Below are 56442 nucleotides of genomic sequence, written 5' to 3'. Positions count from 1 at the left end.
GGCGGGTTTCAATGGAATCCGCTCGGGAAGGTTTTGTTGACTTCGCGGGGATGCCCTTGTAGTAATTTAGACCTCACGGCCCTGCTGTCTAACGCCGTCGCCGCCATCTAACTTGGTGCCGGAACGGCACGCAAGTTGTTGTCGACATTGAAATTTTTCCGCAGCTTGACGCATAAGCTCTCCCTAAATGGACCGTGAAACCCTGCACCGAGCACAGCCAGTCAAGCCGCCTGCACATGGCCGATCAGCATAGCCACCAGCACGTTTTTCGTCTATCAAAGCACGCCTGTCCCCGTCTCGACCCACAAACAGGCGCTGTCGGCACGGCTGTTCCTCTATCGCTGGATGCACTGCTGGCGGCCTGCGCCTGAATCATCGCCCCACCCCCTCCAGCGCCTCCCCCACATACCGCCGTACCTTCGGCGCCTCCGCCCCCAGGTGAAACGCCAGCCGCCGCCCGCGCAGCTGCACGTCGTCGGCCGTGAAGCGCTCCAGCCGGCGCAGGTGCTCGACCCAGGTCTCGTCGACGAAATACTCGACATACCGCCCCGGCCGCTCGGTATCCCGGAACAGCCCCCACGACAGCGCCCCCTGGCGCAGCCGCGCGCGCCGCGTCAGCCGCATCACCTCGGCGAACTCGGCCGCGCGCGCCGGATCGATCAGGTATTCCACCGTCACCATCACCGGCCCCTCGTCCGGGCCGATGTCGGTGGCCGGATTCGGCGGCGAGGCCGGCAGCGCCGGGCGCAGGTCCGCCTCCTGGCCGGAAACGGTGAAGCGGCGCACCGCCAGCAGCACCAGCGGCCCGCAGGCTGCCGACACCATCAGCGCGGTCGGCACCGAAGTCCAGCCCGCCACCTGGCCCCAGACGGCCGCCCCGGCGGCCGATCCGCCCATCAAGGCCATCTGGTAGGTCGACATCCCGCGCGCGCGCACCCAGTTGGGCAGGGCCAGCTGCGCCGACATCGTCAGCGTGTTGGCGGTGGCGATCCACGCCATGCCGGCCAGCGCCATGCCCAGCGCCGCCAGCCACAGCCACGGCGCCAGCGCCACCACCAGCGTCATCCCCGCCACGATCAGCGAGCCGATGGCGACGATGCGGTCGCGGCTGTGGCGCTCGCGCAGGCGCGGCAGCGCCAGCACCGCCGTCATCGCCCCGCCCCCCATGCAGGCCATCAGCAGCGTGAAGCCCCCAGCACCGCCGCCGAGCCGGCGCGCCACCAGCGGCAGCATCGCCGTGAGCGCCGTGCTCAGGAAGAAGAAGACGAACACCCGCAGCAGCACCGCGCGCATGCGCGGGTTCTGCATCACATGCTGCACGCCCACCCGCATCGCACCGACGAAGCGCTCGCCCGGCAGCGCGCTGATGCGCGGGCTGCTCTTCCAGCGCAGGATCTGCACGAAGGCCAGCAGCGACAGCACCGCATTGAGCACGAACACCGCCGCGCTGCCCGAGGCCGCCAGCAACGCGCCGGCCCCGATCGGTCCGAGGATGCGCGAGAGGTTCATCGCCATCGCCTGCAGCGCCAGCGCCCCCGACAGCGAGGCCGTCGGCACGATCTCAGGCACGATGGCCGCGAACACCGGCCAGCGCGCCGCCAGCCCGATGCCGTTGGCGAAGGTCAGCAGCAGCAGCAGGTGCGGCGTGATGCCCTCGGCCAGCGCCAGCAGCGCCAGCAGCGTGGCCACCAGCGCCACCCACAGCTGGGTCGAGGCGAACCAGCGCCGTCGATCGACGATGTCGGCCAGCGCGCCGCTGGGCAGGCCCAGCAGGAAGACCGGCAGGGTCGAGGCGGCCGAGACCAGCGCCACCATCACCGCGCTGTCGGTGAGCTGCGTCATCAGCCAGGCGGCGGCGACGTCGTTCATCCACATCGTCAGGTTGGCCGCCAGCCAGGCCAGCCACAGCATCCGGAACACCGGCAGGCGCAGCGGCTGCAGGGCCTGCGGCAGGCGCTCGGGATCGAGCATCGTCTTCAGCGTCGGGGTCATGCGCGACATCCGGGCATCATGCAAATGAAAAAGGCCCCACGCGGAGGTGGGGCCTTGGCAGGCTCTGCGATCAGGCAGGCATCAGTCGGCGTCCTGGAACGCTTCCTCGCGCTTGTTCTTGATCGAGGGCAGCATCACCACCACGATCATCAGCGCGGCGGCGATCAGCAGGCCGGCCGACAGCGGACGGCTCATGAAGGTCGTCCAGTCGCCACGCGACAGCAGCAGGGCGCGGCGCAGGTTCTCTTCCATCATCGGGCCCAGGATGAAGCCCAGCAGCAGCGGCGCGGGCTCACAGTCGAGCTTGTAGAACAGGTAGCCGATGAAGCCGAAGATCACCGCCATGTACACGTCGAAGTTGTTGTTGTTCAGCGTGTACAGGCCGATGCAGCAGAAGGTCAGGATGGCCGGGAACAGGAAGCGGTAGGGCACCGTCAGCAGGCGGATCCAGATGCCGATCATCGGCAGGTTCAGGATCACCAGCAGCAGGTTGCCGATCCACATCGACGCGATCAGGCCCCAGAACAGCTCGGGGTTGCTCGACATCACCTGCGGGCCGGGCTGAATGCCCTTGATGGTCATCGCGCCCACCATCAGCGCCATCACCGCGTTGGGCGGAATGCCCAGCGTCAGCATCGGGATGAAGCTGGTCTGCGCGCCGGCGTTGTTGGCCGCCTCGGGGCCGGCCACACCGCGGATGTTGCCCTGGCCGAACGGCACTTCGCCGGCACGGCCCTTGGACTTCTTCTCGACGGTGTAGGCCGCGAACGAGGCCAGCAGCGCGCCGCCACCGGGCAGCACGCCCAGGATCGAGCCCAGCGCCGTGCCGCGCAGCACGGCCGGGAAGGCGTCCTTCACGTCCTGCTTGGTCGGCATCAGGCCCTTGACGTCCTTGGTGAAGACCTCGCGCTGCTCGGCCGGGCGGCTCAGGTTGGAGATGATCTCGCCGAAGCCGAACACGCCCATCGCGATGGTCACGAAGCCGATGCCGTCGGTCAGCTCAGGGATGTCGAAGCTGAAGCGCGGCACGCCCGAGATCACGTCGGTGTTGATCTGACCGAGCAGCAGGCCCAGGATGATCATCGAGATCGCCTTGAGCAGCGAGCCCGAGGCCAGCACCACCGCGCCGATCAGGCCCAGCACCATCAGCGAGAAGTACTCGGCCGGGCCGAACTGGAAGGCCAGCTCGGTCAGCGGCGGCGCGAAGGCGGCGATCACCAGCGTGCCCACGCAGCCGGCGAAGAAGGAGCCCAGGCCGGCGGCGGCCAGCGCCGCACCTGCACGGCCGCGGCGGGCCATCTGGTAGCCGTCCAGCGCCGTGACCACCGAGGAGGCCTCGCCGGGCACGTTGATCAGGATCGCGGTGGTCGAGCCGCCGTACTGCGCGCCGTAGTAGATGCCGGCGAGCATGATCAGCGCCGGCGTGGCGTCGAGCGCGTAGATCGACGGCAGCAGCATCGCGATCGTCGCCACCGGACCGAGGCCCGGCAGCACGCCGATCAGCGTGCCCAGCACCGCGCCCATCAGCGCGTAGAACATGTTCTGGAAGGTCGCGGCGGCCTGGAAGCCGAGCGCGAGGTTGTTGATCAGATCCATCGGGTCGTTCTCCGTGTTCTTGGGGCTTCGGACCCGATCAGGCGCCGAGGAAGGTCGGCAGCAGCGGGATCGTCAGGCCCAGGCCCTTCGAGAAAACCGCCCAGGACATGACCGTGAGCAAGGTGGCGTTGAACAGCGCCTCCTTCAGCTTGAACTCGTCACTGGCCATCGAGGAGCCGATCACCAGCAGCGGCAGCGTGACGAACAGACCGGCGCGCGGCAGCAGGAAGCCGAACAGCGCGATGGACCCCAGAATGATCACCAGCTGCTTCCAGGCAAAGGCGCCGACCGGATTGCCGTCGCTCGTCTTGGCCTTGAGCGAGCCCAGCAGCACCAGCGCACCCAGGATGGCCATCAGCACGCCCAGACCGAACGGGAAGTAGGCCGGGCCGGGCCGGGCCGAGTTGCCGAAGCTGTAGTCGAGCGAGCCGACAGCGAAGGCCGTGCCGACCCCGACGAACATCAGCCCCGACCAGAAGTCTCTCTGGTTTCCTATCTTCACGCGTCATCTCCTCAATGTTGGAAATCGGATGCCGCGATTCTAGGAAGCAGCTGATGACGCGCAGCTGTGGGGACCACTTAGCAGGATGCGCGCAAATGATGAGGGAAAACCCTCGATTGCCGCATGTCCACGCGGGTTCCACAAGAAATGCGGGGCGGGCCAGGGCGTGGCGAGCCCTGGCCCGTGCACTTACTGGACCACCAGGTCGCGGATCCAGATGGAACTGTTGAGCGAGCGCAGGCGCACGACGCTTAGACCCGCCGGCAGAGCAGCGCTCAGTGCGCTGCTGGCCACCGGCTGACCCGATGTGCTCGCAGGCAGCGTCCAGGTGCCCGCGGTCTGGCCGTTGATCAGCATCTCCACCTTCGCGCCGGCCGACGCGTCGTAGGTGCGCAGGGAAAACTGGTAGGTGCCAGCCGCAGCGGTGCGCACCGGCAGCAGGATCGATTCGGCAAAGGCCGCCCCTCGGGTGCCCGGTCCGAAGCGGATCGCCTGGCCGTCATAGCCCCAGGAGCCGCTCGCGCCGCCATAGAGCTGGCGGAAGATCTGGGGATCCTGCAGCCACACCGTGCCCGGCACCGTCGCGCCCAGCGTCGCGCTGTTCTTGCGTGTCAGACGGATCGCGTCGATGGCCTGCAGCTTGACGGTGTCGGTGTCCGACACCGTGCTGGTGGCACCCGGCAGCCCGTTGACAAAGTCCCACGGACCTGCGCCGCTGTAGACGTAATAGTTCAGCATCTGCCCCCCATTGGCCTGATAGACCTGATGGGCGGCGTGCATGCGCTCGAGCATGCGCGGATCGGCGTTGTAGGCGGCAGACACCGATCCCGGCCAGCTCGCCGAGCCCAGCGGACTGCCGCCCGGACCCGGTCCGCCCTCGTAGGCGACCGACTTCAGGCCGTAGCCCCGCATCCAGGTCGCGTCGACCGCCGTGCGCGTGGCGAACTGCGGACCGGGCAGACCCTCGAAGAAGGCCGTCATCTGCGCCGGATCGGCCGGATCGGTCGGCTCGGCCGAAGATTCGTAGTAGGCGGCCCCGCCACCGCCCCACCACAGCTCGCTGACCTTGCGAGGTGCCACCGAACTGACGATGCGCACCGTCTGACCGTTGACGGTGCGCATCATGCTGTAGTAGCCCTCGGCCCAGCGCAGCGCCTCGCTCATGTAGGCGTTGCCATCGGCCACCTGGGTGGCCAGGATCGGCCGGACCGTGCTCATCATGGCCGCATCGCCATGGATCTTGCGGAAGGCCAGGCTGACCTGCGAGGAGCGCCAGGCGATCCAGCGGCGGTGGGCGGTGTAGAGGCCGTCCTGGGAGGTCGGATCGACCGCCCCATCATGGTTGATCGGATGGGCGCGTGTCTTGCGCGCAGCATCGGCCAGCCCCAGCGACCAGCCGTAGCCGAAGAAGCCCGGGCTCCAGTTCCACAGCTCGTTGCCCAGCTCGACATAGACCTTCAGTCCGGCCTTGAGCGGCGGCCAGACCGGATTGGCCCGGGCCGTGGTGTAGGGATTGACCCCATCGGAGCCGTAGCGCAGCAGCTGGGCCAGCCGGGTCAGGTAGGCGTCGTCGGCGCGGGTCGGCACATTGATCCACAGATCGTTGCCGGTGGCGTTGGCCAGCTGCACCAGCAGCTCCCAGGGCTGCCCCTTGCCAGCGGCCACGGCGCCGATGTGCCGGGCGTTGGTGCGGCTGGCCCAGGTGATGTCGGCATTGCTGTTGGCCGCGACGAAATCCATGCCGCGAATGACATGGAACTTCTTCATCGCGGCCAGGAATTCGTTCGTGAACAGCACCGAGCCATCGGTCGGATAGCCCGGGCGCCAGAGCCGGACCTCGGTCACACCCGTGTCGAGCGCCGAGCTGGCCGTGCGACGGGTGCTGCCGAAGGTGAGCCAGGCGTTGTCGCGGATCGCCACCGGGATCACCACATCCGCGGTGGTGGTGTTGGTCGCTGCGGTGTAGACCGCGTTCTGGATGAACGGACGCTGGTCCGAGCCATCGGCCGGCGTGCCGGACACACCCAGCACCGCCTGCCCCTTGAAGATCAGCTTGTAGGTGCCCGGCCCCATGCGGGTCGAGGTGAAGATCATCAGCGCGTCGCGCGTCGGCGCGCCGTCGGCATCGACCGGCGCATCGCCCCAGCTGGTGGACCGGAACTGGCTCTCGCGCACCACGTCGGCTGTCGCGAAGGCACCGCTGTAGTAGTTCAGGGCATTGATGCCGATGCCCAGATAGGGCCAGCTGCTGTCGACATCGACGCGGGAAGGCACGGCCACCGCAGCGCGCGCATCAGGCGCCGAGGCATCGATCGTGGCGGCAGGCGGACCCTCGCCGCCGCCACAGGACACAAGACCCAGGGCCAGCAGACTGGCACCGGCACGGCGATGAAGTGAAGTTTGTAGACGCATGGTTTGCGTTTTTTCACTTTCGGCCTGCACTTTCCTGACTCGGCACCGGCGCACCCCCGTCTGACGGCAGAAATTCACGCCAACCGTGACAAAGCGACGGGGACAGCCCTCCCCCGCTCAGCGTGCGGCTGGCGCGGATCGCACGTCATCCTCCCACGCCGGCGTCGAGCGCAGCACCTCGTCAAGCGTGGTCTGGCCCTGCGCGACCAAGCGCAGACCGGCGCGGCGCAGCGGCTGCAGGCCGCCGGCCAGCGCCGCCTGGCGCAGCCGCTTCAGGTCGGGCTCGGCCTGCAGATGCTCGCGCACCGCCGGATCGACCTCGAGCAGCTCGAACAGGCCGAGCCGGCCGCGGTAGCCGGTGTGGCGGCAGGCCGGGCAGCCGACCGGGCGCATCGGCTGCGGCACCTCGTCGGGCGCGAGCAGCGGCAGCCGGCCCAGGGCCTGCTGCAGGGTGTGCAGCGTCAGCGTCTCGTCGGGCGCGCGGCAGTCCGGGCACAGCCGGCGCACCAGCCGCTGCGCCAGCACGCCCGAGAGCGTCGCGCCGATCAGGTAGGCCGGCACGCCCAGGTCGAGCAGCCGCGTCACCGCGCTGGCAGCGTCGTTGGTATGCAGCGTCGAGAACACCAGGTGGCCGGTCAGCGCCGCCTGCACCGCCATCTCGGCGGTGGCCAGGTCGCGGATCTCGCCGACCATGATGATGTCCGGGTCCTGGCGCATCAGCGTGCGCAGGCCGCTGGCGAAGTCGAGCTCGACGGCCGAGTGCACCTGCGTCTGGTTGAAGGCCGGCTCGATCATCTCGATCGGGTCCTCGATGGTGCAGATGTTGACCTCGTCGGTGGCCAGCGCGCGCAGCGTGGCGTAGAGCGTGGTGGTCTTGCCGCTGCCCGTCGGCCCGGTGACCAGCACGATGCCGTGCGGCAGCGCCACCAGGCGCTGCCAGCGCGCGGCGTCCTGCGCGCCGAAGCCCAGCGCCTCGACCGGCTGCACCGCCGTCTCCGGGTCGAAGATGCGCATCACCAGCTTCTCGCCGAAGGCGGTGGGCAGGGTCGACAGGCGCATCTCGATCTCGTCGCCGCGCGGGCTGCGGGTCTTGATGCGGCCGTCCTGGGGCCGGCGACGCTCGATCACGTCCATGCGCGCGAGCAGCTTGATGCGCGCGGTCACCGCGGCCATCACGCTTTGCGGCAGCTGGTAGGCGGTGTGCAGCACGCCGTCGATGCGCAGTCGGATCAGGCACTGCTCGCGCCGGGGCTCGAGGTGGATGTCGCTGGCGCGCTGCTCGAAGGCGTAGGTCCACAGCCAGTCGACCAGCTGCACCACGCCCTGGTCGTTGGCGTCGAGCGGGCGGTGCTTGCCCAGCTCGACCAGCTGCTCGAAGTTGACCCCGCCCAGGCTGGCCTCGCCGGTCTTGCGCGCCACCTTGACCGACTGGGCCAGCCGGTAGAACTCGGCCGTGTAGCGCGCCAGCTCCAGCGGACTGCAGACCACCCGACGGATCTTGCGCCGGGTGTGGCGGGCGATCTCCTCGACCCAGTCGGTGACGAAGGGCTCGGCGGTGGCGATCACCACCTCGGTGGCGCCGACCTGCACCGGCAGCACCCCGCGGCGCTCGGCGTAGCCGGCCGACATCACCTCGGTGACCCGCGCGACATCGACCTTCAGCGGATCGATGCGCAGATAGGGCAGCCCGGCGCGCTGCGCCAGCCAGCGCGTCAGCGCCTCCAGATCGAGCGGCCGGCCGTCGCGCGCATCGACCAGGCTGGCCCCGGCCAGGCGCACCAGCGGATGCTGAGCGCTGTCGCCCGCGCCGAGGCGCTGCGCGAGCTGCACCGCCTCGTCCGGGCGCACCCGGCCGTCCTCGACCAGCCAGCCCAGCATCGGACGCCAGCTCAGCGGCCCGCCCGGCTCGGTGGCCGCCGGCACCGCGCGCCGCCCCGCCGCCGGGGGTGGCACCCGCGCCGGGCCGCTCATTCGGACGGCTCCGCCACGGACGGCGCAACCTTGGGCTTGCGGGGCGCGCGCACCGGCGGCAGCGGCTGGATCAGCCCCAGCCAGCGCACCGCCTTCAGGCCGCAGCGCGCGGTGACGGCCTCGGCGCGCTCGCGCAGCACCGCCTCGTCGGGGATTGTGCCGGCGCGCACCGCCAGCACGATGGTGTTGCCCTCGGGCGTGGGCGCGAGCATGCGCACCGTGCCACCCGACGCGGCAAACGCCGCCTCAATGCGCCGCGCGCTGCGTGAGAAACTGGCGTTGCGGCCGAACAGGTTGACCGTCATCACGCCGCCCTCCGTCAGCAGGTCGTGGCAGCCGCGGTAGAACGCGTCGTCGTCGAGCACCGGTGCGGCCGCCTCGTGGTCGTAGAGGTCGACGCTCAGCACGTCGGCGCTGCCGTGGTGAGCCGGATCCTGCACCCAGGCGCCGGCGTCGGCCACCTGCACCGACAGGCGCTCGTCGTCGGCCGGCAGCCGGAACCACTGCCGGCACGCCGCCACCACCTGCGCGTTGAGCTCGACCGCGGTGGTCTTCAGCCCCAGCTCGCCGTGGCAGAAGCGCGTCAACGCCGCCGCGCCCAGGCCGAGCTGCACCACGCGGGTGTCGTCGAGCGCGGCCGGATCGCGCAGCAGCAGCCAGGCCATCATGCGCTGCACATAGTCGAGCTCGAGCGCCCGCGGCTTGCGCAGCCGCATCGCGCCCTGCACCCACGGCGTGTCGCCCAGGTGCAGGTAGCGCACGCCATCGAACTCGGAAATCGTCGCGGAAGGCAGCTCGCCGTCACGGCGGCGGGAACGGGAAGCGGAAGTCATGCCAGATCGTAGCGCGCGAATGTTTCCCGCCAGGCCGCGAGCTTGCGCTCGAAGGACCAGCCGGCGTTGGCCGGACTGGTCGAGGGCAGGCGATGCACCGCGAAGCCCATGGCCTGCAGCCGGCGCATCGTGCGCGCCGACTCCGCGCCGTTGTGCGCCACCGCCTCCAGCACCGGCGCGATGCGGCGCAGGCCGGCCAGGTCGTTGAGCTCGGCCGCCTCGATCGCGCTGTCCAGGCTGCCCTCGCGCCGCACCCGGGCGTAGACATCCCACAGCCCCAGCCCGCGCTCGCGCAGCACCTCAAGCCGCTCGGAATACGGCAAGGCTCGCAGCTCCTGCCCCCACAGCGCCGACAGGATCGGCCAGAACTGGTTGCGCGGATGGGCGTAGTACTGCTGCTGCGCCAGCGAGGCCACGCCGGGAAAGCTGCCCAGCACCATCAGCCGGGTGCGCGGCCCCACGACCGGCCCGAAGCCGGCCAGTGGCAGGGCCTCGTCGGCCCGGAGGGCGGTGTTCATGCGTCCGGCCCGATCAGCGCCGCCAGCCCCGGCAGCGCGGCGCAGGCATTGGCGCGGGTGATCGCGGCCGTCTCCGTCAGGCTCCAGCCGCGCAGCGCCGCCAGCGTCTCGGCGATGTGCGGCAGCTCGGCGGGCTCGTTGCGGCTGCTCGCGCCGGCCGCACGCTCGGCGGCGGTGCGGTAGAGCCAGTGCGGCGGGATGTCGGGCGCGTCCGTCTCCAGCACGATCGCCTCGGCCGGCAGCGTCGCGGCCAGGCGCCGGATCTGCAGCGCCCGGTCGAAGGTCATCGCGCCGCCGAAGCCCAGCTTCAGGCCCAGGTCGACGAAGGCGCGCGCCTGCTGCTCGCTGCCGTTGAACGCGTGCGCGATGCCCCCGCGCACCGGATGGCGGCGCAGCAGCGCCAGCACCGCATCGGCCGAGCGGCGCACATGCAGGATGACCGGCAGGTCATGGCGGCGGGCCAGCTTCAGCTGCTCGGCCAGGAAATGGCGCTGGCGCGCCGCGTCCAGGCCGGGCTCGAAGCCATCGATGCCGATCTCGCCCACCGCCACCCGCCGGGGGTCGGCCTGCGTGGCCGCCAGCATCGCGTCCAGCCGCACCAGCGAATCCTCAGGCTCGGCCGCGCCGGTCCACAGCGGATGCAGGCCGAGCGCATAGGGCTGGCCGGTGCGCTCGGCCAGACGCCGCAGCGGCTCGAAATGGTCGGCGGTGACCGCCGGCAGCACCAGGCAGGACACGCCCGCCGAGTGCGCGCGGGCCCGCACCGCCTCGCGGTCGGCGTCGAACTCGGGAGCGTCGAGGTGACAGTGGGTATCGATCCAGAGTGGCATCAGCCCGGCAGGGTCAGCGCATGTGGCGCGAGAGCTTTTCGCGGGCACGACGCATCGCGCCGCGCACCTGGCCTTCGTCGAGGCCGAGCGTCGAATGGTAGCGCCCGAGCAGCTCGGCCAGCGCTGAGGGCTGGTTGGGCGGCGGCAGATCGGTGATCTTCAGGACCGCGTTGGCAAAGGTGCCGATCAGCCGCGACCAGCCCTCGACCGTCTCGGGCGTGCGCACCACCGCCTCCTCGCTGAGCGGCCGCACCAGCAGCCGCAAGGGCTCGGCCAGCCCCAGCAGCCGGATGAAAGCCACCGCCAGCGTCTGCAGGTCCACCCCCAGCACCGACATCGCGGCCAGATCCGGCGTAACCGGCTTGTCCGTGCCCTGGCTGGAGAGCACCAGTCGCTGGATCTGGGCAATCTCGTCGGGAAAGTGGTACAGCCCCAGCACCATGCCGAAGTTCTGGAAGATGGCCGCCAGCGAGGCGTTCTCCGCATCCGCCCCCCCCGGCGCAATCTCGACGGCCAGATGGCCGGCCAGATGCGCGCGGTCCATCGCCTGGACCAGCAAGGGCGCATGGTGCTGCTTGGCGGTGCCGGGCCACTGCTTCTGGCTGCCGGCCACCCGGCGCAGTCCGTCGGTGCCCAGCAGCGCCATCGCCCGCTTGACGCTGGTGACCGCCGCCCCCTCGCCCGCCACCGCCATCTCGCTGGCATTGGCCGCACGCAGCATCGACAGGGTCAGGGCCAGGTCCTGGCGCAGCACCTCGACCATCTCGTCGAGCCGGCCCTTGTCCATGCCGACGATGTGCGTCACCCGCTTGCTCAGGCCTTCCATCGCGGGCAGGTGGCCGTTGCGCTTGAGCTGGGCCTGCAGCATCTCGTCGAAGCCGCCGTCCTCCGGGTACTCGGTCGCACGCCAGCCACTGATCGCCCGGTGGAAGCTGCGCGCATGGATGAACCGTCGCTGCGGGTTGATCTCGACGGCGCGGTCAAGCATCAGGCGCAGCGAGTCGGCGATCGGCATCGGCAACTCTTGCGGCAGGCGCAGGTCGCTGGTGGGCCAGCGGTCGAGCAAGGTGGGCAGGTCAGCCTCGCCATGCGGAGGGGCCCCTTGGATCCAATGCTGGATGAGCAGGCAGGCCGCTGCCACCTCGCGCCCAAACAGGCCGCCGCCCAGACCCCCGGCCGTGGGAATGCCCTGAGAACGGGCCCCGGCAATGGCCACCCCCAAGCCCAGGCCCCACAGTGAAATCCGGTCATTGGCATCGAAGGACAGGGTGTGCAGCCCCAGGTCACCGTGCGAGATGCTGCCCTCATGGGCGTAGGACAGCCCCTCGAGTAGCTCGCAGCCATTGCGCACCAGCGAGCGCAACGCCGACGGCGTGAAGTTCTCCTCGACCCGCGACGGCAGCAGCGCCGGGTCGCACAGGCAGCTGACATACGGGAATCGATCAACGCAACCCACGTCGTGCACCGGCAGCAAGCGCGGATGACTCAGCTGCGATGCGCGCTTGGCATCGTCGACACAGCGCGCCCGCAGCGCATCCGAGTTGACCGGATGGCGCGCAGCCAACAGGCGCACGGGGGCCCCCGTGCGGTTGTCTCGTGCCAGCCAGGCGATCGTCAGCGTGCTGCCACCGATCGGTCGCATCAGGGTGTAGTGGCCGAAATTGCGGGCGGCTGCAGCGGCAGGTGCGGCGGCAGGCGCTGCGGCAGGCGGGCCCGAGGCGGTGGAGACTTCCTGGTTCATGTCGACGTTCTTCTGATGGAGATGCCGCGGCGAAAACAGCTCGGCCCGCGTGCCCTGGGCATCAGTGCAGGCACACGGACCACGACCGCAGAGCGGACTCCGCAGGGTCTGCCACGGGTATCGGCTGGTTCATGCCAAAATCACAGACATCTTTTCCCCCTGTCATCAGCGACGGACCCTCCATGAGCAGCGATCTCATCAAACACATCTCCGATGCCTCCTTCGAAGCCGACGTGCTCAACGCCAATCTGCCCGTCTTGGTCGATTTCTGGGCTGAATGGTGCGGTCCCTGCAAGATGATCGCTCCGGCCCTGGACGCGCTGGCCGGCGAGCTCAACGGCCAGGTGCTCATCACGAAAATGAACGTCGACGACAACCGCGACGTGCCGGCCCGCTTCGGCATCCGCGGCATCCCGACGCTGATGATCTTCAAGGGCGGCGACCTGGCCGCCACCAAGGTCGGCGCGCTGAACAAGGCGCAGTTGACCGATTTCATCAAGTCCAACCTATAATTCGTTCCACCTGCAGCGGCGCCCGTCGCTGCAGCCATGACGAATGCCACTGCGCGCCGGTCATTCCAGCCGGATTTGCAGCTCCTGACGCAGATGCTGGAGCGCGCAGCGTCGGCTCCCTCCTCCCGCATTTTCCTGATCCCACTGGTGGGCTGCCGTGCGCAGCGCAACGGCGAGAACCGGCAGACGTGCAGGACAGGGAGTCCGACCCCTTCGGCCTGTCCGGCTGGCACCGGCAAGGCCTGATTTCAGGGCCCGACCCTATGCACCTTTCCGAACTCAAGGCTCAACACATCTCGGCGCTCGTCCGGATGGCGGAGACGCTCGAGATCGAGAATGCCAGCCGCCTGCGCAAGCAGGAGCTGATGTTCGCGATCATGAAGAAGCGCGCCAAGCAGGGCGAGCAGATCTTCGGCGACGGCGTGCTCGAAGTGCTGCCCGACGGCTTCGGCTTCCTGCGCTCGCCCGACACCAGCTTCCTGGCGTCGACCGACGACATCTACCTGTCGCCCAGCCAGATCCGCCGCTTCAACCTCCACACCGGCGACATGATCGAGGGCGAGGTGCGCGTGCCGAAGGACGGCGAGCGCTACTTCGCGCTGGTCAAGGTCGACCGCGTCAACAACCTGACGCCGGAGGAGTCGAAGAACAAGATCATGTTCGAGAACCTGACCCCGCTGTTTCCCAAGGAACAGTTCAGGCTCGAGCGTGACATCCGCGGCGAGGAGAACATCACCAGCCGCATCATCGACCTGATCGCGCCGATCGGCAAAGGCCAGCGCGCGCTGCTAGTCGCGCCCCCGAAGAGCGGCAAGACGGTGATGATGCAGCACCTCGCGCACGCGCTGGTGGCCAACAATCCCGACGTGCACCTGATCGTCCTGCTGGTCGACGAGCGCCCCGAGGAAGTGACCGAGATGCAGCGCACCGTGCGCGGCGAGGTCATCAGCTCGACCTTCGACGAGCCGGCCGCCCGCCACGTGCAGGTCGCCGAGATGGTGATCGAGCGCGCCAAGCGCCTGGTCGAGCTGCGCAAGGACGTGATCATCCTGCTGGACTCGATCACCCGCCTGGCACGCGCCTACAACAACGTCCTGCCCTCCTCTGGCAAGGTGCTGACCGGCGGCGTCGACGCGGGCGCGCTGCAGCGCCCCAAGCGCTTCTTCGGCGCCGCCCGCAACGTCGAGGAAGGCGGCTCGCTGACCATCATCGGCACCGCGCTGGTCGACACCGGCAGCCGCATGGACGAGGTGATCTACGAGGAATTCAAGGGCACCGGCAACTGCGAGATCCATCTGGACCGCCGCATGGCCGAGAAGCGCGTCTACCCGTCGATCCTGCTGAACAAGTCCGGCACGCGGCGCGAGGAGCTGCTGCTCAAGCCCGAGATCCTGCAGAAGACCTGGATCCTGCGCAAGCTGCTCTACCCGATGGACGAGATCGAGGCGATGGAGTTCATCCTCAACAAGATGAAGGCCACGAAGAGCAACCTCGACTTCTTCGACATGATGCGCCGCGGCGGCTGAAGCCACCGCACTGATGCGCGCCCTTCCCGTGCAGGGCCTGCACGGGCTATAATCGAGGTTTTTCCGCTGTCGGAAAGTGCTGCTACGCATGGTGCGGGCGGTGGCTCCCGGCACCACAGCGAGCATTCCCATGAAAGACGGCATCCACCCGAACTACCGCGACGTCTGCTTCGTCGACCTGTCCAACGGCTTCCAGTTCGTGACGCGTTCCTGCGCTCCGACCCGGGAAAAGATCACGCTGGAAGACGGCCGCGAGCTGCCGCTGTTCAAGCTGGAAACCACCAGCGAGACGCACCCGTTCTACACCGGCCAGCAAAAGAGCGTCGACAACCTGGGCGGTCGCGTCGAGAAGTTCCGCAACAAGTTCAAGGTCGGCATCAAGCGCTGATCGATCGATCTCCGGGCCACCGGAATCGATGCGCACCCGTCCACCGAGGGTGCGCGCCACGAAGGCAGCCCGACATGGCTGCCTTTTTTGTTGCCTGACGCGCCCGTCGCCGTGACCGATACCCGCCCCACCCCTGCCCTGGTCTCGCAGCGCGCCGTCGTGCGGCTGCCCCGGCTGGCGCTGCTGCTGTTCTGCGCGGCCTATCTGCTGCCCGGCGTCTTCGGCCGCGACCCCTGGAAGAATGCCGACATCGCCGCCTACGGCTACATGACCAGCCTGCTGCGCGGCGAGTCAAGCTGGCTGCAGCCCGCGATCGCCGGGCTGGTGGCCGAGGGCGGCGTGCTGCCCTACTGGCTCGGCGCGGCCTCGATGGCGCTGCTGACACCGCTGGGACTGGATCCGGCACTGGCGGCGCGCCTGCCCTTCGCGCTGCTGCTGGCCGCGACGATGGCGCTGGTCTGGTATGCCACGCTGCATCTGGCCCGGACCGAAGCCGCACAGCCGCTGGCCTTCGCCTTCGGCGGCGAAGCCCATCCGGTCGACTATGCGCGCGCGATCGCCGATGGCGCGCTGCTGGCCCTGATCGCCTCGCTCGGCCTGCTGCAGCTCGGTCACGAGACCACGCCGGAGCTGGTGCAGCTGGCCGCCACCGCCCTGCTGCTCTATGGCCTGGCGGTCAGTCCGTACAAGACCTGGCATGGCCGGATCGCGGTACTGCTGGCGCCGGCCCTGCTGGCGGCCAGCGGCGCAGCCACCACCGGCCTGCTGCTGGCCCTGGCCGGCATGCTGATCAGTCGGCGCTCGAGCTATGCAGATGCTCGCCGCCAGGTTCCCTGGCTGCTGGCCGGCGCCCTGCTGGCCGGCATCGTCGCGACGCTGCTGCAGGCCTGGGCCTGGCGACTGGCGCCGCTGCGCGATCCGGCCAGCCTGGCGCGGCTGCTGATCTGGTTCACCTGGCCGGTCTGGCCGCTGGCCGGATGGACGCTGTGGCACTGGCGCCGTCATCTGCTCAAGCGCCATCTGTCGGTGCCGCTGGCGGTGCTGCTGATCGCGCTGGCGGCGAGCATCGGCATGGGCGGATCGGACCGTGCGCTGATGCTGGCGCTGCCGGCACTGGCGATCATGGCCGCCTTCGCGCTGCCCACGCTCAGGCGCAGCGTCGGCGCGGCGATCGACTGGTTCTCGGTCTTCTTCTTCAGCGCCTGCGCGCTGACGGTGTGGGTGCTCTACCTGTCGATGCATGCCGGCATCCCGGCGCGGCCGGCCGGCAACATCATGAAGCTCGCCCCCGGCTTCGAGCCGGTGTTCCAGCCGCTGGCGCTGCTGGCGGCCCTGGCGGGCACGCTGGCCTGGCTGGCCCTGGTGCGCTGGCGCACCGGGCGCCACCGCCAGGCGCTGTGGAAGACCCTGGTGCTGCCGGCCGGCGGCGTGGCGCTGAGCTGGCTGCTGACGATGACGCTGCTGCTGCCGGTGCTCGACTACGCACGCAGCTATCGGCCGATGGTGCGCCAGATCGCGCAGCAGGTGCCGGCGGGTGCCTGCCTGGTCGCGCCCGAGTTCAGCCGCGGCCAGCTGGCCGCGCTGGAGGTGCACGGCCGCTGGACGCTGACCCGCGACCCGCGCCGCACCGACTGCCGCTGGCTGGTGCTGGCGCAAGGCGAGCGCATCGGCACCGAGCCGCAGCGCCAGCGCAGTCCGGTGCTGGCGGGCTGGCAGCTGCAGACCCGGGTGCGCCGCCCGACCGACCGCGACGAAGTGATCCTGATCTACCGGCGCAGCTCCTGAGCCTGCGCGGCCTCGGCCACCGCCCGGTGCACCCGGACCCGGGAGGCCGGGAACAGGATGCGGAAGGTCGAGCCCTCGCCGATCTGGCTGTCGATCGTCAGCTCGGCGCCATGGCGCTGCACCACATGCTTGACGATGGACAGGCCCAGGCCAGTGCCGCCGGTCTCGCGCGAGCGGCTGCCGTCGATCCGGTAGAAGCGCTCGGTCAGTCGCGGCAGATGGTCGCGCGCGATGCCGATGCCGCTGTCCTTGACCTCGAACACCGCGCCGCCGCCCGGGCGAAGCTGCCAGCCGATCGAGATCCGGCCCTCGTCGGGCGTGTAGCGCACCGCGTTGCTGGCCAGATTGGTCATCGCCGACAGCAGCTCGCTGAGATTGCCCGCCAGCTCCACGCCCGCCAGATCGGCGTCGCCGGTCTCGGGCAGGCGGATCAGGTGCCGACCGCGCGACAGCCCTTGCGTCTCGACGCCGATCTGCTCGATCAGGTCGGCCACCGGATGCCAGTCGTCGGGCGCGGGCTGCGGACTGCCCTCCAGGCGCGCCAGCGTCAGCAGGTCCGTCACCAGGGTCTGCATGCGCCGGGTCTGCTGGGTCATCAGCTGCAGCATGCGCTCGCGGTCATCGGGTCCGAGCGGCAGCGTGGCCATCGTCTCGACGAAGCCGGCCAGCACCGTCAGCGGCGTGCGGATCTCGTGCGAGACATTGGCGACGAAGTCGCGCCGCATCGCCTCGTTGCGCTGGCGCTCGGTCACATCCTGCGTCAGCACCAGCCGCTGGCCGACGCTGCCGTAGCGGCGCACCAGCACCGACAGCAGAAGCTGCGCGGGCTGGCTGCCCGCCATCAGCAGCGGCTCGGTGCTGCCCGACTGCAGCGCCGCGACAAAGGCCGGTGTTCGCACCAGATTGGTGATGCGCTGGCCGATGTCACGCTCGGGATCCAGCCCCAGATGAACGGCGGCCACCTGGCTGACCCAGACGATCTGCTCGTCGGCGTCGAGCAGCAGCACGCCGTTGGGCGAGGCCTCGATCGCGCTGAGGAACTCCTCGCGCCGACGCCGCTCGAGCTGCATGCGCTGCTCGCGCTGCAGCAGCGCGCGCTCGGTCCGGTAGGCCAGCTCGCCCCAGAGTTCGCCGTCGCGCGGGGCCTCGGCCTCCATGTTGCCGCGCATCCAGCGCATCAGCCGTCCGGCACGGCGGGCATCGCGCCAGCCGGCCCAGGCCGCACCCAGCAGCGCGCCGGCCCAGGTGCCCAGCACTGGCGCACCCAGCTTCAGCCCGACCACCCCGCCGACCAGCGCCAGCAGGCTCAGGCTCAGCAGCAGCGACAGCAGGCGCTTGAGCGCCAGACTCATGATGTGGAACCTTCCCTGTCCTGTCGTCTCTCGCGCAGCCCGGCTCAGCCGGCGGCGGGACGATCCTTCAGCAAGCGGTAGCCGGCGCCCCGCACCGTCTCGATCATGCGCCCGGCATCGACCGGCATCAGCGACTCGCGCAGCCGCTTGATGTGGACATCGACGGTGCGCTCCTCGATGAAGACATGGTCGCCCCAGACCCGGTCGAGCAGCTGCGAGCGGCTGTGGACCCGCTCCGGATGGCTCATCAGGTGCTGGATCAGCCGGAACTCGGTCGGACCGAGCTTGACCGGCCGGCCATCGACCTCGAGCCGATGGGCTGCCTGGTCGAGCCGCAGCGGCCCGACCTGCAGCTGCCCCTCGGCCAGCGCGGCCGGCGCACGCCGGCGCAGCACCGCGCGGATGCGCGCCATCAGCTCGCCCGGCGAGAAGGGCTTGACCAGATAGTCGTCGGCGCCGGCATCGAGCCCGGCGATCATGTCGGCCTCGTCGCCGCGTGCGGTGAGCATCAGGATCGGCAGTTCGCGGGTGCGCGCGGCCGCGCGCCAGTGGCGCGCCAGCTCCAGGCCGGAGCCCCCGGGCAGCATCCAGTCCAGCACCACCAGATCGGGCAGCACCGCGTCGACCGCCGCGCGCGCCTGCGGCACCGTGCCGGCCTGCGTCACCTCATGGCCGGCATGGCGCAGATGGATCGCGATCAGCTCGGCGATCGCCGGCTCGTCCTCGACGATCAGCGTGCGGGTCACGTCACTTGACCATGTCGGCGACCGCGTCGGGCGGGTTGTGCCGCACGTCGGTGCCCTTGACGATGTAGATGATCTGCTCGGCCAGGTTCTTCGCGTGATCGCCGACCCGCTCGATCGCCTTGGCGACGAAGACCAGATCGATCGCCGCCGAGATGGTGCGCGGGTCTTCCATCATGTAGGTGATGAGCTTGCGCATCAGGCCGTCGAACTCGCGGTCGATCTCGTTGTCCTGACGGATCACCTCGAGCGCCTGGTTGGTGTCCAGACGCGCGAAGGCGTCCAGCGACTTGCGCAGCAGGTTGGTCGCCAGGCTGGCCTCGTGCGAGACATCGCCCACCGGGAAACGCAGCCGGCTCGACACCCCGGTGCTCACCAGCCCCTGCACGGTGCGGGCGATGCGCGCGGCCTCGTCGCCGACGCGCTCGAGGTTGCCGATGGTCTTGGAGATGGCGATCAGCAGGCGCAGATCGCGTGCGGTCGGCTGGCGGCGCGCGATGATCGACGACAGGTCACGGTCGATCTCCATCTCCATCTGGTTGACCCGCTCCTCGATGCGGATCACCTGGGTGGCGATGTCGGTGCTGAACAGCGTCAGCGCCTGGACCGCCTGGGCCACCTGGGCCTCGACCAGGCCGCCCATCTCGAGCACGCGGGTGGAAATGCCGCTGAGCTCGGCGTCGAACTGGCTGGAGAGATGCTTGTCCATCGAGAGACTCCTGTGTCCTGTGTCCTGTGGTCCTGGTTCCGGGACCGCGATCAGCCGAAGCGACCGGTGATGTAGTCCTCGGTCTCCTTCTTCTTCGGCTTCATGAAGATGTCGGAGGTGGGGCCGAACTCGATCAGGTCGCCCAGGTACATGTAGGCGGTGTAGTCCGAGCTGCGCGCGGCCTGCTGCATGTTGTGGGTGACGATCAGCACGGTGTAGTCGGACTTCAGCTCGTCGATCAGCTCCTCGATCTTGCCGGTCGAGATCGGGTCCAGCGCCGAGCACGGCTCGTCGAGCAGCAGCACTTCCGGCTTGATCGCGATGCCGCGTGCGATGCACAGACGCTGCTGCTGGCCGCCCGACAGGCCCGAGCCGCTCTGGTCGAGCTTGTCCTTGACCTCGGTCCACAGCGCGGCCTTCTTCAACGCCCACTCGACGCGCTCGTCCATCTCGACGCGCGAGAGGTTCTCGAACAGGCGCACGCCGAAGGCGATGTTGTCGTAGATCGACATCGGGAAGGGCGTCGGCTTCTGGAACACCATGCCGACGCGGGCACGGATCAGCGAGACGTCTTCCTTGCTGGTCAGGATGTCCTGGCCGTCGAGCAGGATCTGGCCTTCGGCGCGCTGCTCGGGGTAGAGCTCGAACATGCGGTTGAAGGTGCGCAGCAGCGTCGACTTGCCGCAGCCCGAGGGCCCGATGAAGGCGGTGACCTTCTTCTCGGGCAGATCCATGTTGATGTTCTTCAGCGCGTGGAAGGCGCCGTAGTAGAAGTTCAGGTTGCGCACCGACAGCTTGACCTTCTCGGTCGTCGGCAGATTGACTTGGGTATCCATGATGGGTGACTCAGTGCTCAATGCTCAGTGCTTGTTGCGCAGGAAGGTGCGGGCGATGATGTTGAGCGCCAGGACACCGATGGTGATCAGGAATACGCCGGCCCAGGCCAGCTTCTGCCAGTTCTCGTAGGGGCTCATCGCGAACTTGAAGATGGTCACCGGCAGGCTGGCCATCGGCTCGTTCAGGTTGGTGGTCCAGAACTGGTTCGACAGCGCGGTGAACAGCAGCGGCGCGGTTTCACCCGAGATGCGAGCGATCGCCAGCAGCACGCCGGTGATGACGCCGGCGCGGGCCGACTTCAGCGTGATCGACAGGATCACCTTCCACTTCGGCGTGCCCAGCGCGTAGGCGGCCTCGCGCATCGCGTTCGGGATCAGGCTGAGCATGTTCTCGGTGGTGCGGATCACCACCGGAATGACGATCAGCGCCAGCGCCAGCACGCCGGCAAAGCCCGAGAAGGACTTGAAGCGGTCGACCCAGACGGCATAGATGAACAGGCCGATCACGATCGAGGGTGCCGACAGCAGGATGTCGTTGATGAAGCGGGTCACGCTGCCCAGCCAGCCGGTGCGGCCGTACTCGGCCAGGTAGACACCGGCCATCACGCCGACCGGCGTGCCGATCAGCGTGGCCAGCGTCACCATCATCAGCGAGCCCATGATCGCGTTGGCCAGGCCACCGATCTCTTCCTGGGGCGGCGGCGTCATCTCGGTGAAGGTCATCAGCGACAGGCCGCCGAGGCCGAGGCGAATGGTCTCGAACAGGATCCAGACCAGCCAGACCAGACCGAAGGCCATCGCCGCCAGCGACAGCAGCAGCGCGACGTTGTTGACCCACTTGCGGCGGCGATGCATCGCCGCGCGCGAGGCATGCAGCGCGGAGGTGGCTGCGGTGCTCGAGGCAGTGCTCATGGAGGAGGTGTTCATGTCAGCGGCCCTCGTTCTTCTTCAGCTGCGCCAGCAGCACCTTCGAGAACGACAGCACCACGAAGGTGATGAAGAACAGCACCAGGCCCAGATAGATCAGCGAGGCCTGATGCAGACCCTCGTTGGCCTCGGCGAACTCGTTGGCCAGCGCAGAGGTGATGCTGTTGGCCGCCTCGAACAGCGACAGCGAGTTGAGCTGGTTCATGTTGCCGATCACGAAGGTGACCGCCATCGTCTCGCCCAGCGCACGGCCCAGACCCAGCATCACACCACCGACCACGCCGGTCTTGGTGTAGGGCAGCACCACCTTCCAGACCACCTCCCAGGTGGTCGAGCCCAGGCCATAGGCGGACTCCTTCAGCATCGGCGGCGTGACCTCGAAGACATCGCGCATCACCGAGGCGATGAACGGGATGATCATGATCGCCAGGATGATGCCGGCCGACATCAGACCGATGCCCACCGGCGGACCCGAAAACAGCTCGCCCAGCACCGGCACGCCCTGGAACAGGCCCTGCAGCGGCATCTGCACATGTTCGGACAGCAGCGGGCCGAAGACCATCAGGCCCCACATGCCATAGACGATCGACGGCACGGCCGCCAGCAGCTCGACGGCGATGCCCAGCGGGCGCTTCAGCCAGGCCGGCGACAGCTCGGTCAGGAACAGCGCGATGCCGAAGCTCACCGGCACTGCGATCAGCAGCGCGATGATCGAGGTCATCAGCGTGCCGTAGATCATCACCAGGCCGCCGTACTGGTCCTGGACCGGATCCCATTCGCTGCGCCACAGGAAGGACAGGCCGTACTCGCGGATCGCCGGCATCGCGCCGTCGATCAGCGACACGATGATGCCGATCAGCAGTGCCAGCGTCAGCAGCGCGCTGGCACGCGCCAGCAGCGCGAACAAGGTGTCGGCCCAGGGCTTGCGTGCACTGCGGGGCTGGCCGGAGCCGGAAGTCTTGATCATGTTCTTGGCTGCAGTCGGTGAACTGTCAGCCGGCAGTGTAGCGGCCATGGCCACTCCTTCTGGGGGGTTCTTCATGGCAAAGGCGAGTCGGCAGCGCAAGGGGCGCACCGGCTCGCCTTCGGTGGGAACAGACCCGATCCGATCAGATCAGCCCGGATCAGGCCCGTTCAGATCACTTGTAGGCAATCGCCTTGCCGGAGCCGTCCTTGATCTCGGCCCACTGCTTGCGCACCAGCGCCTTGACCGAGTCCGGCAGCGAGACGTACTCGAGGTCGGCCGCCATCTTGTCGCCGTTGGCATAGGCCCAGTCGAAGAACTTCAGCGAACCCACCGCCGAGGCCGGCTTGTCCTGCGCCTTGTGCATCAGGATGAAGGTGGCGCCCGTCAGCGGCCAGGCGTCCTTGCCCGCCTGCTCGGTCAGCACCTGGTAGAAGGACTTGCTCCAGTCCGCACCGGCCGCCGCGGCCTTGAAGTTGGCGTCATCCGGCGCGACGAAGTTGCCGTCCTTGTTCTTCATCAGCACGTGCGACATCTTGTTCTGCTTGGCGTAGGCGTACTCGACATAGCCGATCGAGTTGGGCAGACGCATCACGAAGGCCGACACGCCTTCGTTGCCCTTGCCGCCGGCACCGGTCGGCCAGTTGACCGCGGTTCCCTCGCCCGCCTTGGCCTTCCACTCGGCGTTCACCTTCGACAGGTAGTTGGTGAAGATGAAGGTGGTGCCCGAGCCGTCGGCACGACGCACGACCGAGATGGCCGCGTCCGGCAGCGGCACGCCCGGGTTCTGCGCGACCAGCGCCGGATCGTTCCACTTGGTGATCTTGCCCAGGTAGATGTCGCCCAGCAGCTGGCCGGTCAGCTTGATCTGACCCGGCTGAATGCCCTTGATGTTGACCACCGGCACCACGCCGCCGATCACGGTGGGGAACTGCATCAGGCCGTCGGCCGCCAGTTCCTCATCCTTCAGCGGCATGTCGGAGGCACCGAAGTCGACCGTCTTCGACTTGATCTGCTTCAGGCCGGCGCCCGAGCCGACCGACTGGTAGTTCACCTTGGCGCCGGTGGCCTTGTTGTAGGCATCGGCCCACTTCGCGTAGACCGGAGCCGGGAAGGTCGCGCCTGCACCGGTCACGTCCTGAGCAGAGGCCAGCGAGGCCGCAGCCAGCAGGGTGAAGGAAAGGAGACCGCGACCGAAAGCGCTGGAATTCATGACGTGTCCTTGGTGACTTGTTGCAAAACCGGCGCCAGGGCCGTGACAGGCTGCATGCTAGGGTCGGTTTGTGACACTTCCGTGACCCCTCCAGCCGCTCGGCATTGTCATGAGAGGGTCACGGCTCGTCGAGACACTTCTGCAGTTTGTAGCGATCCATAGCGATCAGATCTCGAGGAGCGACTCCATGCCACAACCCAAGCGCCTTTTCCTGGGCAGCGTCGGCGCCATCGCCTGCGCCCTGCTGATGTCGGGCTGCGCCAGCCTGAACCCGGCCCCGACGCTGGCCGACACCCTGGCCGCCCGGCCGGAGCTGTCGACGCTGAACCGTCTGGTGACTCAGGCCGGTCTGCAGGACACCCTGCGCGGCGAGGCGGCGCTGACGGTGCTGGCCCCGAACGACGAGGCCTTCAAGGCGGTGCCCAAGGCCACGCTGGACGCACTGGCTGCCGACCCGGCTCGGCTCAAGGCCGTGCTCGGCCACCATGTGGTCGCGGGTCGGGTGAGCGCACGCGAGATGCCGGCCAAGGTGCGCACCAGTACCGGCACCGAGATCACCACCTCGCGCGCCGGCGACTTCGTGACGCTGGAAGAAGCGATGATCGTGCAGGCCGACCTGCCGGTCCGCAACGGCACCGTGCATGTCATCGACCGCGTGCTGATGCCGCCGGTCAAGAAGTAAGCCGGGGCCGAGCAAAGCCAAGGGGGCGGATCCTGGCGGATCCGCCCCCTTGCTGCTTCTGGGTCTTTCTGCCTCGCGGATCAGTCGCGCAGCGTCGCGGCCAGGCGCTCGGCGCTGGAGCGCGCGACCTCGGCATCGCGCGCCTCGACCATCACCCGCACCAGCGGCTCGGTGCCGGAGGCGCGGATCAGGATGCGGCCGCTGTCGCCGAGCTCTGCCGTGATGACCGACTGCATCTCGGCCAGCGCGCGGTTGGCCTTCCAGTCCTGGCCGGGCTTCAGGCGCACGTTGATCAGCGTCTGCGGGAACAGCTCGACGCCCTCGAGCATGTCGGCCAGCGACCTGCGGCCGCGCTGCAGCGCCTGCAGCACCTGCAACGCGCTGACGATGCCGTCGCCGGTGGTGTGGCGGTCCAGCGCCAGCAGATGGCCCGAGCCCTCGCCGCCGAGCTGCCAGCCACGGCGCGAGAGTTCCTCCAGGATGTAGCGATCGCCCACCTTGGCACGGATGAACTCGATGCCCTGGCCGCGGATCGCCAGCTCGACGGCCATGTTGGTCATCAGGGTGCCGACCACGCCGGGCACGCGCTCGCCCTGCGCCAGCCGGTCGGCCACCATCACGTACAGCAGCTCGTCGCCGTTGTAGATGCGGCCGTCGCTGTCGACCATCTGCAGCCGGTCGGCATCGCCGTCGAGCGCGATGCCGTAGTCGGCGCTGTGCGCGCGCACCGCCGCCAGCAGCGTGCGCGGATGCGTCGCGCCGACGCCCTCGTTGATGTTGTAGCCGTCGGGCTCGCAGCCGATGCGCACCACCTCGGCGCCAAGCTCGTGGAACACGTCCGGCGCGATCTGGTAGGCCGCGCCGTGCGCGCCGTCGACGACGATCTTCAGGCCCTTGAGCGACAGCTCGTTGGAGAAGGTCGACTTGCAGAACTCGATGTAGCGGCCGGAGGCATCCTGCAGCCGGCGCGCGCGCCCCAGCGCCACCGAGTCGACCCAGACCGGCTCGCGCTCGAGCTCGGCCTCGACCTGGATCTCCCAGGCGTCAGGCAGCTTCTCGCCCTTGGCCGAGAAGAACTTGATGCCGTTGTCGCCGAAGGGGTTGTGCGAGGCGCTGATCACCACGCCCAGGTCCAGCCGCAGCGCACGCGTCAGGTAGGCCACGCCCGGCGTGGGCAGCGGCCCGGTCAGCATCACGTCGACGCCGGCCGAGTTCAGCCCGGCCTCCAGCGAGGACTCCAGCATGTAGCCGGAAATGCGGGTGTCCTTGCCGATCAGCACCACCGGGCGCTCGCCATCGGGGCGGCCAGCGCGCAGCACGCGCCCCACCGCATTGCCCAGACGCAGCGCGAAGTCCGGCGTGATCGGATAGGTGCCGACGGTGCCGCGAATGCCGTCGGTGCCGAAATACTGTCTGCTCATCTCGTTTCAGTCCTGGGGTCGAGTGCCTCTCCTGCCGCCGGCAAGGAAATGCCCTTACAGAAACATTTCATTACACAGGCGGGTCACCGATTGTCGCTGCTGGCGGATGAAGCCCGCGCGACTCTTTCCTTAATTAACAGCCTTTGCATGCCGTGGGCATGGGATGGATCAGGTTTCGGCACGCGGCAGCAGATCTGCCGCCTGCCAGACCTTCAGCGCATCGGCGGTCTCGGCCACATCATGCACCCGCACGATGCGAGCGCCGCAGTGCGCCGCAGCCAAGGCAGCAGCCACGCTGGCGACCATGCGCTCGCCCACCGGCCGGCCGCCGGTGACCGCACCGAGCGAGGACTTGCGCGACCAGCCCGCCAGCACCGGCAGCCCCAGCGCGAGCAGCGCCTGCTGGCCGCGGATCAGCGCGAAGTTGTCCTCGACCCGCTTGCCGAAGCCGATGCCCGGATCGAGCACGATGCGCTCGCGCGCCACGCCACGCGCCGCCAGCTCGGCCACCCGGCCGGCCAGATGCGCGGCCACCTCGGCGACGACATCGTCATGGTGCGGCGCCAGCTGCATCGTGCGCGGCTCGCCCGTCATGTGCATCAGGCACAGACCGCAGGACGGGTGGGCCGCAACTGCATCGACCGCGCCGGGTGCGCGCAGCGCGGCAATATCGTTGACGATGTCGACACCCAGATCGAGCGCGCGGCGCATCACCTCGGGCTTGCAGGTATCGACCGACACCGCCACGCCCAAGGTCAGCGCATGGCGCAGCACCGGCGCGATGCGCCGCCACTCCTCGTCGGCCGGCACCGGCTCGGCCCCGGGCCGGGTCGACTCGCCGCCGATGTCGAGAATGTCGGCGCCCTGCCCGATCAGCGTCTCGCAATGCCGCAGCGAGGCCGCCGGATCGCGCCCGCCATCCGAGAAGGAATCCGGCGTGGCATTGACGATGCCCATGATGCGCACCCGGTCGAGGGCCAGCACATGGCGGGTGGTGCGCCAGACTGGCGCGCCATCAGGTCGGAACAGCAGCGTGGACATGGTCAGAGCGGGTCAGCAGCAACGCAGTCAGCGGAAACGAAAAAAGGCCGGCGGATGCCGGCCTCTTGCAGATGACTCCGGCGCACCGGAATCAGGCTGATCAGTCGGTCTCGCCGACGACGGCCACGGTCACGTCGACCACGACATCGTGGTGCAGCGCGATCGCGACGGTCTGCTCGCCGACGACCTTCAGCGGGCCGTTGGGCAGACGCACCTGCGCCTTGACGATCTCGACGCCTTGCGACTTCAGCGCTTCGGCGATGTCGGCGTTGGTCACCGAACCGAACAGACGGCCGTCGACGCCAGCCTTCTGGCTGATGGTGACGGTCTTGCCAGCCAGCTTCTCGCCTTGGGCCTGAGCGGCGGCCAGCTTCTCAGCCTGGGCCTTTTCCAGTTCGGCGCGGCGCGCTTCGAATTCCTTGATGGCCTTCTCGGTGGCACGGCGTGCGGCACCGGTCGGGATCAGGAAGTTGCGGGCATAGCCGTCCTTGACCTTGACGACATCACCCAGCACGCCCAGATTGGCGACCTTTTCGAGCAGGATCACTTGCATCGCGTTTCTCCTCTCAGACCTTGTGCTGGTCGCTGTACGGCAGCAGCGCCAGGAAACGGGCGCGCTTGATCGAGGTGGTCAGCTGACGCTGGTAGATCGCGCGGGTGCCGGTCAGACGGGCCGGCGTGATCTTGCCGTTCTCGCCGACGAAGTCGCGCAGGATGTCGAGATCCTTGTAGTCGATCGATTCGACACCGGCGACGGTGAAGCGGCAGAAACGCTTGCGCTTGAACAGCAGCGACTGCTGGTTGCGCTTGACCTTGCGGCCCTTGGAAAACTTGCTGCGCGGCGGGGGCATGAAGACCTCCTGATTACGGTGCGGATGTGTGAGGAACGGATTGGAACGAACTGATATGGAACATGACGCCACGGCCACTGCGCTGCTTGCCGAGAAAACCCTGGAACAGGGCTTCCTGGCCGACCTGCAGCTGCTGCAGGCGCCCGGCGGTCTCGCCGATGGCGGTCGCATGGATCTCCAGCGCGACCTGCCGAGGCATTCCGGCATGCTCGACCTGCGAGGCATGCGCCAGGCGGACATCGAGCGCCGGCAGACCGGCCGGGGTGTGGCGCAGCGCGGCGCGCTCGACGACGGTGGCTTGAAGGACAAGCTGGTTCATCGCGGTCGGTCGCAGGGTCGCGTGCGGCGTCAGGAACCGGATATCAGGCGCTCGCCTCCTGCTGGGACTTGCGCGCTTCTTCCTTCTCGACGCGCTTCATCATCGACGACGGGCCGGTCTCGGCCTTGTCGCGACGCACCGTCAGGTGACGCAGCACGGCATCGTTGAAGCGGAAGCCGGTCTCGATCTCAGCCAGGGTTTCCTTGCTGCACTCGATGTTCAGGCACAGGTAGTGCGCCTTGGCCAGCTTGTTGATCAGGTAGGCGAGCTGGAAGCGACCCCAGTCCTCGACACGGTGGACCTGGCCGCCCGAAGCGGTCACCAGGGCCTTGTAGCGCTCCAGCATGGCCGGAACCTGCTCGCTCTGGTCCGGGTGGACCAGCAGCACGATTTCATAATGACGCATCGAAACTCCTTGGGGATTCCTGTTGCGGAAGCCGCCCCGCAGCGTCTGTCACGGGTGCAGCAAGGGAAGAAAAGCCTGCGAGTATAGCGCGAATCAACCCTTGCCGGAAAGAGGATCGCGCAGACGCGCCACCACCGCCAGCTGCTCCGGGCCGGGCCGGGCGGTCAGCAGGCTGACCAGCACCAGCACCAGCGCACCGGCGGGCACGCCGAAGACGCCCGCGGCCACCGGATCGATGCCCCACCAGCGGCAGTCGGCCAGCGGCCAGGTGATGCCAAACATGCGCCGCAGCACCTCATGGTTGGTCACCATGTAGAAGACGCACACCAGCAGCCCGGTCAGCATGCCCAGCACCGCGCCGGTGCGGTTGGCGCGCTGCCAGAAGATGCCCAGCACCAGCGCCGGGAAGAAGGCCGCCGCCGCCAGCGAGAAGGCTGCCGAGACGAACTGCAGGATGTCGGCAAAGCGCATCGAGGCCAGGAAGGCTGCCATCAGCGCCACCACCAGCACCAGGAACTTCGACAGCATCACCCGGCGCATCGCCGGCGCGCGCGGGTTGACGAAGCGGAAGTACAGGTCATGCGACAGCGCGTTGGAGATGGTCAGCAGCAGGCCGTCGGCGGTCGACAGCGCCGCGGCCAGGCCGCCGGCGGCCACCAGATAGGTCACCACCAGCGGCAGCCCGCCGATCTCGGGTGCGGCCAGCACGATCACGTCGCCGCCCAGGTGCAGCTCGGCGAGCTGCAGCAGGCCGTCGCCGTTGATGTCCTCGACCGAGACCAGCGAGGGGTCGAGCTTGGCCCAGCGCCGGATCCAGCCTGGCAGCTGGTCGAAAGGCAGACCGATCAGATTGGTGAAGACTTCGTACTTGACCATCACCGCCAAGGCCGGCGCGGCCAGATACAGCAGCGCGATGAAGAACAGCGACCAGCCGACCGAGCGGCGCGCCTCGCTGACCGAGGGCGTGGTGTAGTAGCGCGTCAGCACATGCGGCATCGCCGCGGTGCCCAGCATCAGGCACAGCACCAGGGCCAGGAAATTGCGCCGGCCCTCCTCGTAGTCGCGCCGCTGCTGGGCGTCGCCACGCGGGTCGCCGGCCACCAGCGGCTGGGCCTGGGGCGGCAGCCCGCCCAGCGGCCGGGCGCGCTGCAGCGCCTCCTCGTACTCGCGCTGATAGACCTGGCGCGCCTCCTCCTCGGTCTGCGGCCGGGTCAGCAGGCGGCGCTCGACCTGCTGGATGCGCGAGGGCGCGGCGTCGGCCGCCTGCAGCGCCCGGGCCTGGGCGGTCAGCGTCTCGACATCGTCGGCCATGGCCTGGCGCACATCGTCGAGCTTGTGGCGGGCGTCGGCCGCACGCACCTCGAGCTGGCGGATCACCGCCAGCTCGGCCGGATCGTCCTTGAGCATCTGCTCGCGCAGCGAGACATGCTCGAGCTGCTGTCCGTAGGAGAACAGCGGGAAAGGGCTGCCCGTCTGGTTCAGCGACAGCCAGACCACCGGCGTCAGGTAGGCGATGATCAGCACGATGTACTGCGCCACCTGCGTCCAGGTGACCGCACGCATGCCGCCCAGGAAGGAACACACCAGCACCCCGCCCAGCCCGACGAAGATGCCGATCTCGAAGCTGAAGCCGGTCAGGTGCGAGGTGATCAGCCCGACGCCATAGATCTGCACCACCACGTAGACGAAGGACACCAGCGTCACCGCGATCACCCCGACCAGCCGAGGCCAGGTGCCGCCATAGCGCGCGCCCAGGAACTCGGGAATGGTGAAGCAGCCGAGCCGGCGCAGATAGGGCGCCAGCAGCAGCGCGACCAGGCAGTAGCCCCCGGTCCAGCCCAGGATGTAGGCCAGACCGGCGAAGCCCTGCAAATAGAGCACGCCGGCGGTGCCGATGAAGGAGGCGGCCGACATCCAGTCGGCCGCGGTGGCCATGCCGTTGTAGACCGCCGGCACCCGGCGGCCGGCGACGTAGTACTCGGCCTCGTCGGTGGTGCGCGACATCAGGCCGATGGCCGCATAGACCGCGACGGTGGCGATCAGGAAGGTGCCGCCAATCCAGCTGCGCGGCCAGCCTGCATGCTCGAGCGCCGCCAGCAGGCCGACGAACACCAGCACGCACAGGGTGTAGAGAGCGTAGCGGCGGTTGAGCGTGCGGGTGAAGACCCGCGTTTCCTCGGAGGTCGACAGATCCGGCCTCGTCATGAGGCGCGCATGCCGGACTCGGCCTGCGCGCAACGCCGCTCGAGGCGATCCATCACCCAGCCATGGCCGACGATGATCAGCAGATAGACGGCGATCGCACCCTGGGTCGCCCACCAGTAGCCCGCCGGCATGCGGCCGACCCGCCAGGCATCCAGCGCCGAGGACCACCACGACACGCCCAGGGTGACACCGAACCACAGCGCCAGCCCCAGCACGGTCCAGAGGCGCACCCTGCGCCAGTACACCCTTGCCCTCATGGCAGATTCGCCCACTTTCTCGCCTTGCATGCTTGTCACCTCGGCGTGAATTGTGCGCGCATGCGTCCCCCGGTACCACGGGACTGACACCAAGAGGCCGACACAGCAGCCAGGAAAGAAAAGAAAAAGGGCCCGCCCTACCGGACGAGCCCTCGATGAGGCCGGATCAGCGCTGGATCAGCGCGGGATCAACGCTTGGCCAGGCGCTGCCAGGTGTCGACGACCGTGTCGGGGTTCAGCGAGATCGACACGATGCCTTCCTGGGCCAGCCAGTCGGCGAAGTCCGGGTGGTCGCTGGGGCCCTGGCCGCAGATGCCGATGTACTTGCCGCGGGCGCGGCAGGCGGCGATGGCGCGCGCGATCAGCGCCTTGACGGCCGGGTCACGCTCGTCGAAGTCAGCCGCCAGCAGTTCCAGGCCGGAGTCGCGGTCCAGACCCAGCGTCAGCTGCGTCAGGTCGTTCGAGCCGATCGACATGCCGTCGAAGAACTCGAGGTAGTGCTCGGCCAGGATGGCGTTGCTCGGGATCTCGCACATCATGATCAGGCGCAGCTCGTTCTGGCCGCGCTTGAGGCCCTGCTCGGCCAGCATGTCCACGACGCGCTCGGCCTGCTTCAGCGTGCGCACGAAGGGCACCATGATCTCGACGTTGGTCAGGCCCATGTCGTTGCGCACGCGCTTGAGCGCCTCGCACTCCATCGCGAAGGCCTCGCCGAACTCCTTGCTGACATAGCGCGCCGCGCCGCGGAAGCCCAGCATCGGGTTCTCTTCTTCCGGCTCGTAGCGGCTGCCGCCGATCAGCTTGCGGTACTCGTTGGACTTGAAGTCCGACAGACGCACGATCACCGGCTTGGGCCAGAAGGCCGCAGCGATGGTGGCGATGCCCTCCACCAGCTTGTCGACGTAGAACGCACGCGGGCTGGCATGACCACGCGCCACCGACTCGACCGCCTTCTTGAGGTCGGAGTCGATGTTCGGATAGTCGAGGATCGCCTTCGGGTGCACGCCGATGTTGTTGTTGATGATGAACTCGAGGCGGGCCAGACCGACGCCGGAATTCGGCATCTGGCAGAAGTCGAAAGCCAGCTGCGGGTTGCCGACGTTCATCATGATCTTGACCGGCGAGTACGGCAGCTCGCCGCGCTGGACCTCGCTGACCTCCATCTCGAGCAGGCCGTCGTAGATGTAGCCGGTGTCGCCTTCCGAGCAGGCGACCGTGACCAGCTGGCCGTCCTTCAGCAGCTCGGTGGCGTCGCCGCAGCCGACCACCGCCGGGATGCCCAGCTCGCGGGCGATGATCGCCGCGTGGCAGGTCCGGCCGCCGCGGTTGGTGACGATGGCGGCGGCGCGCTTCATCACCGGCTCCCAGTTCGGGTCGGTCATGTCGGTGACCAGCACGTCGCCGGGCTGCACCCGCTCCATCTCGGCGATCGAGTGGACCAGGCGGACCGGGCCGGTGCCGATCTTCTGGCCGATCGCGCGGCCTTCGGCCAGCACGACGCGGTCACCCCCGGTGGTGAGCTTGTAGCGGTGCTCGACCTTGCCGGCGGCCTGGCTCTTCACCGTCTCGGGACGGGCCTGCAGGATGTAGAGCTGGCCGTCGACGCCGTCCTTGCCCCACTCGATGTCCATCGGGCGGCCATAGTGCTGCTCGATGATCAGCGCGTAGTGGCCCAGCTGCGTGATGTCCTCATCGGTCAGCGAGTAGCGGTTGCGCAGCTCGGTGGGCGTGTCGGTGGTCTTGACCAGCTTCTTCGAGGCGGCCTTCTCCTCGGGCGTGGCGAACTCCATGCGGATCAGCTTGGAGCCGAGGTTGCGGCGGATGACGGCGAACTTGCCGTTCTTCAGCGCCGGCTTGTGCACGTAGAACTCGTCCGGGTTGACCGCGCCCTGCACCACCGTCTCGCCCAGGCCGTAGCTGGAGGTGATGAAGACCACGTCCTGGAAGCCCGACTCGGTGTCCATCGTGAACATCACGCCGGCCGCACCCAGGTCCGAGCGCACCATGCGCTGGATGCCGGCCGACAGCGCGACGTCGGCGTGCGCGAAGCCCTTGTGGACGCGGTAGGAGATCGCGCGGTCGTTGTAGAGCGACGCGAACACTTCCTTGATCTTGTGCAGCACGTCCTCGATGCCGACGACGTTCAGGAAGGTCTCCTGCTGACCGGCGAAGGAAGCGTCGGGCAGATCCTCGGCGGTGGCCGACGAGCGCACCGCGAAGGAGGCTTCCGGGTTGCCTTCGGTCAGACGTGCGAACTCGGTGCGGATCGCCGCTTCGAGGTCGGCGGGGAACGGCGCGTCCTCGACCCAGCGACGGATCTCGGCGCCGGCTTCGGCCAGCGCGCGCACATCGTCGGTGTCCAGGTTGTCCAAACGGGCGTTGATCTTGCCGGTCAGGTCGCTGGCCGCCAGGAACTCGCGAAAGGCATGAGCGGTCGTGGCGAAGCCGCCAGGCACACGAACGCCCGAGGCCGCCAGCTGGCTGATCATTTCACCGAGAGAGGAATTCTTGCCGCCGACCGTGTCGACGTCGGTCATCCGCAGCTGCTCGAACGGGACGACCAGGGCGGTTTCCAGATGGGTTGAAGACATGACAAAGCTCCATGATGTAGAAAAACCGGAGCTTCCGGGCCGGACCGGTCCCCGCGGCGCAGAAGGCAGCCAGGGCAGACGAGAACGGTGGCGGCGCGACCTGTCACCCGACGCGCTTGTCGTCGTTCTGGGTGGGCGTGGGCGGGGCGGCGCGGCATCGGCAGTGGAAGCGAATTGCCGGCCATTCTAGGGTCATCCCGGCCTATCATGTACCCGACATGTACCCTTAAGCATCAATACGCAGCTGCTCATGCCCAACCGCACAGTCTTCTTCGTCTCTGACGGCACCGGCATCACCGCCGAGACCTTCGGCAAGTCGATCCTCGCACAGTTCGCCACCAAGCCGCGCCATGTCCGGCGCCCCTTCATCGACACCGAGGACAAGGCCGAGCAGGTGGTGCGGGAGATCAACATGACGGCCGCGCAGGAAGGCGTGCGCCCGATCGTGTTCATCACGCTGGCCAACGAGCTGGTGCGCGAGCGGCTGACCGCGGACGCCAACGCGCTGGTGCTCGACATGTTCCGCACCTTCGTCGAGCCGATCGAGGCCGAGCTGGGCATGAAGAGCAACCACCGCGTCGGGCGCTTCTCCGATGTCGCCAAGAGTCAGGAATACCACGACCGCATCGAGGCGATCAACTTCTCGCTGGCGCATGACGACGGCCAGTCGGCGCGCAACCTGGCCGAGTCCGACGTGATCCTGGTGGGCGTGAGCCGCTGCGGCAAGACGCCGACCTCGCTCTATCTGGCGATGCAGCACGGCATCAAGGCCGCCAACTGCCCGCTGATTCCCGAGGACTTCGAGCGCGGCAAGCTGCCCTCGATGCTGCTGCCGCACCGCCACAAGTGCTTCGGCCTGACCATCGACGCCGACCGGCTCAGCCAGATCCGCAACGAGCGTCGTCCGGGCAGCAAGTACGCCGCGCTGGAGAACTGCCGCTACGAGATCAACGAGGCCGAGGCGATGATGAAGCGCGAGGGCATCTCCTGGCTGTCGTCGACGCACAAGTCGATCGAGGAGATCGCCACCACCATCCTGCGCGACCTGCGCCCGGACCGGCTGATCTACTGACGCTCTGCTGATGCTCAGCGGCGCGCCTGGCGCGCCGATTCGTACAGGCAGATCGCGGTGGCAGCCGCCACGTTGAGCGACTCCTCGCCACCAGGCTGCGGGATGGTCACCGTCAGCGCGCAGCGCGCCATCAGCTCCGGGCCGACGCCCTGCCCTTCGTGGCCGAAGACCCAGGCGCAGGGCGCGGGCAGCGCCAGCCGGTCGATCGCGGCCTCGGCATGCGAGCTGGTGGCCACCAGCGGCACCGCCAGCGCGTCCAGGTCGGCTGGCGCCAGGCTCTCGACCAGGTGCAACGCAAAATGCGCGCCCATGCCGGCACGCAGCACCTTCGGCGACCACAGCGCCGCGCTGCCCTTCATCGCCAGCACCTGGCGCACGCCCAGCGCCGCGGCGCTGCGCAGGATGGTGCCGACGTTGCCGGGATCCTGCAGCCGGTCGAGCACCACAGTGGCCACGCCGGGCAGCGGCGGCTGGCCGCCTGAGGGCAGATCGATCAGGAAGCCGATCGACACCGGCGACTCCAGCGAGCTGATCTCGGGCAGCAGCGCGTCGTCGATCACGACGATCTCGGCGGCCTGCAGCGCCAGCGCGCGCGGCCCCGGCTGCAGCCAGGCCGAGGCGCCGACCACCGCCAGCGCCGCCTGTCCGCCCCGCGCCAGGAAAGCCCGCGCCAGATGGTCGCCCTCGAGCCAGACCTGGCCGAGGCGCCGGGAGGCGGCCGGCTCGTTGGCCAGCCGGTGCAGCGTCTTGACCAGCGCATGCGCGCGCGAGCTGATGTGGCGGGGTTCTCTCATCGGGGGCTTCGGCAGGCGTGTTCGAGCTCGGCGCGGCGCACCGGGGCGTAGGAGCGGCGATGCTGCTCGCAGGGCCCGAGGCGATTCAGCGCGTCGAGATGGGCGGCGGTCGGATAGCCCTTGTGGACATCGAAGCCGTAGCCCGGGTGGAGGGTGTGCAGTTCGGCGCAGAGCCGGTCGCGGTGGACCTTGGCCAGGATGGAGGCCGCGGAGATCGCGGCGACCTTCGCGTCGCCCTTGACGATGGCCTCGGCCGGGATGCGCAGCGTCGGGATGCGGTTGCCGTCGACCAGCACCTTGGCCGGACGCAGGCGCAGGCCCTCGACCGCGCGACGCATCGCCAGCATCGTCGCGTGCAGGATGTTGAGGCGGTCGATCTCCTCGACGCTGGCCTCGGCGATGCAGCAGGCCAGCGCCTTGGCGCGGATCTCGTCGAACAGCCGCTCGCGCCGGCGCGCGGTCAGCGCCTTGGAATCGCCCAGGCCGTCGATCGGCTGCAGCTCGTCGAGAATGACCGCCGCAGCCACCACCGGCCCGGCCAGCGGGCCGCGCCCGGCCTCGTCCACGCCGGCCACCAGGCCGGGACGATCGAAGACGAAGGCGAACTGCGCAGGCTCAGGCACAGCCGCCACGCCATCAGCGGCCGAGGACCTGCGCGACCGCATCGCTGGCCCGGCGCGCCGTGTCCTGGCGCAGCAGATGATGGAGTTCGGCGAAGCGCTGGCCGACGCCCTCGCAGCGCGAGGGGCTGTCAAGCCACTGCTGCGCAGCCTGTGCGACCGCCTCGGGCGTGCAGGAGTCCTGCAGCAACTCCGGCACGACGAAGCCGCGCAGCAGGATGTTGGGCAGACCGACCCAGGGCTGGTAGGCCATGCCCTGCATCCGGATCCACGACAGCCAGTGCATGTTGTAGGTGATGACCATCGGCCGCTTGAACAGCGCCGCCTCCAGCGTGGCGGTGCCGCTGGCGATCAGCGTCAGGTCGCAGGCGGCCAGCGCCTCGTGCGAGCGGCCGTCGAGCACCTGCAGCTCGAACTGGCCGGCGAACTTCGCCACCATCGGATCGAGCAGGTCGCGCACGCCGCGCATGGCCGGCAGCACGAAGCGCAGGCCCGGGTTCTGCTTCGCCAGCCGCGCCGCCGCACCCAGCAGGGCCGGCGCGATGTGGCGCACCTCGCCGCGCCGGCTGCCCGGCAGCAGCGCGATCACGCGGGCGTCGAGCGGCAGGCCCAGCGCGGTGCGCGCCGCCTCGCGCGGCACCTCCAGCGGGATCGCGTCGGCCAGCGGATGGCCGACATAGCTCGCGGCGATGCCGGCGCGCTGGTAGATCTCCGGCTCGAAGGGGAACAGGCACAGCACATGGTCGACCGCCTCGCGGATCTTGTGGATCCGCCCGCCCCGCCAAGCCCAGATCGACGGGCTGACGAAGTGGATGGTCTTGGTGCCGGCCTTCTTCAGCCGGGCCTCCAGGCCGAGGTTGAAGTCGGGCGCATCGACCCCGATGAAGGCGTCGGGGCGCGCCTTCAGCAGCCGGTCGCCCAGCTCGGCGCGCAGCGCGAACAGCCGGCGCAGCCGCAGCAGCAGCTCCAGGCTGTAGCCATGCACCGCCAGCAGGTCGTAGTTCCACCAGGCGTCGAAGCCCTGGGTCTGCATCTGCGGGCCGCCCAGCCCGAAGGACTGCAGCGCCGGCCAGCGCTGCTTCAGCCCCCCCAGCAGCAGCTGGGCCAGCAGATCGCCGGAGGGCTCGCCGGCCACCATGCCCAGGCGCGGATCGCTCGTCGTCATCGTCAGCCTGTCGGTCCGTCAGCGCACGATGCCCCGGCCGGCCGAGGCGAGGAAGTCGAGCATCATCGTGATGTCGGCCTCGGCCTCGGGATGCTCGGCGCGCAGCGCCTCGATCTCGGCGCGGGCAGCCTCCAGCGTCAGGCCCTTGCGGTAGAGCGCGCGGTACATCTGCTTGATGGCCAGGATGCGCTCCGGGCCGAAGCCGCGGCGCTTCAAGCCTTCCTGGTTGAAGCCGTGGGCCTCGCAGGGATTGCCGGCCACCATCACGAAGGGCGGCACGTCCTGGGCGATGCGCGAGGCGAATCCCGCCATCGCGTGCGCGCCGACGCGGCTGAACTGGTGCACGCCGGTCAGCCCGCCGAGGATCGCCCAGTCGCCCACCCGCACATGCCCAGCCAGCGTGGTGACATTGGCCATGATGGTGTGGCTGCCGATGCGGCAGTCGTGCGCGACATGCACATAGGCCATGATCCAGTTGTCGTCGCCGATGCGGGTGACGCCCTCGTCCTGGACGGTGCCGGTCGAGACGGTGCAGAACTCGCGCAGCGTGTTGCCGTCGCCGATTTCCAGCCGCGTGGGCTCGCCGGCGTACTTCTTGTCCTGCGGGTCCGAGCCCAGCGAGCAGAACTGCCAGATGCGGTTGTCGCGCCCGATCGTGGTGTGGCCCTCGATCACGCAATGCGGACCGATGCGCGTGCCCGCGCCGATCTCGACCTGCGCGCCGATGATGCTGTAGGGGCCGACGACGACCGACTCGTGCAGCCGGGCCGCCGGATCGACCACCGCGGTGGGATGGATCTGCGTCATGAACGAAACAGTCGCGGACTTCAGCCGACGCGGCGCATCGTGCACATCAGCTCGGCCTCGGCGGCGAGCATGCCGTCGACGGTGGCGCGGGCGCTGTACTTGTAGATGCCTGCGCGCACCCGGTCGACCGTCGACTCCAGGATGAGCTGGTCACCCGGCTCGACCGGGCGCTTGAAGCGCGCGCCGTCGATGCCGGCGAAGTAGACCACCATGTCGTCGGTCAGCTGCTCGCCCATCGAGGTGAAGGACAGCAGCGCCGAGGTCTGCGCCAGCGCCTCCAGGATCAGCACGCCGGGGAAGACCGGCCGGCGCGGGAAGTGGCCGGTGAAGATCGGCTCGTTGAAGGTGATGTTCTTGATCGCCCGGATGCTCTTGTGCAGCTCGATGTCGAGCACCCGGTCCACCAGCAGGATCGGGTAGCGGTGCGGCAGCTTCTTCATGATCTGATGGATGTCCATCGTGATCGGGGTGCGCTGCGGCGTGGCGGAGGTCTCGTCGGACGGGTTCGTCGTGCTCATGATGTCTTGCTTTGCTTCTCGAGGGCGCGGATGCGGTCGCGCAGGGTGTGCAGCTGCCTCAGCGTGGCGGCATTGCGCTCCCAGGAGGCGTTGTCGTCGATCGGGAAGATCCCGCTGTAGTGGCCGGGCTTGCGCAGGCTGTGCGTGACCACGCTGGTGGCCGAGACGGTCACGCCGTCGGCGATCTCCAGATGGCCCAGGATGTTGGCGCCGCCGCCGATCGCGCAGCCGCGCCCGATGCGGGTGCTGCCGGCCACACCGGTGCAGCCGGCCATCGCGGTGTGCTCGCCGATGCGCACGTTGTGGCCGATCTGGATCAGGTTGTCGAGCTTGACGCCCGCGCCGATGACGGTGTCGTCGAGCGCGCCGCGGTCGATGCAGGTGTTGGCGCCGATCTCGACATCGTCGCCGATGACGACGCCGCCGAGCTGCTCGATCTTCTCCCAGCGCCCCTGGTCCGGCGCGAAGCCGAAGCCGTCGGCGCCCAGCACCACGCCGCTGTGCAGCAGGCAGCGCGCGCCGACGCGGGTGCCTGGCATCAGCGTGACCCGCGGCGCCAGCCGGGTGCGCTCGCCCACCACCACGCCGGCGCCGACGAAGCCCAGCGGCCCGATCACCGCCCCATCGCCGATGACGGCACCGGACTCGATCACCGCCTGCGCCCCCACCGAGACGCCCTCGCCCAGCACCACATCCGGCGCGACCACCGCGCTCGGGTGAATGCCGACCGGCGCGACCGGACGGGTGCGCGCCGCCCACCACTGGGTGAGCCGCGCAAAGTGCAGATAAGGGTCGGGCACGACCAGCGCGACGCAGCCCGGGCGCACCGCATCACGCGCCGCCGCGGACACGATGACGCAGCCGGCGTCGGTCTCGGCCAGCTGGGCGCGATAGCGCGGATTGGCGAGAAAGCTGATCGTGCCGGCGTCGGCGCCCTGCAGCGGACCGATGCGGCGAATCAGCCGCTCGCCCGGCGCGGGCACCGAAGCATCGGCGACGAGTTCTCCCCCGAGCCCGGCCTGCAGCTCGTGCAGGCGCACGGAGAAGTCGGGCCTCACTTGGCCGGCGCGGCGTTCAGGGCCTTGATCACCTTGTCGGTGATGTCCACGCGCGGACCGGCGAAGACCACCGGATCCTGCAGGATCAGGTCGTACTTCTCGCTGTCGAAGATCTGCTTGATGACCTTGTTGGCGCGATCGACCACCGAGGCCAGCTCCTCGTTCTTGCGCTGGTTCAGGTCTTCCTGGAACTCGCGGCGCTTGCGCTGCAGGTCGCGCTCCTGCTCGACCAGATCGCGCTGGCGGCGTGCACGCTCGGCCTCGGCCAGCGTGACCTGGTCCTTCTCGAACTTGTCGGCGGCGGCCTTCAGACGCGCGGCGGCATCGTTGAGCTCCTTCTCGCGGCGACCGAACTCGGTCTCCAGCTTGGCCTGCGCGGCCTTGGCCGGCGCGGCGTCGCGCAGCATGCGGTCGCTGTTGACATAGCCGATCTTGAGCTCCTGAGCGACCGCACCGGCCGGCGCCGCAAGCAGGGCCGTCGCGGCAGCCGCAGCGGCTGCGGCGGCGGACAGGCGGGCGATCATCGGGCGGAAGTGTGAATTCATCATCAGAATGCGGTACCGATCTGGAACTGGAAGCGCTGGATTCTATCCTGCGGAAACTTCCGCACCGGCTGGCCCCAGCTGAGCTTGAGCGGGCCGACCGGCGAGATCCACGACAGGCCGAGGCCGGCCGACGCGCGGAACGAGGCCAGCGTCGGCGTCTCGTCCTCGCCCCAGACATTGCCGGCGTCGAAGTAGCCGAAGATCCGCAGCGTGCGGTCGTTGCCGACGCCGGGGAAGGGGAAATACAGCTCGCCGTTGAGGTTGACGCGCTGGGTGCCGCCCAGATAGGCGCCGGTCACGTCGACCGGGCCGAGCGAGTTCTGGTCGAAGGCGCGTACCGTGCCCAGGCCGCCGCCGTAGAAGCTCTTGAACACCGGATAGTCGCGTCCGCCCAGGCCCTTGGCATAGCCGAGCTCGGCGTTCAGGCCCAGCGTGAGCTTCTTGCTCAGCGGGAAGTACTGCTGGATCTGGTAGTTGTTGCGCAGGTAGCGGGTGTCGCCGAAGGCGGCCCACTCGATGTTGACGCGCTGGTAGCGGCCCTCGTTGGGCACCAGCGCGCTGTCGCGGCCGTCGCGCTGCCAGCCCAGCGTCAGCGGATAGGAGGTGCTGGAGCGGCCGTAGGTGGCGCGGTAGCGGTAGAAGGCCTCCGGCAGCGCGGTGGCCGAGCGCATCGTGGTGCGCTCGGCACCGATGCCGAAGAACACCGTGTCGTAGTCGGAGAACGGCACGCCGAAGCGCACCGAGGCGCCCGGCGTCACCAGCTCGTAGGACTCGCCCTGGCTGTTGACCGGCTTGTTGGTGCGGTAGTAGACATCAAGCGAGCGCGAGATGCCGTCGCGGGTGAAGTAGGGATCGACGCTGGACAGCACCAGGGTGCGCGAGGACTTGCTGGTGTTGAGCTCCACGCCCAGGTAGTTGCCCGAGCCGAAGACATTGTCCTGCTTGATCGAGCCGCTCAGCGAGAGCTTGTCGGCGCTGGAGAAGTTCGCGCCGACCATCAGGCTGCCGGTGGGCTTTTCCTTGACGTTGATCGTCAGGTCGACCTGGTCGGCGGTGCCGGGCACCTCCTGCGTCTCGATGTCGACCTCGCTGAAATAGCCCAGGCGGTCGACCCGGTCGCGCGAGAGCTTGATGCGCTGGCCGTCATACCAGGCCGACTCGAACTGGCGGAACTCGCGCCGGATGACCTCGTCGCGGGTCTTGGTGTTGCCCGAGACGTTGATGCGCCGGACATAGACGCGCCGGCCCGGATCGGCATTGAGCTGGACCTCGACCCGGCCAGTGTCGCGATCGATGCGCGGCACCAGCTCGACCCGCGCGAAGGCATGGCCGAACAGGCCGAAGCGGTCCGAGAAGGCCTTCTGCGTGGCGGCGACCTCCTCGGCCTTGTAGGGCTCGCCCGGGCGGATCGACACCAGCGAGCGGAACTCCTCGTCCTTGCCCAGATAGTCGCCCGAGAGCTTGACGCCGGTGACGATGTAGCGCCGGCCCTCGCGGATGTTGATGGTGATCGAGATGTCCTGCTTGTCCGGCGAGATCGCGACCTGGGTCGAGTCGACGTTGAACTCGAGGTAGCCGCGGTTCAGGTACCAGGCGCGCAGGGTCTCCAGGTCGGCATTGAGCTTGGTGCGCGAGTAGCGGTCGCTCTTGGTGTACCAGGTCATCATGCCGCCGGTGGTCAGGTCGAGCTGACCGAGCAGCGTGCTCTCGGAGAAGGCCTCGTTGCCGGTGATGCGGATCTCGCGGATGCGCGCCACGCCGCCCTCGGACACCGCGAAGGTCACGTTGACCCGGTTGCGGTCGACCGGGGTGATGGTGGTGACCACCTCGGCGCCGTAGAGGCTGCGGGTCAGGTACTGGCGCTTGAGCTCCTGCTCGGCGCGGTCGGCCAGCGCCTTGTCGAAGGGCTGGCCCTCGCCGACGCCGATGTCCTTGAGCGCCTTGATCAGCGTGTCGCGATCGAACTCGCTGGTGCCGGTGAAGTCGACCTTGCCGATGACCGAGCGCTCCTCGACGACGACGACCGCGACCTGGCCCTCGATCTCGATGCGCACGTCCTTGAACAGGCCGGTGGCGAACAGCGCGCGCAGCGCCGCCGCGCCCTTCTCGTCGCTGTAGGTGTCGCCGACGCGAAAGGGCAGCGACGCGAACACCGTGCCCGCCTCGGTGCGCTGCAGGCCCTCGACGCGGATGTCCTTCAGCGTGAAGGGCGTCACCGCCAGCGCCGGCAGCGAGGCTGCGGCCACCATCAGCGCGACGGCGCAGGCTCGGGGAGAGGAAACGGGGAGGAAGGCGGGTACGCGCATGCGGTCAGTGCAGGCCCAGGTAGCGGGCCACGTCGTTGTACAGGGCGAGCGACATCATCAGCAGGATCACCATCAGGCCCCCGCGCTGCAGCCGCGCGATCCACACCTCGGGGATCGGGCGGCCGATGGCACCCTCGATCAGATAATACAGGAGGTGCCCGCCGTCGAGCATGGGCAGCGGCAGCAGGTTCAGGACCCCGAGACTGACGCTGACCACCGCCAGGAAGCCCAGGTAGTAGGCCAGCCCCAGCTCGGCCGACTGGCCGGCATAGTCGGCGATCGTCAGCGGACCGCTCAGGTTCTTCAGCGAGGCGTCGCCGGTGATCATGCGGCCGAACATGGTCAGCGACATCGTCGCCATGTCCCAGGTGCGCTCGACGCCGCGCAGCAGGCCGTCGACCAGGTCGAGCCGCACCAGATTGGTCTGCGGCCGGGCACCGACCACCGCCTCGATGCGGCCGATGGCCTGGCCGCGCTCCTCGACCCGGGCCGGCTGCACCGTCAGCTCGAGGCGCCTGCCCTCGCGCTCGATCCACCACTGCTGGGGCGCGGGCTCGCCCCGGCTGCCGGATTCGCGGATCAGCGCGCGCAGCGCGGCGGCGTCGACGATCTCCTGCGCATCGACGCGCAGCACCCGGTCACCCGGCCGCAGTCCGGCCCGCTCGGCCGGGCCAGCAGCCACCAGCTCGCCGATGACCGGCTCGGCATAGGCCGCGCCGATGCCGATGCGCCGGGCCAGCGCGGCATCGGCCTCGCCGGCCTCCAGCGCGGCCAGCGGCAGCAGGCGCTCATGGCGACCGCCGCCGTCGGCGCGGGTCAGCTCCAGACGCAGGTCGTGGCCGTCGAGCGCGGCGCGGGTGGCCTGCCAGCGCAGGTCGATCAGCGAATCCACCTCCTGCCACTCTCCGCTGCCCTCCAGCGACCAGCGCCGGGCCCAGTCACCCGCCTGCAGTCCGGCCTGTGCGGCCACGCTGCCCGATGGCGGCGTGCCCAGCACCGCACGCGGCTCCTGGGTGCCGATCCATGACGAGGCCGCATACAGCAGCACCGCCAGCACCAGATTGGCCACCGGGCCGGCGGCGACGATGGCCGCACGCTGGCGCAGCGACTTGCGGTTGAAGGCGCGGCCCAGCTCATGCGGCGCCACCGGGCCCTCGCGCTCGTCGAGCATGCGCACGTAGCCGCCCAGCGGCAGCAGGCTCACCGCCCATTCGGTCTCGCCGATGCGGCGCGTCCAGATCGTCTTGCCGAAGCCGATCGAGAAGCGCAGGACCTTGACGCCGCACGCACGCGCCACCCGGTAGTGGCCCCATTCATGGACGACGATCAGCACGCCGAGCGTGACGAGAAAGGCGATCAGGGTGTTCATGCGAGCTCAGACGCCCAGACGGGCGACGAGTTCAGTCGCATGGCGCCGCGCCATCGCATCCAGCTCGAGCAGCCCCTCGAGCGAGCCGGCCGCGCCGGCGGGAATCGACAGCGACTCCAGCGTGCCGGCATTGACCGCGGGAATGCGGTCGAAGCGCAGCCGCCCGGCCAGGAAGGCCTCGACCGCGATCTCGTTGGCGGCGTTGAGCACCGCGGTGCTGCCGGGTGCGGCCTCCAGCGCCGTCCAGGCCAGCTGCAGGCCGGGGAATCGCGCCGCGTCGGCCTCCTCGAAGGTCAGCGCCTTGAGCGAGAGGAAGTCGAGCTGCTCGGCGCCGGACTCGATGCGCTCCGGCCAGGCCAGGCCGTAGGCGATCGGCACGCGCATGTCGGGCGTGCCCAGCTGCGCCAGCACCGAGCGGTCGCGGCAGACCACCATCGAGTGGATGATGCTCTGCGGATGGATGACGACGCGCACGTCGCGCGGCGCCAGGTCGAACAGCCAGCGCGCTTCGATCACCTCGAGCGCCTTGTTCATCATCGTGGCCGAGTCGACCGAGATCTTGCGGCCCATGACCCAGTTCGGATGCGCGCAGGCCTGCTCGGGCGTGACCTCGCGCAGGCTCGCCGGGTCGCGCTGGCGGAACGGCCCGCCCGAGGCGGTCAGCACGATGTGGTCGATGCGCTGCGCCCAGGTGGTGCGGTCCTCGGGCAGGCACTGGAAGATGGCGGAATGCTCGCTGTCGATCGGCAGCAGCGTGGCGCCGCCCTCGCGCACCGCGTCCATGAAGAGCTGGCCGCCGACGACCAGCGCCTCCTTGTTGGCCAGCAGCAGGCGCTTGCCCGCGCGCGCCGCCGCCAGGCACGGCGGCAGGCCGGCCGCGCCGACGATGGCCGCCATCACGCTGTCGACCTCCGGGTGCGCCGCCACCTGCTCGAGCGCGGCCGCGCCGGTCAGCACCTCGGTGGCCAGGCCCTCGGCGCGCAGGCGCTCGGAAAGCGCACGGCCCAGCTCGGGCGTGGGCAGCACCGCGAAGCGCGGACGCCAGCGCGCGCACTGCGCCGCCAGCTCGTCCACGCGGCTGTGCGCGCTCAGCGCGAAGACCTCGTAGCGGTCGGGATGGCGGGCCAGCACGTCGAGCGTGTTCGTGCCGATCGAGCCGGTCGAGCCAAGCACGGTGACGCGGTGGCGCGGCGCGCCACCCGGAGTCTTCAGGGATGCGGTCATGCGGAGATCAGGGCAAGCGCCAGCGGGCACACCGGCAGCAGGGCATCGATGCGGTCGAGCACGCCGCCGTGGCCGGGCAGCAGCGCGCTGCTGTCCTTGGCGCCGGCGCTGCGCTTGACCAGGGATTCGAACAGGTCGCCGACCACGCTCAGCGCAGCCAGGAACAGGCAGGAGACGATCAGGCCCAGCGGGCCGCCGCGCTGCAGCAGCAGCGTGTACAGGCTCGGCCCGTCGGCCAGACCCTGATGGTCGAAGGCGATCCAGGCCAGCGCCAGCGCCAGCACGCCGACCATGCCGCCCCAGACGCCCTCCCAGCTCTTGCCGGGACTGATCGCGGGCGCGAGCTTGCGCCGGCCGAAGGCCCGGCCGCTGAAATAGGCGGCGATGTCGGCCATCCAGACCAGGCAGAAGACCGACAGCAGGAAGTTCAGGCCGCGTGCGCGCCCTTCGGCGATCGCCAGCCAGGCCAGCCACAGCAGCAGCACGCCACCGGCCAGACGCAGCAGCGACGGCGCCTGCGGCCAGGACGCCACGCCGCGGCGCAGCACCCAGGCGCCGCCCAGCACCCACAGCAGCAGCGCGAGCTGCCAGAGCACGCCAGGACTGTGGCCGATCCAGCCGATCTGCCACATCGCGGCCGAGCCGGCCGCGACCACCGCGCCGCCGGCCAGCGCCGAGACGCCGGGCGCGCCATTGAGCCGGAACCACTCCCAGCCGGCGGCGGCGATCATCACCAGCGTCAGCAGCGCGAAGGGCCATGGAGCCTGCGCGAACAGCGCCGGGAGAAGCACCAGCAGCATGAGGACTGCGGTGATGATGCGCTGCTTGAGCATGCGGGAAGCGACAGTGTCGGAGGGTCGGGACAGGCGCCGGGACTCAGGCGTCGGGGGCCAGCGTGATCTTCTCGCCGGAGGCGGAGATGTCGGTCTTCACGCCGCCGTAGCGACGGTCACGCGAGGCAAAGGCCGCGATGGCGCGGTCGATCTCGCGCTCGTCGAAGTCCGGCCAGAGGCAGTCGGTGAAGTGGAACTCCGAGTAGGCGATCTGCCAGAGCAGGAAGTTCGAGATGCGCACCTCGCCGCCGGTGCGGATAAACAGGTCCGGGTCCGGCGCATAGGCCATCGCCATGTGGCGCGACAGCAGCGCCTCGTCGACCTGCTCGGCCTGCACGCCGGAGGCCACCGCCTGGCGCACCGCCTGCACGATGTCCCAGCGGCCGCCGTAGTTGAAGGCCACCGACAGCGTGATGCGGGTGTTGGCCTCGGTGCTGCGCTCGGCATGCTCCCAGGCCGCGCGCACCTTCTCCGACACCGCAGCCCGGTCGCCGATGATGCGGATGCGCACCCCCAGGTCGGACAGCCGCGTCAGATAGGTCGCCACCGCGGTCAGCACCAGGTTCATCAGGCCGGAGACCTCCTCGTCGGGACGCTTCCAGTTCTCCGAGGAGAAGGCGAAGACCGTCAGGTACTCGACGCCGCGGTCGGCGCAGGCATTGATCGCGCGGATCAACGAATCGACGCCGTACTTGTGCCCGACGATGCGCGGCATGAAGCGCTTGTTGGCCCAGCGCCCGTTGCCATCCATGACGATGGCGATGTGGCGCGGGATGGCCGGCTTGGCGGACTTCGGAGCGGCTGCCATCGCGTCAGACCGCCATGACCTCGGCTTCCTTGGCCTGGACCAGCTTGTCGATCTCGGCGATCGTGCGGTCGGTCAGCTTCTGGATGTCGTCGTTGGAGCGGCGCTCGTCGTCCTCGGAGATCAGCTTGTCCTTCAGCAGCTTCTTGGCCTGGTCGTTGGCATCGCGGCGCAGGTTGCGCACCGCCACGCGGGCATCTTCACCGGCGTTGCGCACCACCTTGGTCAGCTCCTTGCGGCGCTCCTCGGTCAGCGCGGGCAGCGGCACGCGGATCAGGTCGCCCAGCGAGGACGGGTTCAGGCCCAGATCGGACTCGCGGATCGCCTTCTCGATCTTGGCGCCCATGCCCTTTTCCCAGGGCTGCACGCTGATGGTGCGCGCGTCGATCAGCGAGACGTTGGCGACCTGGCTGATCGGCAGCATCGAGCCGTAGTACTCGACCTGCACCTGGTCCAGGATGCCCGGGTGGGCGCGGCCGGTGCGGATCTTCTGCAGTTCGTTCTTGAAGGCCTCGATGGACTTGGCCATCTTGGCGTCGGCGTTCTTCTTGATGTCGGCAATGCTCATCGTTTTGCTCCTGAGACTCTGGACGGCGGACCCGGATGGCGGCCCAGGATCAGACGTGGACCAGGGTGCCCTCGTCCTCGCCCAGCACGACCCGCTTCAGGGCGCCCGGCTTGAAGATCGAGAAGACCTTGATCGGCAGCTTCTGGTCGCGGCACAGCGCGAACGCGGTCGCGTCCAGGACGGCCAGGTTGCGGCCGATCGCCTCGTCGAAGGTCAGCGTCGCGTAGCGGGTCGCCGTCGGATCCTTCTTCGGATCGGCGGTGTAGACGCCGTCGACCTTGGTCGCCTTCAGCATGATCTGCGCGCCGATCTCGGCGCCGCGCAGCGCGGCGGCCGTGTCGGTGGTGAAGAAGGGGTTGCCGGTGCCGCCGGCGAAGACGACCACCTTGCCTTCTTCGAGGTATTGCAGCGCCTTCGGGCGCACATAGGGCTCGACCACCTGGTCGATGCTCAGCGCCGACATGACACGCGCGGTCATGCCTTCCTGGCGCATCGTGTCGGCCAGCGCGAGCGAGTTCATCACGGTGGCGAGCATGCCCATGTAGTCGGCGGTGGCGCGGTCCATGCCCACCGCCCCGCCGGCCACGCCGCGGAAGATGTTTCCGCCGCCGATCACCACCGCCACCTCGCAGCCGAGCGCCGTCACTTCCTGGACCTCGCGCACCATGCGCACGATGGTCGCGCGGTTGATGCCATAGGCGTCATCGCCCATCAGGGCCTCGCCGGAGAGCTTCAGAAGGATGCGTTTGTATGCGGGCATGCAGTGACCTCGATATAAGCGGAAAAAACGATCTCGCGAGTTTAGGCCAGCCGAGGCGCGGGACGCCATCGCACCACGCGCCTCGACCGGAGTCAGGCCGGAATCAGGCCGACTTGCTGGCAGCGGCGACCTGCGCAGCCACTTCGGCAGCGAAGTCGTCCTGCTTCTTCTCGATGCCTTCGCCGACGACGAACATCGTGAAGCCGGCCAGCGAGGTGCCGGCGCTCTTCAGGTAGGCACCCACGGTCTGCTTGCCGTCGGCGGCCTTCACGAAGACCTGGTCCAGCAGCGAGACTTCCTTCAGGAACTTCTGCACCGAACCTTCGACCATCTTGGCGACGATCTCGGCCGGCTTGCCCGACTCGGCAGCCTTCTCGGCAGCGATCTTGCGCTCCTTCTCGACCAGCTCGGCCGAGACCTCGGCCGACGACAGCGCCGCCGGCTTCATCGCGGCGATGTGCATCGCGGCGTCCTTGGCGGCGACGGCGTCACCGGTGTACTCGACGACCACGCCGATGCGCACGCCGTGCAGGTAGTGGGCCAGCGCGCCGCCACCCTCGTAGCGCTTGAAGCGGCGGATGGTCATGTTCTCGCCGATCTTGCCGATCAGGCCCTTGCGCACGTCCTCGACCGTCGGGCCGAAGTCTTCCATCGCCAGCGGCAGGGCCGACAGGGCCTCGACGTCGGCCGGGTTGTGCTCGGCCACCAGGTTGGCGCAGGACTGCACGAAGGACAGGAAGATCTCGTTCTTCGAGACGAAGTCGGTCTCGCAGTTGACTTCCACCATCGCGCCGGTCGAGCCGTTGACGGCCGCGGCAATCACGCCTTCGGCGGTCACGCGCGAGGCGGCCTTGCCGGCCTTGTTGCCCAGCTTGACGCGCAGGATCTCTTCCGCGCGGACCATGTCGCCGTCGGCTTCGGTCAGGGCCTTCTTGCACTCCATCATCGGCGCGTCGGTCTTCGCGCGCAGATCAGCAACCATCTTGGCGGTAATCGCAGCCATGGGAACTCTCCTAAACCTGAATACGTGAAACTGAAAAAAAGGGGCTGAATCAGCCCCTTGCAAGCCGAGTCGGGGGGACTCAGGCGGCGTCGCTCACCTCGACGAATTCATCGGCGCCGGCGACGGCCTCGACGACTTCGTTGACGGCGTTGTTCTTGCCTTCCAGGACGGCGTCAGCCATCACGCGGGCGTACAGCGCCACGGCCTTGGCCGAGTCGTCGTTGCCGGGGATGACATAGTCGATGCCGACCGGGTTGTGGTTGGTGTCGACCACGCCGATGACCGGGATGCCCAGCTTCTTGGCTTCGGCGATGGCGATCTTGTGGAAGCCCACGTCGATCACGAACAGCGCGTCAGGCAGAGCAGCCATGTCCTGGATGCCACCGATGTCCTTTTCCAGCTTGGCCAGCTCGCGCTGGAACAGCAGGCCTTCCTTCTTGTTCATCGACTCCAGGCCGGCTTCCACCTGGGCCTGCATGTCCTTGAGCTTCTTCAGCGAACCCTTGACGGTCTTGAAGTTGGTCAGCATGCCGCCCAGCCAGCGCTGGTCGACGAAGGGCATGCCGGCACGGGCAGCTTCCTCGGCGACGATCTCGCGCGCCTGGCGCTTGGTGCCGACGAACAGGATGGTGCCGCGCTTGGCCGCCAGCTGGCGGGCGAACTTGGTGGCTTCCTCGAAGAGCGGAACGGTCTTCTCGAGGTTGATGATGTGGATCTTGTTGCGATGGCCGAAGATGTACGGAGCCATCTTCGGGTTCCAGAAACGGGTCTGGTGGCCGAAGTGGACGCCTGCTTCGAGCATGTCGCGCATCGTGAAGGACATGAGATCACTCCTGAAAGGTTGGATCTAGAATCCGACTCGGATCGCAGGCGAGAGACGCACCGCACGGGCGCAGCTCGCTGCAACACCTTCAGCCAGTCGGATCCGGGATTGATTCATCCGTCCCGAACACCGGGGTCGGCTCTCGGCGCACCGCGCGCCGGGAAGACGCCGCGACTCGACGCGGCACCGGACAAACCCCGAGAGTATAGCAAGCCTTGCACACCCCCGACCTGCACACGCTGCGCAAGCAGCTCGACGAAGGCGCCACCGATGCCCTGACGCTGCTCGACCAGGCCCTGGCCGCAGCCCGCTCGCCGCGCTGTGCGCATGCCTTCGTCACGCTCGACAAACAGGGCGCACGCGCCGCGGCCGCTGCGCCCACAGGCGCGCTCGCCGGGCTGCCGGTCAGCGTCAAGGATCTCTACGACATCGCCGGCCAGGTGACGAGCGCGGGCTCGGTCGTGCTGGCGGACCGCCCCCCGGCCACGGCGGATGCGCCCGCGGTGGCGCGGCTGCGTGCGGCCGGCGCGGCGCTGATCGGGCGCACGCAGATGACCGAGTTCGCCTTCTCCGGCGTCGGCATCAATCCACACCACGGCACGCCGGCCAATGCGGCGATGGCCGTGCTCGATCCGGCAGCGCCCGCCTGCGTGCCCGGCGGCTCGACCTCGGGCGGCGCGGTCTCGGTGGCCTGCGGCGCGGCGGTGGCGGCACTGGGCAGCGACACCGGCGGCTCGATCCGCATCCCCGCGGCGCTGCACGGCCTGGTGGGCTTCAAGAACACGCAGGCGCTGACGCCCGCGGCCGGCAGCATCCCGCTGGCGCCCAGCCTCGACACCGTCTGCGCGATCACCCGCAGCGTGCGCGACGCCGTCGTGCTGCACGAGATCCTGGCCGAGCGCGTCGTGCGCCTGGACGCCGTGCCGCTGGCCGCGCGCCGGCTCGCGGTGGTGCGCACGCTGATGCTCGACGCGCTGGAGGCGCCGGTCGCAGCCGCCTTCGAGCGCACGCTGCAGGCCCTGGCCCGCGCCGGCGCGCACGTCGAGTTCATCGACCTGCCGCTGCTGGACGAGCTGCCGCGCCTGACGCAGGACGGCGGCCTGCCCGCCGCCGAGAGCTGGGCCTGGCACCGCGAGCTGCTGGCGCGCGAGGGCGATCGCTACGACCCGCGGGTGGCCGCGCGCATCCGCCGCGGCGCGGCGATCACGCCAGCGGCGCTGGCCGCGCTGCACGCCGCTCGCGCCGACTGGATCGGGCGCATGTCAGCGGCACTGGGCGGCTTCGACGCGGTGCTGTCGCCGACGGTGCCGATGACCCCGCCGCCGCTGGCGCCGCTGCTGGACGACGACGCCGCCTTCTTCGAGGTCAACGCGCGGCTGCTGCGCAACCCCTCGGTGGTCAACCTGCTCGACGGCTGCGCGATCAGTCTGCCCTGCCACGCGCCCGGCAGCGCACCCGTGGGCCTGATGGCCTGGAGCCTGGGCGGACGCGACGACCGGCTGCTGTCGCTGGCGCTGCAGATCGAGGCCCTGCAATGAAGGCCCCGACGAACGACGCGGTCGACGTCATCCTCGACACCAATGTCGTGCTCGACTGGCTGGTCTTCCGCCACGCCAGCGGCCTGGCGATCGGCGAAGCCATCGAGGCCGGACGGCTGCGCTGGATCGTCAGCCCGGCGATGCAGGAGGAGCTGACCGACGTGCTCGGCCGCCTGCTGCACCTGCCCACGCTGATGCGCTGGGCCGAGCGGCACGCGCCGGCCAGTCAGGAGGTCGCGCGGCTGGCGCAGCCGGTCGCCGCCCCGGCTGCGCTGCCCTACCCCGAGCGCCTGCGCTGCACCGATCCGGACGACCAGTGCTTCATCGACCTGGCGGTGTCGCGGCGCACGCCCTGGCTGATCACCCGCGACCATGCGCTGCGGCGGCTGGCACGACGCGCGCGCGCCTTCGGCGTCGCGGTGGTCACGCCGGAAGGCTGGGCCGCCGCCCAGGACACCGCGGCATGACCGCGCCCGCTGCCCGCGCCCTGCCCGTCCTGCCTGCGGACCACCGGCCGGTGCGGCTGGCCGATCTGCTCGCGCGGGCGCCGGGCCCGTGGCCGCTGCATGACGCCGCCGCCTCGCGCACGCTGGACGCGCTGGCGGCCAAGGCGCTGCCGGCACACACGCTGATGCAGCGCGCCGGCCGGGCGGTGGCGCGGCTGGCGATGGCGCTGGCGCCGCATGCGCGCCGCATCCATGTGCTGGCCGGCCATGGCAACAACGGCGGCGACGGCTTCGAGGCCGCACTGCACCTGCACCGCGCCGGCCGCGAGGTGCGGCTGCATGTGATCGGCCGCGACAGCGCCGACGGACGCGCGCCAGCCTGGCCGCCGGATGCCGCCGCCTCGCGCCGGCAGGCCGAGCTCGGCGGCGTGCCCATCATCGCCGGGCTGGCACCGCAGGCGCTCGACGGCGCCGAGCTGGTGATCGACGCGCTGCTCGGACGCGGCCTGACGCGCCCAGCCAGCGGCGCGGTGGCCGATGCGATCCGGCTGTGCAACGGCTCGGGCGTGCCGGTGCTGGCGGTCGATCTGCCCTCCGGCCTGCCCGGCGACACCGGCGCGCTCGAGATCGACGCCGCCTGCGTGCAGGCGCGCTGGACCCTGGCACTGCTGTCGCTGGCGCCGGGCCTGCTGACCGCGCACGGCCGCGACCCGGCCGGCGAGATCTGGTGGGACGACCTGGGCGTGCAGCTCGCGCACCCGGACTTTCCTGTTCCGGCGGCCCGGCTGCAAGGCGCGGCCGGACTGCAGACGCTGTGGCCGGCACGGCGCCATGCGCAGCACAAAGGCAGCTTCGGCGATGTGCGCATCGTCGGCGGCGCCGACTCGATGGGCGGCGCGGCGCTGCTGGCCGGGCGCGCGGCGCTGGGTGCCGGCGCAGGCCGCGTCTGGGTCGATCTGCTGGACGACGACGCGCCCCGGCTCGATCCGGTCCACCCGGAACTGATGTTCGCCCCGACCCCGCAGGACGAGCGGCTGGCGACGAGCACCGTGGTCGCGGGCTGCGGCGGCGGCGAGGCGGTGGCGGCGCGGCTGCCGGGGCTGCTGGCACAGGCCGGTCGGCTGCTGCTCGATGCCGACGCGCTCAATGCGCTGGCCCGGGATCCGGCGCTGATGCAGGCGCTGCGCGAGCGCGGCGCCGAGGGCCGACCGACGCTGCTGACGCCACATCCGCTGGAGGCCGCGCGCCTGCTCGGCTGCAGCGCCGCCGAGGTGCAGGCCGACCGGCTGCGCGCGGTGCGCGAGCTGGCCGCGCGCAGCGGCGCGGTGGTGGTGCTGAAGGGCTCGGGCACGCTGATCAGTCGACCGGGCGCCCTGCCCTGGATCAACGCCAGCGGCCATGCCGCGCTGGCCACGCCCGGCAGCGGCGACGTGCTGGCCGGCTGGATCGCCGGCCTGTGGAGCCAGATCTCAGGCGACCGCGCGATCAGCGGCGAGACCGCGCTGGACCGGGCCGAACTGGCGGCCCGCCACGGCGTCTGGCTGCACGGCCGCCGCGCAGAGCGCCTGGCCCCGGGCGGTCAGGCGCTGGTGGCCAGCCGCATCGTGCCGGACGGACAGGACCGCTGAGACCGCCGTCGCCCGCCTTGGCCTTCATCAGCGCCGACGCTTGGCCGCGCTGTTCTTGGTGGCCGTCTTGCCGGCGGATTTCGCCACACGCTTGGCGGCCTTGCGTGGAGGCCGCGCACTGTTCGTGCGGTCCCGCTCGCGCGACGCGGCACGGCGCACCGCCCGATCCGCCTCGGTCACCGACTGCAGCTCGTCCTGGGCCCGCGCGGGCGAGCGCTCCCGCCCGCCCTTGCCAGCCGGTGCCGCCGGCGGCAGCGCCGGTGCCAGCGGATCGCGCACCAGACGGAAGTCGATGCGCCGCCCGTCCAGATCGACCCGGCTGACCTGCACCCGGATGCGCACGCCCACCGCGTAGCGCACGCCGGTGCGCTCGCCACGCAGCTCCTGGCGCACCTCGTCGTAGCGGAAATACTCGCCGCCCAGCTCGGTGATGTGCACCAGACCCTCGACATACAGCTCGTCGAGCTGCACGAACAGGCCGAAGCTGGTCGCCGCGCTGACCGTGCCGGAATACTCCTCGCCCAGGCGATCGCGCATGAACTTGCACTTCAGCCAGGCCTCGACGTCGCGCGAGGCCTCGTCGGCGCGGCGCTCGTTGGCGCTGCAATGCGCGCCGGCGGCCTCCCAGGCCTCTAGGTCGCGCGGCGCGATGCCCTCCATCCGGGGCATCGGCTTGGCGGCGGCCCCACCGGGGCGCCGGCGCAGCGGCTGCGCCGCCCCCGGAATCGAGGACTTCACCACCAGCGCGTACTTGCGCTTGCCCAGGATCGCCTTGATCACACGGTGCACCAGCAGGTCCGGGTAGCGCCGGATCGGGCTGGTGAAGTGCGTGTAGGCGTCGTAGGCCAGACCGAAGTGGCCGCTGTTGAAAGGCGTGTAGATCGCCTGCTGCATCGAGCGCAGCAGCATCGCATGGATCTGCGCCGCGTCCGGCCGGTCGCGCGTCTGCTGCGCCAGTGCCTGCAGCTCGGCAGGCTTGGGCTCGTCGCTGACCGACAGGTTCAGGCCCAGGCTGCGCAGATAGGCCTGCAGCGCCACGCGCTTCTCGGGCGTCGGCCCCTCGTGCACGCGGTACAGGCTCGGGTGCTTGCCCGCCTGGATGAAGTCGGCGGCGCAGACGTTGGCCGCCAGCATCGCCTCCTCGATCAGCCGGTGCGCCTCGGTGCGAACCCGCGGCACGATCTTCTCGATGCGGCCGTTGTCGTCGCAGACGATCTGCGTCTCGGTGGTCTCGAAGTCGATCGCACCGCGTGTGGCGCGCTGCCTGAGCAGCACGCGGTAGACCTCGTGCAGGTGCAGCAGGTGCGGCACCAGGTCGGCGCGGCGCTGCGCCTCCGGGCCGCGGGTGTTCGACAGCACCGCCGCGACCTCGGTGTAGGTCAGTCGCGCATGCGAGCAGATCACCGCCGGATAGAACTGGTAGGCCGCGACCTCGCCGCCGGCATCGACCAGCATGTCGCAGACCATCGAGAGCCGGTTCTGCTCGGGGTTGAGCGAGCACAGGCCGTTGGAGAGCTTCTCCGGCAGCATCGGGATGACGCGGCGCGGGAAATAGACCGAGGTCGCGCGCTCGTAGGCATCGTCATCGAGCGGATCGCCCGGCTTTACATAGTGGCTGACGTCGGCGATGGCCACCACCAGGCGCCAGCCCTTGCGCCGCCCGACCTTGGCCGGCTCGCAGTAGACCGCGTCGTCGAAGTCGCGCGCGTCCTCGCCGTCGATCGTCACCAGCGGCACGTCGGTCAGGTTGATGCGCTGCTTCGCGTCGACCGCGCGCACCCGGTCGGGCAGCTTGCCGGTCTGCGCCAGCGTCTCCGGCGAGAAGCGGTGCGGCACCTCGTACTTGCGCACCGCGATCTCGATCTCCATGCCGGGATCGTCGATGTCGCCGAGCACTTCAGTGATGCGCCCGACCGGCTGCGAATGCAGCGACGGCGGCTCGGTCAGCTCGACCGCGACCACCTGGCCGGACTCGGCCTGTGCGGTGGCGTTCTTCGGGATCAGGATGTCCTGGCCATAGCGCTTGTCCTCCGGCGCGACGATCCAGACGCCGTTCTCCAGCAGCAGCCGGCCGATGATCGGCGCGCGCCGCCGCTCCAGGATCTCGAGCACCCGCCCCTCCGGGCGGCCCTTGCGGTCGTAGCGCACGATGCGCACCCGGACCCGATCGCGATGCAGCACCGCCCTCATTTCCTGCGGTGCCAGATAGATGTCGGCCTCGCCGCCCTCCACCACCACGAAGCCGTGACCGTCACGGTGACCCTGCACCGTGCCTTCCACTTCACTCATCAGCGTGCTGTTCAACGAAATTCCTTCTCAAACACTTGCGGATCGAATTTCTCTCATGCTACACTGGCGTTCTTCGCTGATCGGAACAAAATTTCGAAACAGCGCAAGAGCCCAGGTGGCGGAATTGGTAGACGCACTAGTTTCAGGTACTAGCGGGTAACTCCGTGGAGGTTCGAGTCCTCTCCTGGGCACCACCAACGAATCCAGCATACGCCAGATTCGACAACTTGCACAGACCTTTGAAATCCCGGTCTGAGCTCGTATTCAGGATTTCATGGCCCAGGTGGCGGAATTGGTAGACGCACTAGTTTCAGGTACTAGCGGGTAACTCCGTGGAGGTTCGAGTCCTCTCCTGGGCACCAGACAGACAAAAAGCCGGCTTCATGCCGGCTTTTTTCATTGGTGCGCAACAGACCAAACAGACCATCCAGAACACGATGATGGCTGCCACCATGAAAAAGGCCCGCTCACCTCTCGGTGAGCGGGCCTTTTCATTCGACTGGAGGATCAGACCATCAGACGCTGGTCTTGCGCAGCAGGCCGTCCGGACGCAGCGAATCGTATTCCTCGAAGGGCTGATGAATCCACGGGCTGGTGGGCAGCATCTCGACGAAATAGTCCGGCGTGTAGCAGGACACGCCCTTGACCCACAGCACCGCCGAGCGCAGCTCGCGGATCGAGGGCATGCCGCGCAGGCGCTCGACCACCGCCTGCAGCGTCACGCCGGAATCGGCCAGATCATCGACCAGCAGGACACGACCCGCCAGCTCGCCCTTGGGCATGGTGATGTACTTGGCCATGTCCAGACGACCCTGGATCGTGCCCGCCTCAGCACGATAGGAGCTGGTGGCCATGATGGCCAGCGGCTTGTCGAACACGCGCGACATCACGTCGCCGGGACGCAGGCCGCCGCGGGCCAGACACAGGATCTGGTCGAATTCCCAGCCGGATTCGTGGACCTGGATGGCCAGTCGTTCGATCAGGGCGATTGCATTAGCCACCGCCCCGATTGAGTGGTAACAATCCAGCCCGACCTCGCAGCCCCAGACACGATGCAAGACCACCCGACGGCCCCCGGCGATGAGCTGATGCAGCACTTTGAAGACCTGGCCGATCCGCGCCGGCAGACCGGCCGCTTCCAGTACCCG

The 56442-nt window shown here is 69.1% G+C and carries 52 protein-coding genes and 2 tRNA genes; 11 read left to right on the top strand and 43 right to left on the bottom strand.

Annotation, left to right across the window (positions count from 1 at the left end; all coding sequences use genetic code 11):
• Nucleotides 1-372: 372 nt before the first annotated feature.
• From BW996_RS18815 to BW996_RS18775, 9 genes are all read right to left on the bottom strand, one after another.
• Complete coding sequence (locus tag BW996_RS18815) at nucleotides 373-1992, bottom strand: MFS transporter (protein ID WP_081837916.1); 1620 nt, start codon at nucleotides 1990-1992, stop codon at nucleotides 373-375.
• Nucleotides 1993-2073: 81 nt separating this feature from the next.
• Nucleotides 2074-3588, bottom strand: coding sequence for a tripartite tricarboxylate transporter permease (locus BW996_RS18810; RefSeq protein WP_037477685.1), 1515 nt, complete (start codon nucleotides 3586-3588; stop codon nucleotides 2074-2076).
• Between the two features lie 37 nt (nucleotides 3589-3625).
• Nucleotides 3626-4090 (bottom strand): tripartite tricarboxylate transporter TctB family protein, encoded by a 465-nt coding sequence (locus BW996_RS18805; protein WP_037477687.1) that lies wholly within the window; start codon nucleotides 4088-4090, stop codon nucleotides 3626-3628.
• A gap of 189 nt (nucleotides 4091-4279) precedes the next feature.
• A complete protein-coding gene (locus BW996_RS18800; protein WP_139330948.1) occupies nucleotides 4280-6370 on the bottom strand; it encodes a carbohydrate-binding protein in 2091 nt (696 codons plus the stop codon).
• A 249-nt stretch (nucleotides 6371-6619) separates the two neighbouring features.
• Nucleotides 6620-8473 (bottom strand): GspE/PulE family protein, encoded by a 1854-nt coding sequence (locus tag BW996_RS18795; protein WP_037477691.1) that lies wholly within the window; start codon nucleotides 8471-8473, stop codon nucleotides 6620-6622.
• Nucleotides 8470-9306 (bottom strand): spermine/spermidine synthase domain-containing protein, encoded by an 837-nt coding sequence (locus tag BW996_RS18790; protein WP_051631464.1) that lies wholly within the window; start codon nucleotides 9304-9306, stop codon nucleotides 8470-8472. The genes BW996_RS18795 and BW996_RS18790 overlap by 4 nt, the downstream gene beginning before the upstream one ends.
• Complete coding sequence (locus tag BW996_RS18785; RefSeq protein ID WP_037477693.1) at nucleotides 9303-9824, bottom strand: DNA-deoxyinosine glycosylase; 522 nt, start codon at nucleotides 9822-9824, stop codon at nucleotides 9303-9305. Before BW996_RS18785 ends, BW996_RS18790 begins: the two co-directional genes overlap by 4 nt.
• A complete protein-coding gene (locus BW996_RS18780) occupies nucleotides 9821-10654 on the bottom strand; it encodes a TatD family hydrolase (protein WP_037477695.1) in 834 nt (277 codons plus the stop codon). Before BW996_RS18780 ends, BW996_RS18785 begins: the two co-directional genes overlap by 4 nt.
• Before the next feature lie 13 nt (nucleotides 10655-10667).
• The gene (locus BW996_RS18775; protein ID WP_037477697.1) at nucleotides 10668-12395 is read right to left on the bottom strand and encodes an HDOD domain-containing protein; all 1728 of its coding nucleotides are present in this window, start codon (nucleotides 12393-12395) and stop codon (nucleotides 10668-10670) included.
• A 182-nt stretch (nucleotides 12396-12577) separates the two neighbouring features.
• Between BW996_RS18775 and trxA the strand changes: the two genes are divergently transcribed.
• The 4 genes from trxA to BW996_RS18755 all read left to right on the top strand — a co-directional run bounded on the left by trxA (nucleotide 12578) and on the right by BW996_RS18755 (nucleotide 16606).
• Nucleotides 12578-12907: a thioredoxin TrxA gene (gene trxA / locus BW996_RS18770; protein WP_037477699.1), complete on the top strand. Its 330-nt coding sequence runs from the start codon at nucleotides 12578-12580 to the stop codon at nucleotides 12905-12907.
• A 263-nt stretch (nucleotides 12908-13170) separates the two neighbouring features.
• Nucleotides 13171-14433, top strand: coding sequence for a transcription termination factor Rho (gene rho, locus BW996_RS18765; protein ID WP_037477702.1), 1263 nt, complete (start codon nucleotides 13171-13173; stop codon nucleotides 14431-14433).
• A gap of 130 nt (nucleotides 14434-14563) precedes the next feature.
• The gene (locus BW996_RS18760) at nucleotides 14564-14821 is read left to right on the top strand and encodes a type B 50S ribosomal protein L31 (protein ID WP_037477772.1); all 258 of its coding nucleotides are present in this window, start codon (nucleotides 14564-14566) and stop codon (nucleotides 14819-14821) included.
• 111 nt (nucleotides 14822-14932) lie between these two features.
• Complete coding sequence (locus BW996_RS18755) at nucleotides 14933-16606, top strand: glycosyltransferase family protein (RefSeq protein ID WP_037477704.1); 1674 nt, start codon at nucleotides 14933-14935, stop codon at nucleotides 16604-16606.
• Here the strand turns inward: BW996_RS18755 and phoR are convergent.
• The 7 genes from phoR to pstS all read right to left on the bottom strand — a co-directional run bounded on the left by phoR (nucleotide 16588) and on the right by pstS (nucleotide 23350).
• Nucleotides 16588-17958, bottom strand: a complete 1371-nt coding sequence (gene phoR, locus BW996_RS18750) for a phosphate regulon sensor histidine kinase PhoR (RefSeq protein WP_081837913.1) — start codon at nucleotides 17956-17958, stop codon at nucleotides 16588-16590. The two genes, BW996_RS18755 and phoR, sit on opposite strands and share 19 nt — an antisense overlap.
• 44 nt (nucleotides 17959-18002) lie before the next feature.
• Nucleotides 18003-18704, bottom strand: coding sequence for a phosphate regulon transcriptional regulator PhoB (gene phoB / locus BW996_RS18745; RefSeq protein WP_037477706.1), 702 nt, complete (start codon nucleotides 18702-18704; stop codon nucleotides 18003-18005).
• A gap of 1 nt (nucleotide 18705) precedes the next feature.
• Complete coding sequence (gene phoU / locus BW996_RS18740) at nucleotides 18706-19410, bottom strand: phosphate signaling complex protein PhoU (RefSeq protein WP_037477708.1); 705 nt, start codon at nucleotides 19408-19410, stop codon at nucleotides 18706-18708.
• Between the two features lie 50 nt (nucleotides 19411-19460).
• On the bottom strand, nucleotides 19461-20246 hold the full coding sequence (gene pstB, locus BW996_RS18735) for a phosphate ABC transporter ATP-binding protein PstB (protein ID WP_037477710.1): 786 nt from the start codon (nucleotides 20244-20246) through the stop codon (nucleotides 19461-19463).
• A gap of 24 nt (nucleotides 20247-20270) precedes the next feature.
• A complete protein-coding gene (gene pstA / locus BW996_RS18730; protein ID WP_076459051.1) occupies nucleotides 20271-21158 on the bottom strand; it encodes a phosphate ABC transporter permease PstA in 888 nt (295 codons plus the stop codon).
• 16 nt (nucleotides 21159-21174) lie between these two features.
• Nucleotides 21175-22140 carry a phosphate ABC transporter permease PstC gene (gene pstC / locus BW996_RS18725; RefSeq protein ID WP_051631465.1) on the bottom strand — a complete coding sequence of 322 codons (966 nt, stop codon included), beginning with the start codon at nucleotides 22138-22140 and terminating at the stop codon, nucleotides 21175-21177.
• Between the two features lie 172 nt (nucleotides 22141-22312).
• Nucleotides 22313-23350: a phosphate ABC transporter substrate-binding protein PstS gene (gene pstS / locus BW996_RS18720; protein ID WP_037477716.1), complete on the bottom strand. Its 1038-nt coding sequence runs from the start codon at nucleotides 23348-23350 to the stop codon at nucleotides 22313-22315.
• A 187-nt stretch (nucleotides 23351-23537) separates the two neighbouring features.
• On the opposite strand from pstS, the gene BW996_RS18715 reads away from it, so the two are divergent.
• The gene (locus BW996_RS18715) at nucleotides 23538-24032 is read left to right on the top strand and encodes a fasciclin domain-containing protein (protein ID WP_037477718.1); all 495 of its coding nucleotides are present in this window, start codon (nucleotides 23538-23540) and stop codon (nucleotides 24030-24032) included.
• 80 nt (nucleotides 24033-24112) lie between these two features.
• On the opposite strand, the gene glmM is transcribed toward BW996_RS18715, so the two are convergent.
• The 9 genes from glmM to ppsA all read right to left on the bottom strand — a co-directional run bounded on the left by glmM (nucleotide 24113) and on the right by ppsA (nucleotide 33123).
• The gene (glmM, locus tag BW996_RS18710; protein ID WP_037477720.1) at nucleotides 24113-25453 is read right to left on the bottom strand and encodes a phosphoglucosamine mutase; all 1341 of its coding nucleotides are present in this window, start codon (nucleotides 25451-25453) and stop codon (nucleotides 24113-24115) included.
• 168 nt (nucleotides 25454-25621) lie between these two features.
• Nucleotides 25622-26494: a dihydropteroate synthase gene (gene folP / locus BW996_RS18705; RefSeq protein ID WP_051631466.1), complete on the bottom strand. Its 873-nt coding sequence runs from the start codon at nucleotides 26492-26494 to the stop codon at nucleotides 25622-25624.
• A 100-nt stretch (nucleotides 26495-26594) separates the two neighbouring features.
• Entirely contained in the window at nucleotides 26595-27047 is a 453-nt protein-coding gene (gene rplI, locus BW996_RS18700; protein WP_037477722.1) for a 50S ribosomal protein L9, read from the bottom strand.
• 13 nt (nucleotides 27048-27060) lie between these two features.
• Nucleotides 27061-27345, bottom strand: coding sequence for a 30S ribosomal protein S18 (gene rpsR / locus BW996_RS18695; protein WP_037477724.1), 285 nt, complete (start codon nucleotides 27343-27345; stop codon nucleotides 27061-27063).
• A 13-nt stretch (nucleotides 27346-27358) separates the two neighbouring features.
• A complete protein-coding gene (gene priB, locus BW996_RS18690) occupies nucleotides 27359-27664 on the bottom strand; it encodes a primosomal replication protein N (RefSeq protein ID WP_037477726.1) in 306 nt (101 codons plus the stop codon).
• Between the two features lie 43 nt (nucleotides 27665-27707).
• Nucleotides 27708-28070 carry a 30S ribosomal protein S6 gene (gene rpsF, locus BW996_RS18685; protein WP_037477728.1) on the bottom strand — a complete coding sequence of 121 codons (363 nt, stop codon included), beginning with the start codon at nucleotides 28068-28070 and terminating at the stop codon, nucleotides 27708-27710.
• Between the two features lie 93 nt (nucleotides 28071-28163).
• Nucleotides 28164-30275: a sodium:solute symporter family protein gene (locus BW996_RS18680; RefSeq protein ID WP_037477730.1), complete on the bottom strand. Its 2112-nt coding sequence runs from the start codon at nucleotides 30273-30275 to the stop codon at nucleotides 28164-28166.
• Complete coding sequence (locus BW996_RS18675) at nucleotides 30272-30532, bottom strand: DUF4212 domain-containing protein (RefSeq protein ID WP_076459048.1); 261 nt, start codon at nucleotides 30530-30532, stop codon at nucleotides 30272-30274. Before BW996_RS18675 ends, BW996_RS18680 begins: the two co-directional genes overlap by 4 nt.
• A 188-nt stretch (nucleotides 30533-30720) precedes the next feature.
• Nucleotides 30721-33123 carry a phosphoenolpyruvate synthase gene (gene ppsA / locus BW996_RS18670; protein ID WP_037477732.1) on the bottom strand — a complete coding sequence of 801 codons (2403 nt, stop codon included), beginning with the start codon at nucleotides 33121-33123 and terminating at the stop codon, nucleotides 30721-30723.
• 250 nt (nucleotides 33124-33373) lie between these two features.
• Here ppsA and ppsR point away from each other — a divergent pair, with 250 nt between their 5' ends.
• Complete coding sequence (gene ppsR, locus BW996_RS18665) at nucleotides 33374-34195, top strand: posphoenolpyruvate synthetase regulatory kinase/phosphorylase PpsR (protein ID WP_037477734.1); 822 nt, start codon at nucleotides 33374-33376, stop codon at nucleotides 34193-34195.
• Nucleotides 34196-34209: 14 nt separating this feature from the next.
• Here the strand turns inward: ppsR and BW996_RS18660 are convergent, their stop codons facing one another.
• The 16 genes from BW996_RS18660 to rpsB form a co-directional block, all read right to left on the bottom strand.
• The gene (locus BW996_RS18660; protein WP_037477736.1) at nucleotides 34210-34989 is read right to left on the bottom strand and encodes a TrmH family RNA methyltransferase; all 780 of its coding nucleotides are present in this window, start codon (nucleotides 34987-34989) and stop codon (nucleotides 34210-34212) included.
• Nucleotides 34986-35654, bottom strand: a complete 669-nt coding sequence (gene rnhB, locus BW996_RS18655; protein ID WP_051631468.1) for a ribonuclease HII — start codon at nucleotides 35652-35654, stop codon at nucleotides 34986-34988. The genes BW996_RS18660 and rnhB overlap by 4 nt, the downstream gene beginning before the upstream one ends.
• A complete protein-coding gene (gene lpxB, locus BW996_RS18650; RefSeq protein WP_037477738.1) occupies nucleotides 35626-36774 on the bottom strand; it encodes a lipid-A-disaccharide synthase in 1149 nt (382 codons plus the stop codon). Before lpxB ends, rnhB begins: the two co-directional genes overlap by 29 nt.
• Nucleotides 36775-36792: 18 nt before the next feature.
• Nucleotides 36793-37581 (bottom strand): acyl-ACP--UDP-N-acetylglucosamine O-acyltransferase, encoded by a 789-nt coding sequence (gene lpxA, locus BW996_RS18645; RefSeq protein WP_037477740.1) that lies wholly within the window; start codon nucleotides 37579-37581, stop codon nucleotides 36793-36795.
• A 20-nt stretch (nucleotides 37582-37601) separates the two neighbouring features.
• Nucleotides 37602-38039 carry a 3-hydroxyacyl-ACP dehydratase FabZ gene (gene fabZ, locus BW996_RS18640; RefSeq protein WP_037477782.1) on the bottom strand — a complete coding sequence of 146 codons (438 nt, stop codon included), beginning with the start codon at nucleotides 38037-38039 and terminating at the stop codon, nucleotides 37602-37604.
• Between the two features lie 56 nt (nucleotides 38040-38095).
• Nucleotides 38096-39157, bottom strand: a complete 1062-nt coding sequence (gene lpxD, locus BW996_RS18635; RefSeq protein ID WP_037477742.1) for a UDP-3-O-(3-hydroxymyristoyl)glucosamine N-acyltransferase — start codon at nucleotides 39155-39157, stop codon at nucleotides 38096-38098.
• The gene (locus BW996_RS18630; RefSeq protein ID WP_241461807.1) at nucleotides 39154-39681 is read right to left on the bottom strand and encodes an OmpH/Skp family outer membrane protein; all 528 of its coding nucleotides are present in this window, start codon (nucleotides 39679-39681) and stop codon (nucleotides 39154-39156) included. The genes lpxD and BW996_RS18630 overlap by 4 nt, the downstream gene beginning before the upstream one ends.
• Nucleotides 39682-39704: 23 nt before the next feature.
• Complete coding sequence (gene bamA / locus BW996_RS18625; RefSeq protein ID WP_037477746.1) at nucleotides 39705-42008, bottom strand: outer membrane protein assembly factor BamA; 2304 nt, start codon at nucleotides 42006-42008, stop codon at nucleotides 39705-39707.
• A gap of 4 nt (nucleotides 42009-42012) precedes the next feature.
• Nucleotides 42013-43377, bottom strand: coding sequence for an RIP metalloprotease RseP (gene rseP / locus BW996_RS18620; protein ID WP_037477749.1), 1365 nt, complete (start codon nucleotides 43375-43377; stop codon nucleotides 42013-42015).
• Between the two features lie 6 nt (nucleotides 43378-43383).
• Entirely contained in the window at nucleotides 43384-44601 is a 1218-nt protein-coding gene (gene ispC / locus BW996_RS18615; protein WP_051631469.1) for a 1-deoxy-D-xylulose-5-phosphate reductoisomerase, read from the bottom strand.
• Complete coding sequence (locus tag BW996_RS18610) at nucleotides 44598-45434, bottom strand: phosphatidate cytidylyltransferase (RefSeq protein WP_037477751.1); 837 nt, start codon at nucleotides 45432-45434, stop codon at nucleotides 44598-44600. The genes ispC and BW996_RS18610 overlap by 4 nt, the downstream gene beginning before the upstream one ends.
• Nucleotides 45435-45477: 43 nt before the next feature.
• The gene (gene uppS / locus BW996_RS18605) at nucleotides 45478-46242 is read right to left on the bottom strand and encodes a polyprenyl diphosphate synthase (protein ID WP_037477753.1); all 765 of its coding nucleotides are present in this window, start codon (nucleotides 46240-46242) and stop codon (nucleotides 45478-45480) included.
• Between the two features lie 4 nt (nucleotides 46243-46246).
• Nucleotides 46247-46807: a ribosome recycling factor gene (gene frr, locus BW996_RS18600; RefSeq protein WP_037477755.1), complete on the bottom strand. Its 561-nt coding sequence runs from the start codon at nucleotides 46805-46807 to the stop codon at nucleotides 46247-46249.
• 49 nt (nucleotides 46808-46856) lie between these two features.
• Nucleotides 46857-47567 carry a UMP kinase gene (gene pyrH / locus BW996_RS18595; protein WP_037477757.1) on the bottom strand — a complete coding sequence of 237 codons (711 nt, stop codon included), beginning with the start codon at nucleotides 47565-47567 and terminating at the stop codon, nucleotides 46857-46859.
• A 103-nt stretch (nucleotides 47568-47670) separates the two neighbouring features.
• The gene (tsf, locus tag BW996_RS18590; protein WP_037477759.1) at nucleotides 47671-48570 is read right to left on the bottom strand and encodes a translation elongation factor Ts; all 900 of its coding nucleotides are present in this window, start codon (nucleotides 48568-48570) and stop codon (nucleotides 47671-47673) included.
• A 79-nt stretch (nucleotides 48571-48649) separates the two neighbouring features.
• On the bottom strand, nucleotides 48650-49393 hold the full coding sequence (rpsB, locus tag BW996_RS18585; RefSeq protein WP_037477761.1) for a 30S ribosomal protein S2: 744 nt from the start codon (nucleotides 49391-49393) through the stop codon (nucleotides 48650-48652).
• Nucleotides 49394-49608: 215 nt separating this feature from the next.
• Between rpsB and BW996_RS18580 the strand changes: the two genes are divergently transcribed.
• Genes BW996_RS18580 through BW996_RS18570 form a run of 3 tightly spaced genes read left to right on the top strand, consistent with a single transcriptional unit; the run spans nucleotide 49609 to nucleotide 53005 of the window.
• Nucleotides 49609-50931 (top strand): amidase, encoded by a 1323-nt coding sequence (locus BW996_RS18580; protein WP_037477763.1) that lies wholly within the window; start codon nucleotides 49609-49611, stop codon nucleotides 50929-50931.
• On the top strand, nucleotides 50928-51398 hold the full coding sequence (locus tag BW996_RS18575) for a PIN domain-containing protein (protein ID WP_037477765.1): 471 nt from the start codon (nucleotides 50928-50930) through the stop codon (nucleotides 51396-51398). The genes BW996_RS18580 and BW996_RS18575 overlap by 4 nt, the downstream gene beginning before the upstream one ends.
• Entirely contained in the window at nucleotides 51395-53005 is a 1611-nt protein-coding gene (locus BW996_RS18570; protein ID WP_081837915.1) for an NAD(P)H-hydrate dehydratase, read from the top strand. The genes BW996_RS18575 and BW996_RS18570 overlap by 4 nt, the downstream gene beginning before the upstream one ends.
• 27 nt (nucleotides 53006-53032) lie before the next feature.
• Here BW996_RS18570 and rnr read toward each other — a convergent pair whose 3' ends face one another.
• Nucleotides 53033-55294, bottom strand: coding sequence for a ribonuclease R (rnr, locus tag BW996_RS18565; protein WP_076459050.1), 2262 nt, complete (start codon nucleotides 55292-55294; stop codon nucleotides 53033-53035).
• Between the two features lie 109 nt (nucleotides 55295-55403).
• Between rnr and BW996_RS18560 the strand changes: the two genes are divergently transcribed.
• A tRNA-Leu gene (locus BW996_RS18560) sits at nucleotides 55404-55488 on the top strand.
• 83 nt (nucleotides 55489-55571) lie between these two features.
• Nucleotides 55572-55656, top strand: a tRNA-Leu gene (locus tag BW996_RS18555).
• Between the two features lie 153 nt (nucleotides 55657-55809).
• On the opposite strand, the gene BW996_RS18550 is transcribed toward BW996_RS18555, so the two are convergent.
• On the bottom strand, nucleotides 55810-56304 hold the full coding sequence (locus BW996_RS18550; RefSeq protein ID WP_375136228.1) for a phosphoribosyltransferase: 495 nt from the start codon (nucleotides 56302-56304) through the stop codon (nucleotides 55810-55812).
• Nucleotides 56305-56442: the final 138 nt, after the last annotated feature.

Source organism: Sphaerotilus natans, from assembly GCF_900156335.1.
GTDB lineage: Bacteria > Pseudomonadota > Gammaproteobacteria > Burkholderiales > Burkholderiaceae_C > Sphaerotilus > Sphaerotilus natans.
The sequence above is the reverse complement of the archived record's forward strand: the minus strand, read 5'-3'. Positions and strand labels throughout refer to the sequence as shown.

Coding starts and splice junctions, on each gene's coding strand:
- BW996_RS18815 (WP_081837916.1), bottom strand. CDS start 1,992: ATGACCCCGACGCTGAAGACGATGCTCGATCCCGAGCGCCTGCCGCAG.
- BW996_RS18810 (WP_037477685.1), bottom strand. CDS start 3,588: ATGGATCTGATCAACAACCTCGCGCTCGGCTTCCAGGCCGCCGCGACC.
- BW996_RS18795 (WP_037477691.1), bottom strand. CDS start 8,473: ATGAGCGGCCCGGCGCGGGTGCCACCCCCGGCGGCGGGGCGGCGCGCG.
- BW996_RS18790 (WP_051631464.1), bottom strand. CDS start 9,306: ATGACTTCCGCTTCCCGTTCCCGCCGCCGTGACGGCGAGCTGCCTTCC.
- BW996_RS18785 (WP_037477693.1), bottom strand. CDS start 9,824: ATGAACACCGCCCTCCGGGCCGACGAGGCCCTGCCACTGGCCGGCTTC.
- BW996_RS18780 (WP_037477695.1), bottom strand. CDS start 10,654: ATGCCACTCTGGATCGATACCCACTGTCACCTCGACGCTCCCGAGTTC.
- BW996_RS18775 (WP_037477697.1), bottom strand. CDS start 12,395: ATGAACCAGGAAGTCTCCACCGCCTCGGGCCCGCCTGCCGCAGCGCCT.
- trxA (WP_037477699.1), top strand. CDS start 12,578: ATGAGCAGCGATCTCATCAAACACATCTCCGATGCCTCCTTCGAAGCC.
- rho (WP_037477702.1), top strand. CDS start 13,171: ATGCACCTTTCCGAACTCAAGGCTCAACACATCTCGGCGCTCGTCCGG.
- BW996_RS18760 (WP_037477772.1), top strand. CDS start 14,564: ATGAAAGACGGCATCCACCCGAACTACCGCGACGTCTGCTTCGTCGAC.
- phoR (WP_081837913.1), bottom strand. CDS start 17,958: ATGAGTCTGGCGCTCAAGCGCCTGCTGTCGCTGCTGCTGAGCCTGAGC.
- phoU (WP_037477708.1), bottom strand. CDS start 19,410: ATGGACAAGCATCTCTCCAGCCAGTTCGACGCCGAGCTCAGCGGCATT.
- pstB (WP_037477710.1), bottom strand. CDS start 20,246: ATGGATACCCAAGTCAATCTGCCGACGACCGAGAAGGTCAAGCTGTCG.
- pstA (WP_076459051.1), bottom strand. CDS start 21,158: ATGAGCACTGCCTCGAGCACCGCAGCCACCTCCGCGCTGCATGCCTCG.
- pstC (WP_051631465.1), bottom strand. CDS start 22,140: ATGATCAAGACTTCCGGCTCCGGCCAGCCCCGCAGTGCACGCAAGCCC.
- pstS (WP_037477716.1), bottom strand. CDS start 23,350: ATGAATTCCAGCGCTTTCGGTCGCGGTCTCCTTTCCTTCACCCTGCTG.
- BW996_RS18715 (WP_037477718.1), top strand. CDS start 23,538: ATGCCACAACCCAAGCGCCTTTTCCTGGGCAGCGTCGGCGCCATCGCC.
- glmM (WP_037477720.1), bottom strand. CDS start 25,453: ATGAGCAGACAGTATTTCGGCACCGACGGCATTCGCGGCACCGTCGGC.
- folP (WP_051631466.1), bottom strand. CDS start 26,494: ATGTCCACGCTGCTGTTCCGACCTGATGGCGCGCCAGTCTGGCGCACC.
- rplI (WP_037477722.1), bottom strand. CDS start 27,047: ATGCAAGTGATCCTGCTCGAAAAGGTCGCCAATCTGGGCGTGCTGGGT.
- rpsR (WP_037477724.1), bottom strand. CDS start 27,345: ATGCCCCCGCCGCGCAGCAAGTTTTCCAAGGGCCGCAAGGTCAAGCGC.
- priB (WP_037477726.1), bottom strand. CDS start 27,664: ATGAACCAGCTTGTCCTTCAAGCCACCGTCGTCGAGCGCGCCGCGCTG.
- rpsF (WP_037477728.1), bottom strand. CDS start 28,070: ATGCGTCATTATGAAATCGTGCTGCTGGTCCACCCGGACCAGAGCGAG.
- BW996_RS18680 (WP_037477730.1), bottom strand. CDS start 30,275: ATGACGAGGCCGGATCTGTCGACCTCCGAGGAAACGCGGGTCTTCACC.
- BW996_RS18675 (WP_076459048.1), bottom strand. CDS start 30,532: ATGAGGGCAAGGGTGTACTGGCGCAGGGTGCGCCTCTGGACCGTGCTG.
- ppsA (WP_037477732.1), bottom strand. CDS start 33,123: ATGTCTTCAACCCATCTGGAAACCGCCCTGGTCGTCCCGTTCGAGCAG.
- ppsR (WP_037477734.1), top strand. CDS start 33,374: ATGCCCAACCGCACAGTCTTCTTCGTCTCTGACGGCACCGGCATCACC.
- BW996_RS18660 (WP_037477736.1), bottom strand. CDS start 34,989: ATGAGAGAACCCCGCCACATCAGCTCGCGCGCGCATGCGCTGGTCAAG.
- rnhB (WP_051631468.1), bottom strand. CDS start 35,654: ATGCGGTCGCGCAGGTCCTCGGCCGCTGATGGCGTGGCGGCTGTGCCT.
- lpxB (WP_037477738.1), bottom strand. CDS start 36,774: ATGACGACGAGCGATCCGCGCCTGGGCATGGTGGCCGGCGAGCCCTCC.
- lpxA (WP_037477740.1), bottom strand. CDS start 37,581: ATGACGCAGATCCATCCCACCGCGGTGGTCGATCCGGCGGCCCGGCTG.
- fabZ (WP_037477782.1), bottom strand. CDS start 38,039: ATGGACATCCATCAGATCATGAAGAAGCTGCCGCACCGCTACCCGATC.
- BW996_RS18630 (WP_241461807.1), bottom strand. CDS start 39,681: ATGATCGCCCGCCTGTCCGCCGCCGCAGCCGCTGCGGCTGCCGCGACG.
- bamA (WP_037477746.1), bottom strand. CDS start 42,008: ATGCGCGTACCCGCCTTCCTCCCCGTTTCCTCTCCCCGAGCCTGCGCC.
- rseP (WP_037477749.1), bottom strand. CDS start 43,377: ATGAACACCCTGATCGCCTTTCTCGTCACGCTCGGCGTGCTGATCGTC.
- ispC (WP_051631469.1), bottom strand. CDS start 44,601: ATGACCGCATCCCTGAAGACTCCGGGTGGCGCGCCGCGCCACCGCGTC.
- BW996_RS18610 (WP_037477751.1), bottom strand. CDS start 45,434: ATGCTCAAGCAGCGCATCATCACCGCAGTCCTCATGCTGCTGGTGCTT.
- uppS (WP_037477753.1), bottom strand. CDS start 46,242: ATGGCAGCCGCTCCGAAGTCCGCCAAGCCGGCCATCCCGCGCCACATC.
- frr (WP_037477755.1), bottom strand. CDS start 46,807: ATGAGCATTGCCGACATCAAGAAGAACGCCGACGCCAAGATGGCCAAG.
- pyrH (WP_037477757.1), bottom strand. CDS start 47,567: ATGCCCGCATACAAACGCATCCTTCTGAAGCTCTCCGGCGAGGCCCTG.
- tsf (WP_037477759.1), bottom strand. CDS start 48,570: ATGGCTGCGATTACCGCCAAGATGGTTGCTGATCTGCGCGCGAAGACC.
- rpsB (WP_037477761.1), bottom strand. CDS start 49,393: ATGTCCTTCACGATGCGCGACATGCTCGAAGCAGGCGTCCACTTCGGC.
- BW996_RS18575 (WP_037477765.1), top strand. CDS start 50,928: ATGAAGGCCCCGACGAACGACGCGGTCGACGTCATCCTCGACACCAAT.
- BW996_RS18570 (WP_081837915.1), top strand. CDS start 51,395: ATGACCGCGCCCGCTGCCCGCGCCCTGCCCGTCCTGCCTGCGGACCAC.
- rnr (WP_076459050.1), bottom strand. CDS start 55,294: ATGAGTGAAGTGGAAGGCACGGTGCAGGGTCACCGTGACGGTCACGGC.